Source organism: Okeania sp. SIO2F5, from assembly GCF_010692685.1.
GTDB lineage: Bacteria > Cyanobacteriota > Cyanobacteriia > Cyanobacteriales > Microcoleaceae > Okeania > Okeania hirsuta.
In genome coordinates this window covers 1-56383 of the sequence record NZ_JAAHGU010000038.1, presented here as the reverse complement: position 1 = coordinate 56383, position 56383 = coordinate 1, and the positions used below count along the sequence as shown (strand labels likewise).

At 35.8% G+C, this 56383-nt stretch carries 47 protein-coding genes and 4 pseudogenes; 36 read left to right on the top strand and 15 right to left on the bottom strand.

Annotation, left to right across the window (positions count from 1 at the left end):
* Positions 1 to 811: 811 nt before the first annotated feature.
* Positions 812 to 2824, bottom strand: coding sequence for an ABC transporter ATP-binding protein (locus F6K27_RS14850; protein ID WP_287276910.1), 2013 nt, complete (start codon positions 2822 to 2824; stop codon positions 812 to 814).
* A 597-nt stretch (positions 2825 to 3421) separates the two neighbouring features.
* Here F6K27_RS14850 and F6K27_RS14845 point away from each other — a divergent pair.
* From F6K27_RS14845 to mnmH, 11 genes and pseudogenes are all read left to right on the top strand, one after another.
* Positions 3422 to 3664: pseudogene (locus F6K27_RS14845) on the top strand (response regulator); the annotation flags it as partial.
* Positions 3665 to 3682: 18 nt separating this feature from the next.
* Entirely contained in the window at positions 3683 to 4021 is a 339-nt protein-coding gene (locus tag F6K27_RS14840) for a PAS domain-containing protein (protein ID WP_338043198.1), read from the top strand.
* 367 nt (positions 4022 to 4388) lie between these two features.
* Positions 4389 to 4943, top strand: a complete 555-nt coding sequence (locus F6K27_RS14835) for a DUF4168 domain-containing protein (protein WP_124145443.1) — start codon at positions 4389 to 4391, stop codon at positions 4941 to 4943.
* Between the two features lie 14 nt (positions 4944 to 4957).
* Positions 4958 to 5395, top strand: a complete 438-nt coding sequence (gene ureE, locus F6K27_RS14830) for an urease accessory protein UreE (protein ID WP_287276909.1) — start codon at positions 4958 to 4960, stop codon at positions 5393 to 5395.
* Positions 5396 to 5443: 48 nt separating this feature from the next.
* Positions 5444 to 6157 (top strand): urease accessory protein UreF, encoded by a 714-nt coding sequence (locus tag F6K27_RS14825; protein WP_287276907.1) that lies wholly within the window; start codon positions 5444 to 5446, stop codon positions 6155 to 6157.
* A 342-nt stretch (positions 6158 to 6499) separates the two neighbouring features.
* A complete protein-coding gene (gene ureG / locus F6K27_RS14820) occupies positions 6500 to 7102 on the top strand; it encodes an urease accessory protein UreG (RefSeq protein WP_124145440.1) in 603 nt (200 codons plus the stop codon).
* A 31-nt stretch (positions 7103 to 7133) separates the two neighbouring features.
* Complete coding sequence (locus tag F6K27_RS14815; protein ID WP_124145439.1) at positions 7134 to 7553, top strand: peptide chain release factor 1; 420 nt, start codon at positions 7134 to 7136, stop codon at positions 7551 to 7553.
* 21 nt (positions 7554 to 7574) lie between these two features.
* The gene (locus tag F6K27_RS14810; RefSeq protein WP_287276906.1) at positions 7575 to 8090 is read left to right on the top strand and encodes an isoprenylcysteine carboxylmethyltransferase family protein; all 516 of its coding nucleotides are present in this window, start codon (positions 7575 to 7577) and stop codon (positions 8088 to 8090) included.
* Positions 8091 to 8486: 396 nt separating this feature from the next.
* The gene (locus F6K27_RS14805) at positions 8487 to 8810 is read left to right on the top strand and encodes a Mo-dependent nitrogenase C-terminal domain-containing protein (RefSeq protein WP_124145437.1); all 324 of its coding nucleotides are present in this window, start codon (positions 8487 to 8489) and stop codon (positions 8808 to 8810) included.
* Positions 8811 to 9067: 257 nt separating this feature from the next.
* Positions 9068 to 9289, top strand: a complete 222-nt coding sequence (locus F6K27_RS14800; RefSeq protein ID WP_287300883.1) for a hypothetical protein — start codon at positions 9068 to 9070, stop codon at positions 9287 to 9289.
* Positions 9267 to 10283 carry a tRNA 2-selenouridine(34) synthase MnmH gene (gene mnmH, locus F6K27_RS14795; protein WP_287276905.1) on the top strand — a complete coding sequence of 339 codons (1017 nt, stop codon included), beginning with the start codon at positions 9267 to 9269 and terminating at the stop codon, positions 10281 to 10283. The genes F6K27_RS14800 and mnmH overlap by 23 nt, the downstream gene beginning before the upstream one ends.
* A 112-nt stretch (positions 10284 to 10395) precedes the next feature.
* Here the strand turns inward: mnmH and F6K27_RS14790 are convergent, their stop codons facing one another.
* The 3 genes from F6K27_RS14790 to F6K27_RS14780 all read right to left on the bottom strand — a co-directional run bounded on the left by F6K27_RS14790 (position 10396) and on the right by F6K27_RS14780 (position 12165).
* Entirely contained in the window at positions 10396 to 10848 is a 453-nt protein-coding gene (locus F6K27_RS14790) for a matrixin family metalloprotease (RefSeq protein ID WP_287284366.1), read from the bottom strand.
* Positions 10849 to 11187: 339 nt separating this feature from the next.
* Complete coding sequence (locus F6K27_RS14785) at positions 11188 to 11835, bottom strand: hypothetical protein (RefSeq protein ID WP_287276904.1); 648 nt, start codon at positions 11833 to 11835, stop codon at positions 11188 to 11190.
* Positions 11836 to 11970: 135 nt separating this feature from the next.
* On the bottom strand, positions 11971 to 12165 hold the full coding sequence (locus F6K27_RS14780; protein ID WP_287276902.1) for a hypothetical protein: 195 nt from the start codon (positions 12163 to 12165) through the stop codon (positions 11971 to 11973).
* Positions 12166 to 12745: 580 nt separating this feature from the next.
* On the opposite strand from F6K27_RS14780, the gene F6K27_RS14775 reads away from it, so the two are divergent.
* From F6K27_RS14775 to F6K27_RS14750, 6 genes are all read left to right on the top strand, one after another.
* Positions 12746 to 13204 carry a hypothetical protein gene (locus F6K27_RS14775; RefSeq protein WP_287276901.1) on the top strand — a complete coding sequence of 153 codons (459 nt, stop codon included), beginning with the start codon at positions 12746 to 12748 and terminating at the stop codon, positions 13202 to 13204.
* Positions 13205 to 13438: 234 nt separating this feature from the next.
* Positions 13439 to 14029 carry a hypothetical protein gene (locus F6K27_RS14770; RefSeq protein WP_124145433.1) on the top strand — a complete coding sequence of 197 codons (591 nt, stop codon included), beginning with the start codon at positions 13439 to 13441 and terminating at the stop codon, positions 14027 to 14029.
* 973 nt (positions 14030 to 15002) lie between these two features.
* On the top strand, positions 15003 to 15608 hold the full coding sequence (locus tag F6K27_RS14765) for an RNA polymerase sigma factor (protein ID WP_287276897.1): 606 nt from the start codon (positions 15003 to 15005) through the stop codon (positions 15606 to 15608).
* A gap of 942 nt (positions 15609 to 16550) precedes the next feature.
* Positions 16551 to 17156, top strand: coding sequence for a C39 family peptidase (locus F6K27_RS14760; protein ID WP_124145429.1), 606 nt, complete (start codon positions 16551 to 16553; stop codon positions 17154 to 17156).
* A gap of 259 nt (positions 17157 to 17415) precedes the next feature.
* Positions 17416 to 18198, top strand: a complete 783-nt coding sequence (locus F6K27_RS14755; RefSeq protein ID WP_287276896.1) for a glycoside hydrolase family 19 protein — start codon at positions 17416 to 17418, stop codon at positions 18196 to 18198.
* Between the two features lie 1037 nt (positions 18199 to 19235).
* Positions 19236 to 20222 carry a hypothetical protein gene (locus tag F6K27_RS14750; protein ID WP_287276893.1) on the top strand — a complete coding sequence of 329 codons (987 nt, stop codon included), beginning with the start codon at positions 19236 to 19238 and terminating at the stop codon, positions 20220 to 20222.
* Positions 20223 to 20591: 369 nt separating this feature from the next.
* Here F6K27_RS14750 and F6K27_RS14745 read toward each other — a convergent pair.
* The 3 genes and pseudogenes from F6K27_RS14745 to F6K27_RS14735 form a co-directional block, all read right to left on the bottom strand.
* Positions 20592 to 21161, bottom strand: a pseudogene (locus tag F6K27_RS14745) (Uma2 family endonuclease); the annotation flags it as partial.
* A gap of 138 nt (positions 21162 to 21299) precedes the next feature.
* Positions 21300 to 21593 carry a hypothetical protein gene (locus tag F6K27_RS14740; RefSeq protein ID WP_287276891.1) on the bottom strand — a complete coding sequence of 98 codons (294 nt, stop codon included), beginning with the start codon at positions 21591 to 21593 and terminating at the stop codon, positions 21300 to 21302.
* 196 nt (positions 21594 to 21789) lie between these two features.
* On the bottom strand, positions 21790 to 23124 hold the full coding sequence (locus F6K27_RS14735) for a TMEM143 family protein (protein ID WP_287276890.1): 1335 nt from the start codon (positions 23122 to 23124) through the stop codon (positions 21790 to 21792).
* Between the two features lie 176 nt (positions 23125 to 23300).
* Here F6K27_RS14735 and F6K27_RS14730 point away from each other — a divergent pair, with 176 nt between their 5' ends.
* From F6K27_RS14730 to F6K27_RS14720, 3 genes are all read left to right on the top strand, one after another.
* A complete protein-coding gene (locus F6K27_RS14730) occupies positions 23301 to 24701 on the top strand; it encodes a DICT sensory domain-containing protein (protein WP_287276888.1) in 1401 nt (466 codons plus the stop codon).
* A 258-nt stretch (positions 24702 to 24959) separates the two neighbouring features.
* Complete coding sequence (locus F6K27_RS14725; RefSeq protein ID WP_287276887.1) at positions 24960 to 25580, top strand: pentapeptide repeat-containing protein; 621 nt, start codon at positions 24960 to 24962, stop codon at positions 25578 to 25580.
* A gap of 242 nt (positions 25581 to 25822) precedes the next feature.
* Entirely contained in the window at positions 25823 to 26584 is a 762-nt protein-coding gene (locus tag F6K27_RS14720; RefSeq protein ID WP_287243106.1) for a DUF2993 domain-containing protein, read from the top strand.
* A gap of 223 nt (positions 26585 to 26807) precedes the next feature.
* Here F6K27_RS14720 and psb35 read toward each other — a convergent pair whose 3' ends face one another.
* From psb35 to thrC, 3 genes are all read right to left on the bottom strand, one after another.
* Positions 26808 to 26975, bottom strand: a complete 168-nt coding sequence (psb35, locus tag F6K27_RS14715; RefSeq protein WP_192901174.1) for a photosystem II assembly protein Psb35 — start codon at positions 26973 to 26975, stop codon at positions 26808 to 26810.
* Positions 26976 to 27287: 312 nt separating this feature from the next.
* A complete protein-coding gene (locus F6K27_RS14710) occupies positions 27288 to 27563 on the bottom strand; it encodes a MoaD/ThiS family protein (protein ID WP_124146427.1) in 276 nt (91 codons plus the stop codon).
* Between the two features lie 262 nt (positions 27564 to 27825).
* Positions 27826 to 29139: a threonine synthase gene (thrC, locus tag F6K27_RS14705; protein WP_124146426.1), complete on the bottom strand. Its 1314-nt coding sequence runs from the start codon at positions 29137 to 29139 to the stop codon at positions 27826 to 27828.
* Positions 29140 to 29198: 59 nt separating this feature from the next.
* On the opposite strand from thrC, the gene F6K27_RS14700 reads away from it, so the two are divergent.
* Positions 29199 to 29348, top strand: coding sequence for a hypothetical protein (locus F6K27_RS14700; protein WP_287276885.1), 150 nt, complete (start codon positions 29199 to 29201; stop codon positions 29346 to 29348).
* A gap of 576 nt (positions 29349 to 29924) precedes the next feature.
* Here F6K27_RS14700 and F6K27_RS14695 read toward each other — a convergent pair.
* On the bottom strand, positions 29925 to 30176 hold the full coding sequence (locus tag F6K27_RS14695; protein WP_124146425.1) for a MoaD/ThiS family protein: 252 nt from the start codon (positions 30174 to 30176) through the stop codon (positions 29925 to 29927).
* Between the two features lie 797 nt (positions 30177 to 30973).
* On the opposite strand from F6K27_RS14695, the gene F6K27_RS14690 reads away from it, so the two are divergent.
* Positions 30974 to 32305, top strand: a complete 1332-nt coding sequence (locus F6K27_RS14690; RefSeq protein ID WP_287276884.1) for a lipopolysaccharide assembly protein LapB — start codon at positions 30974 to 30976, stop codon at positions 32303 to 32305.
* A gap of 24 nt (positions 32306 to 32329) precedes the next feature.
* Complete coding sequence (locus F6K27_RS14685) at positions 32330 to 32575, top strand: hypothetical protein (RefSeq protein WP_287300882.1); 246 nt, start codon at positions 32330 to 32332, stop codon at positions 32573 to 32575.
* A gap of 529 nt (positions 32576 to 33104) precedes the next feature.
* Here F6K27_RS14685 and recR read toward each other — a convergent pair.
* Positions 33105 to 33698 carry a recombination mediator RecR gene (gene recR / locus F6K27_RS14680; protein ID WP_205127479.1) on the bottom strand — a complete coding sequence of 198 codons (594 nt, stop codon included), beginning with the start codon at positions 33696 to 33698 and terminating at the stop codon, positions 33105 to 33107.
* Positions 33699 to 33952: 254 nt separating this feature from the next.
* On the opposite strand from recR, the gene F6K27_RS14675 reads away from it, so the two are divergent.
* The 4 genes from F6K27_RS14675 (at position 33953) to F6K27_RS14660 (ending at position 39717) form a co-directional block, all read left to right on the top strand.
* On the top strand, positions 33953 to 34471 hold the full coding sequence (locus F6K27_RS14675; protein WP_240039112.1) for a hypothetical protein: 519 nt from the start codon (positions 33953 to 33955) through the stop codon (positions 34469 to 34471).
* Between the two features lie 213 nt (positions 34472 to 34684).
* Entirely contained in the window at positions 34685 to 35815 is a 1131-nt protein-coding gene (locus F6K27_RS14670) for a glutathionylspermidine synthase family protein (RefSeq protein WP_287276881.1), read from the top strand.
* An 876-nt stretch (positions 35816 to 36691) separates the two neighbouring features.
* Positions 36692 to 38380: a hypothetical protein gene (locus F6K27_RS14665; protein ID WP_287276879.1), complete on the top strand. Its 1689-nt coding sequence runs from the start codon at positions 36692 to 36694 to the stop codon at positions 38378 to 38380.
* 80 nt (positions 38381 to 38460) lie between these two features.
* Positions 38461 to 39717: a hypothetical protein gene (locus F6K27_RS14660; protein WP_287276878.1), complete on the top strand. Its 1257-nt coding sequence runs from the start codon at positions 38461 to 38463 to the stop codon at positions 39715 to 39717.
* Between the two features lie 503 nt (positions 39718 to 40220).
* Here the strand turns inward: F6K27_RS14660 and F6K27_RS14655 are convergent.
* From F6K27_RS14655 to F6K27_RS14645, 3 genes are all read right to left on the bottom strand, one after another.
* On the bottom strand, positions 40221 to 40454 hold the full coding sequence (locus tag F6K27_RS14655) for a Uma2 family endonuclease (RefSeq protein WP_124146418.1): 234 nt from the start codon (positions 40452 to 40454) through the stop codon (positions 40221 to 40223).
* Between the two features lie 346 nt (positions 40455 to 40800).
* On the bottom strand, positions 40801 to 42222 hold the full coding sequence (locus tag F6K27_RS14650) for an NAD(P)/FAD-dependent oxidoreductase (protein ID WP_287276876.1): 1422 nt from the start codon (positions 42220 to 42222) through the stop codon (positions 40801 to 40803).
* 925 nt (positions 42223 to 43147) lie between these two features.
* Positions 43148 to 43630 carry an ABA4-like family protein gene (locus F6K27_RS14645; protein WP_287276875.1) on the bottom strand — a complete coding sequence of 161 codons (483 nt, stop codon included), beginning with the start codon at positions 43628 to 43630 and terminating at the stop codon, positions 43148 to 43150.
* 32 nt (positions 43631 to 43662) lie between these two features.
* Here F6K27_RS14645 and F6K27_RS14640 point away from each other — a divergent pair, with 32 nt between their 5' ends.
* From F6K27_RS14640 to F6K27_RS14600, 9 genes and pseudogenes are all read left to right on the top strand, one after another.
* A complete protein-coding gene (locus tag F6K27_RS14640; protein WP_240039155.1) occupies positions 43663 to 44976 on the top strand; it encodes a serpin family protein in 1314 nt (437 codons plus the stop codon).
* A gap of 189 nt (positions 44977 to 45165) precedes the next feature.
* Positions 45166 to 46233: pseudogene (locus tag F6K27_RS14635) on the top strand (serpin family protein).
* A gap of 226 nt (positions 46234 to 46459) precedes the next feature.
* Positions 46460 to 47575 (top strand): annotated as a pseudogene (locus F6K27_RS14630) (serpin family protein).
* 724 nt (positions 47576 to 48299) lie between these two features.
* Entirely contained in the window at positions 48300 to 50195 is a 1896-nt protein-coding gene (locus F6K27_RS14625; RefSeq protein WP_287276872.1) for a serine/threonine-protein kinase, read from the top strand.
* 779 nt (positions 50196 to 50974) lie between these two features.
* Positions 50975 to 51244: a hypothetical protein gene (locus tag F6K27_RS14620; protein ID WP_287276870.1), complete on the top strand. Its 270-nt coding sequence runs from the start codon at positions 50975 to 50977 to the stop codon at positions 51242 to 51244.
* Between the two features lie 244 nt (positions 51245 to 51488).
* The gene (locus F6K27_RS14615; protein WP_161564687.1) at positions 51489 to 51665 is read left to right on the top strand and encodes a hypothetical protein; all 177 of its coding nucleotides are present in this window, start codon (positions 51489 to 51491) and stop codon (positions 51663 to 51665) included.
* Positions 51653 to 51835: a hypothetical protein gene (locus F6K27_RS14610; RefSeq protein ID WP_287276868.1), complete on the top strand. Its 183-nt coding sequence runs from the start codon at positions 51653 to 51655 to the stop codon at positions 51833 to 51835. The genes F6K27_RS14615 and F6K27_RS14610 overlap by 13 nt, the downstream gene beginning before the upstream one ends.
* A gap of 369 nt (positions 51836 to 52204) precedes the next feature.
* The gene (locus F6K27_RS14605) at positions 52205 to 52564 is read left to right on the top strand and encodes a hypothetical protein (RefSeq protein WP_287276867.1); all 360 of its coding nucleotides are present in this window, start codon (positions 52205 to 52207) and stop codon (positions 52562 to 52564) included.
* 546 nt (positions 52565 to 53110) lie between these two features.
* The gene (locus tag F6K27_RS14600; protein WP_287276865.1) at positions 53111 to 56047 is read left to right on the top strand and encodes an efflux RND transporter permease subunit; all 2937 of its coding nucleotides are present in this window, start codon (positions 53111 to 53113) and stop codon (positions 56045 to 56047) included.
* The last annotated feature ends 336 nt before the right edge of the window (positions 56048 to 56383 follow it).

The window sequence follows — 56383 nt, the reverse complement described above, 5'->3', positions numbered from 1 at the left end:
CAGCAGTACCCTTAGCTAATTCTCCAATAACTTCCTGAGCAATAAATTTAACCGCTTCACTACCCCCCCAAGCAATTAACCATTCAATCATAATTATTTCATCTGTTATGTGTTAGTTCTTTTTTATAATAGCGCTGTGCGCAGGCAACAGGCAACAGGCAACAGGCAACAGGCAACAGGGGGAATAAAAAACTGATAGTTTGAAGAAGGAGACAGGAGACAGGAGACAGGAGACAGGAGGAAAATTACATGGGGATTCGCTCCCCCAAGTAATGCGTGAACACCCCCGTTGACGGTGGGGTATTAAACCCACAAAGAAAATGATAAAACTTTTAGCTATTGGACAGTTCTTTTCAACAATTAATAATTAATAATTAATAATTACCTCTCCTTGAAAACAAGAGGATTGACTAATAATGAAAATTTTTCTTTATTATCCCCTTAAAAGGGGAGGCTTTAAACCACAATTTTTCGGTAATTTGTAAATATGCAAGCGCACATTGCTATACATTTTGTTGAGCAGGGGAGTAGGTAGGAACGTTGCATGCAACGTCCGTACAGGGAGAAGCAAACATAAGAATAATTAACATTAACGCAAGCTAAAATTAGCATACAAAGTGATTTTGCTTGTACTGATCGGTTGACAACTGAAGTATTGCCCAACTTCTTTCTTCCCTCCTGACTCCTGACTCCTGACTCCTGACTCCTCTAAATTAAGAACACCACTCCGCGACCAAAAAACTTTTTCCTCCTTCCTTCTTCCTTCTTTCTTACCTCCTGACTCCTGACTCCTGACTCCTGACTCCTCAAGTTACGAAACCTTAAACCTCTCTAAATTTCCAGTAGGAATAGAGGCAATAAGTTGTCGCGTATATTCTCGTTGCGGTTGATTATAAACTTGTTCGGCAAGGCCAATTTCTTCAACTTTACCTTGATTCATTACCATGATTCGATCGCTCATAAATTTAACTACACTCAAGTCATGGGAAATAAATATGTAAGTTAAACCAAACTCATCTTGCAACTCTTTAAACAAATTCAAAACTTGCGCTTGCACCGATACATCTAAAGCTGAAACAGATTCATCACAAATAATCAATTTAGGATTCAAAGCTAAAGCACGAGCAATACAAATTCGTTGACGTTGACCACCAGAAAAAGCATAGGGATAACGATTTAATGAATCAGCAGTTAATCCTACCCTTTCTAATAAATATACTGCGCGATCGCGCCTAATTTGGGAATTATTGCCTACTCGATGAATTAACATTGGTTCCATTACTGCAGCACCAACAGTTAAACGAGGGTCTAGAGAACTAAAGGGGTCTTGAAAAATAATTTGCATATCCCGTCGTAACCTCCGTATCAATTGCTTAATTCCTGACCTACCTCTATGAGAGTTTGTTATTTCTTGACCCTCAAAAAACACCTGTCCACTTGTAATCGGAATCAATTGTAGTATTGCTCTAGCTAAGGTACTTTTACCACAACCAGATTCTCCCACTAAACCCAAAGTTTCACCAGGAGCAACTGCAAAAGAAACGTCATTAACTGCCATATATAAACGTTTAGTTTGACCAAACATTCCTTTAACTGGGAATCCTACTCGCAAATTATTAACTTGTAAAATTGAATTTTCTGTTGTTTGGGGAGTTGTTTGTTTTGCCAAATCTACATTTTGTTTTTCTGCTGTTACTGTTATCTTTTTTTCCCTAATTTCAATTTCGCCATTTGAGTTTGTTACTTCTTCCATAAAATCAGAAACAGTAGGCAAGCGCAAAATTTTTCCATGGAGGGGAGGACGACAAGCTAATAAACCTTTTGTGTAGGGATGCTGTGGTTGAGTAAATATTTGTCCGATCTCGCCAGACTCAACTATTTTACCTTGATACATTACTGCTATAGTGTCCGCAACTTCAGCCATTACTCCTAAGTCGTGAGAGATAAATATAACTGACATTCCTCTGCGTTGTCCCAACTCCCGGAGTAATTCTAAAATTCTCGCCTGGACTGTAACATCTAAAGCTGTTGTAGGTTCATCTGCAATTAATAAAGTGGGGTTACAAGAAATCGCCATTGCTATCATCACTCTTTGCAACTGACCGCCAGAAAGTTCGTGAGGATAACGGTCTAGCATGGCCAGCTTTTTTTTGTTGACTTGTAGCATAATTTCGCGTTCGCTTGTACCACTACTTATTCCTTCTTCCTCCTTCCTTATTCCTTCTTCCTCCTTCCTTCTTCCTTCTTCCTTATTCCTCTCTTGGTGCGCATTCCCTTGCGACTGGCGTCGTCGCGGGGTCGCACCGCTTCTTCCTTCTTCTGCTATTTCTTCTATAGATTTTTGTCGCAACACTTCATCATTAGGCAGAAGTTTTACTTCTTGAAGTAGAGATGCTACTTGACGTCGTGCTTCTGTTGGTGAAACATTTTGATGAAATCTAATAGCTTCTGTTAACTGAAATCCAATGGTATAAACAGGGTTAAGAGAACTCATAGGTTCTTGGAAAATCATGGCTATTTCGCCACCCCTGTATTCTTGTTTTTGCTCTGCTGGTAACTGTAATAAATTTATTGGTTGAGAATTTTGTTCATTTTTAGCAGAATTATTGAACCAAATTTCACCGTTAATTTGACAAGATTTAGTTAGTAATAAACCCATAATTGCCAGAGATGTAACAGATTTTCCGGAACCTGATTCCCCTACAATTCCTAGAGTTTGCCCTCGTTTGACTGCAAAAGATATACCATCAACAGCTTTTAGTAGTTTTTCTTCTGTTGTAAATTGAACTTTAAGGTCGCGAACATCTAGTACAATATTACTCATTATTACTCATTAGAAACTAAGTATTAATAATTAGGTTAATTTATATTTATATTTAAAATTTATTTAAATTATATAACAATACTATGATTTTGTCAATTTTATTTAAGAGTTAAAATATTCTCTATAGCAATCCTAAATAGATTGCGGGTAATCAAAAAGTAAATAAAAAAACTGAAACTCTTACCTGTTCCCTGTTCCCAGTTAAGTGTTCCCTAAAAAGCAGTAAGATTTTTGACAGGAATAAAATAGGATTGCTATAGTTTTTAATTTGCCCAAATCGAGACTCAATTAATTAAGTATTGGATCTAGAAAATTATTAAGGTAAAATAGTTACTAACTATGACTTAGTAGATAATAATTACCTACTAAATAATAATAATTGTGAAAAAATTATCTTTATTTTAGATAATTTTACTGAAATATTTCAATGGATTTAGTTAGAGTAAATTACTAATTTCAGTGTATATACTTAAAATTATGGATAACAATCAATTTAAAGAATTTTTGGGTGATATCTTAGTAGTGGACGACCAACCTAATAATCTCCGAATTTTAGCTAAAATACTCTCTGAAAAAGGGTATTAAGTAAGGGAAGCCACCAATGGAGAAATGGCATTAATAACTATCCAATCACAAGTGCCAGATTTAATTTTATTAGATATTCTGATGCTACAAGTAGATGGTTATCAAGTTTGTCAACAGTTAAAAGCAAACCCTAAAACGAAAGATATTTCTATCATTTTTGTTAGCTCTATCAACGGTTCTGTAGATAAAGTAAAAGAATTTTCTGTGGGAGGAGTAGATTATATTACTAAACCACTACAAATAGAAGAATTATTGGCTCGTGTAGAAAATCAAATGATGATGACTAAACAAAAACAAAAATTGAAAGAAGAAAACACTAAACTCAAACAAGAGCTTTCAGAACATCAACAAAATGAGGAGCAATTACAATTATTACACAGAGCAATTGATGCTTGTCAAAATGGGATAATGATTACTGACTCTACTCAAACAGATAATCCTATAGTTTATGTGAATCAAGGCTTTGAAACAATAACTGGTTATTCAAAAGCAGAAGTAATGGGCAAAAACCCTAGATTTTTACACAAAAATCACCCAAATCAAACTGCTCTGACAGAAGTCTCCACAGCTGTGCAAGAACAAAGAAAATGGGCGTTGCACAATCAGGAATGATAAAATCCGAAAGTAGATATTTTTGGATAATTCTTTCCTCAATATATGTACAGTTTAAAATCTATTATCATTAATGTGCAATCCCTCTTTTTAAAGATATCTCAAATGGGTTCTATAAGTAGAATTCCCAATTGGCCTACAGCTATTACATATCCCAGAGCTTTATATTTAAAATATACCTATTGAATAAAATATCTAGTTCCTAAAAATTACAAATTCTTGGATCAAACACAGATGATGTGCTGTATTATAAATAACTTTAATTTTTCCACTTTCATTAGAAACTCTTAAGTAATTAGGAACTTTCTCGGACTAAAATAATTCGTAAGTATTTAGATAGTTTAAATTTTATTCGTTATCACAGATTATGAAGATTAAAGCTTTATTTCGTACTGTTCCACTATATCCCCATAGACTAATGTCCCAGTCTTTATCAGCAGTAACTCTATCTATATTAGGCTTAATGATGGGTGTAATACCTACTAGGTTATCTAACTCATTAATTCCTGTATTTGATAGAGCTGTCTACGCTCAGGAATCTTTTACAGATACAGAAGAAGAACAAGAAGCAAACTTTACAGATGAAGAAATAACTAAATATAGTACTACAGTTTTACAAATTGAAAACTTAAGAATAGGAGTTTATCAAGAAATTCAAAATGAATTTCAAAAACAAAGTCCAGGAGGATCTATTCCTCCAATTATTTGCAATCAGAAAAACACTGTTAACGATCTACCACGAAATATTCAAGTAATTGCCGTGAATTACTGCAATCAAGCTAAAAAAATTATTGATAGTAATGATATGACCGTTACTCTGTTTAATCAGATTACAATGGCTCAAAAGATTAATCAAACCTTACGAGAAAGAATTCAAACTGAGTTGCTCCGTCTTCAACAAGAGCGAACAAGTAGTCAATAAACCCATGACTGACAATGGTAATTTTAACCCAACGTTTAGCTGCTGACCAAAATGCAGTAGTTTGTTTGACTTTACCTCTGACTGCAGTACAACGGACCAGGAGTCGCTATCGTTTTGATACAGAGAATGGAGAAATTTTACATCTGCGTTTGTCTAGAGGAACAGTGCTGCGCGATCGCGACTTACTGGCCAATGAGACGGGTGAGTTTATAGTCAGAATAATTGCTAAACCAGAACCCATCCTGAGAATAACAGGGAAAACTTCCTTAGATTTACTCAGGGCAGCTTATCATTTAGGTAATAGACATATACCAATAGAAATTACTCCTACCAATTTAAAGTTATCTCTAGACCCAGTGTTAAAAGCTATGCTGGAACAATTAGGTATGGAAATTATAGAAGAAATCTCTCCATTTCAACCAGAAATAGGAGCTTATGGTCATGGTCATTAAGCAAGAGATAGCAAACCATATATATGTCTGTTTTATAAACCGGAAATAATGCACTATCAAAACCAGGGAGAAAACCAACTTTTATGTCTTTTACAGTTAGCAAGTCCGGCGTTACCAGTAGGAGCTTATAGTTATTCAGAAGGTATTGAAGTATTAGTAACTACAGGAAAAATTTCCGATTATGATAGTCTCAAAAATTGGTTGATAGATTGTCTCAAATTTGGAAGTATTCGATTAGAAGCAGCATTAATAGTTAGAGCTTATTTGGAAACTAATTCAGGAAATTTACAGCTTTTAAATAATTGGAATAATTGGGCAACGGCAGTTAAAGAGACAGAAGAATTGCGTCTGCAAAGTTTACAAATGGGTCGAACTTTGATTCGTTTATTTACGAATATTCAGCCAGATTTATCAACAGAATTAATGAGTTTTGTCCAAAAAAAACTCGAAACAGAAACAGATTTTTGTAACTTTGCGATCGCTTATGGTCTAATTTCTGCTAGCTGGCAAATTGAGATTGAAACTGCAATTTTAGGTTATCTACATAGTTGGGCAACTAATCTAGTTAATGCTGGTGTCAAATTAATTCCTCTAGGTCAAACAGTAGGACAAAAGTTATTATGGGAATTGCAAAATCAAATAGTTTTGAGTGCCGAAGAAATCCTCAAATTAAAAGATGATGAGTTAAATAGTTGTAGTTGGGGATTATCTCTAGCAAGTATGGTTCACGAAGTTCAATATACTAGATTATTTAGAAGTTAGGTTTGAGGTGGTAGTTCAACAATTAATAATTAATAATTAATAATTAACAATTAACAATTACATCTCCTTGAAAAGAAGAGGATTGACCCTAAAGGAAAAAATTTCTTTTTTCCCCTTGAAAGGGGAGGATTTAAAGCTGAATTATTTAATTATTAATTATTCGGTAAACTTTTACAGAACTTCCCGCTGCCCGTGAGGTACTTAATTACTACGGAATCTACTGTATTTTAATGAATAGCCTGCTAAACTATTATTTGAAATGCTTTTCCTTTTTCCTTTTTTCTTTTTTCTTTTTCCTTCTTCCTTCTTCCTTCTGCTATACCCATTAACAATTAGTAATTTATGAATGTTTTTCGGATTGGAATAGCTGGCCCGGTAGGCTCAGGTAAAACAGCTTTAGTTGATGCCTTATGTAAGTCAATGCGACAAGAATATAATATTGCAGTTGTCACCAATGATATTTATACCCAAGAAGATGCCCAATTTTTAGTGCGAAGTCAAGCATTAGATAGTTCCCGTATAATAGGAGTAGAAACAGGTGGTTGTCCTCATACAGCTATCAGGGAAGATGCTTCTATTAATCTCATTGCTATTGAGCAGTTAGAAAATAAATTTACCGATCTAGACTTAGTATTTGTCGAAAGTGGCGGTGATAACTTAGCAGCAACTTTTAGTCCCGAGCTAGTTGATTTAACAATCTATGTAATTGATGTAGCTGCCGGTGATAAAATTCCCAGAAAAGGAGGTCCAGGTATTACTAAATCCGATCTACTTGTAATTAATAAAATTGACCTTGCTCCCCATGTAGGAGCAGACCTGAATATTATGGAAAAAGATACTAAAAAGATGCGAGGCGATCGCCCTTTTGTCTTTACGAATCTCAAAACAAAAGTTGGTTTAGAAGCAGTTTTAAACTTTATCCACAGATATCTAATTGTAGATTAACTCAATTTTCCTAATTCTATCAACTTAAAACATGAATAATATTTGGCAACGTTTGAAAAGTTTACCTTGGCAAGAACTATTTTTAGTAAGTTTCATTGCTATTTTGGCAGTTGTAGCAACAGAAGTATTATTAATCTTAAGCTTCACTTATTTTGTTGTTATCCTGAAACCATTGAGTATGCTATTTTCCTCTCCAATTTTTGGGGTATTAATACCTGTAGGAGCAGCAGTAGGAATGGGAGCGTTAGCAGTTTATTTATTAGAATTCTGGCAAAAGCAGTGGTTACTGAATAATTCTAGTCTTTGGGCGCTAGTTTTATGTTTATTTATCGGATTATTATTCAAGTCTTTATTTCCTCTCCCTGCTGTATTAGTTAGTGCATCTAGAACTTCATTAATAAGTCTAGCTATAGGAGTTTTCTGGAAAGGGCGACCTTATTGGCGACGTTAAAAAAATTCTAAAAATATAATCATGAAAATACTTACAAATTGCGGTTTTACCAGAGATGGGTGGCGCAGTGGCAAACGCGGTGAATATTTGGTATTAATTCAAGGTTTATTGCTGGTAGGATTTATTTTTTTGCCTACATATCACCTACCAGGAATTAGTTTAGAATTGCCAAAATTAATATACTCTTGTTGGATCGTAGCAGCACTTTTTATGATCGCTGCATTAGTTTTGATTGCGAAAGGATTATTAGATTTAGGCAAAAATCTGACACCTTTGCCATATCCAAGAGTAGATGGTGAGCTAGTGCAAACAGGAGTTTATGGCATTGTTAGACATCCTTTGTATAGCGGTTTAATTTTCTTGACTCTCGGTTGGAGCATTTTTCAACTTAGTTTGTCTCATTTTGTAGCTGTTATTGTGATTTTTTTGTTTCTTGACTTGAAAGCAAGGCAAGAAGAAACCTGGTTAAGTGAAAAATATCCAGAATATTCAGATTATCAACAACGGGTAAAAAAATTAATTCCAAGGATTTATTAATTAGATATTAATTCACGATATTTGTCTCGAGGTCAATATATTTATTCAGAAGCAATTGAGATTATAAAAACAGTATATTAGATAACAATTTATCAATATTTATTATTTCCATAACTATTTTTTAACGTAATTCTACTGAATATTCTGCTAAAGTGCGAATAACAGTAATTTTTTTAGCTTCAATGATTTGATTTTTGGAATAACAAATTTTGGCGATAAAAGCTAGTTATTTTAAACAAATATCAACAGATTTCATCTAATCTTCACAATACTAGGATAAAAATTAAAGTAATTGTGAAAGTTTGCAAAATCAGGCCAAATTGGCTATACAAGAAAGTGAGATCAAAGTTAGACTGAAAATATATTGATAGAGTTGATATATAGGATGATCTAATTATGAGTTCTATTACAAGTATTTCACAGCAAGCTGCTCAAACAAACCATAACTACCTAGATAAACTACTGCAACCAATTCGCGAATATCTCGATCGTGTAGAAATAAATAATCAAAAAATAGCACATTTGCTGTGTCAATTGATCCCAGCTCAATGTCCTTTTGAGAGAGATGTGAAACTATTCGGACATCTACTGTTTCATATTCCTGCAATGTGTAAACTGAATCCTTTGTATGACCAATTTATCGGCTTACGATTTCGCGCTTTAACTTTTCTAGCGGATGTTTGTGGAGAGGATATTACGGGTTATATCAAATCCGTTTAATTCGGTATAAAAACATTCTTTATCTTCACCATTACCAAATCTTCATAAATTTTTTCCCTCCTGACTCCTGACTCCTGTACGTCGCCAATCCGACGGTTCCCCTACCTGACTCCTACTTCAAAAGATTTTATACCGATGCTACCGGATTTGATATTATTGCTGAAATATATTTCTTAATTTTAAATACTTGCTTCTACATTTTGTCTTAGAGTAGCTCAATGATATTTAGGTTATGCTACCAAGAGCTTAGTTTTTCTATGAAACTAGGCTCTTTATTATTGCCGAATGCGATCGCTATAACAAAAGGCAGAAGGCAAAAGGCAGAAGGCAGAAGGCAGAAGAAAAAATATCGGGATAAAAAATCTAGGACTTCAGCAAATACCCTACACATAAACATGATAAAATATAATATTCAAGACTTTCTTCCTTCCTACTTCTGTCTTCCGTCTTTAAATAATGGCAAAATCCCTAAAACCTGACGCATTTTTCCAAACACCAGGAGTCATTCTCGATGTTCGTAGTCCCGGCGAATATGCTCAAGGTCATATTCCTGGATCTGTTAATTTCCCTCTATTTAATAATGATGAACGTGCCTTGGTGGGAACTTGCTACAAACAAAAAGGTAAAGATGAAGCAGTCGAATTAGGGTTAGCGATCGTCGGTCCGAAATTAGCTAATTTTGTTGCCCGTGCGAAGGTATTAGCTCCAGACCGTCAAGTTAGAATTCACTGTTGGCGAGGTGGAATGCGTAGCGCTGCAGTTGGTTGGTTACTGGAAACCGCAGGATTTAATGTTGCTCTACTTATTGGCGGTTACAAAGGGTTTCGACGTTGGGCACTTTCTCTATTTTCGATTCCACAAAAAATGATTATTCTAGGAGGAATGACTGGCAGTGGTAAAACTGAGATATTGACTGCTCTGGAAAATATAGGAGAACAAGTGTTAGACTTAGAAGCTCTAGCTAACCATCGGGGTAGTAGTTTCGGTGCTTTGGGGCAGTTGCCTCAACCTACTAATGAGCAATTTTGGAATGCGATCGTGATGGAATGGGCAAAGTTCGACCGGAGTCAAGTTTTATGGGTTGAAGCGGAGAGTAAGCGTATTGGAATGTGTTGTATTCCCCAGGAAATTTTTGAGCAAATGGAAAGGGCGAAAGTTATCTCAATAAGTCGTAGTCGTCAGGAAAGAGTAGCATTTTTGGTCGAAATTTATGGAGAAGCAGATATTAATGATTTGATTGCTGCGACCGAACGCATTAGAAGACGACTGGGGGGTCTACGGACGCAAGAAGCGATTAATTTTCTGAGGGAGGGAAACTTGGCAGCAGCTTCAGATTTAATTCTCCACTATTATGACAAAACTTATACTTATGATTTAGAAAAAAGAAGAGTTAGTATTCAGAAAGTAGATGTTTCTGGTTTCTCGGCGGTTGATGCTGCTGTTTTAGTGCGGGAAAAAAGTCAAGAGATATAGTGGCGATCGCCGGATATTATTGTAGGGAAAAGGGAACAGCTAAGTTATTCTGTAGGGTGCGTTGCAACGCACCTATTGGTAGATTAGTTGTCTAATATCAAATCCGATACTCCTAAAATTGTGATATTAAATAATTGGTTTCTATTGCCCACAAATCAAAGGCTGTAGGGAATAAGTTTAGTGAATTTAAGTCAATGACTTCCGACACAACAGAATCTTGCCTGACAGTATGGTTTAAACCGATAGCGTGTACTACTTCGTGAGATATCACATACTGTTGTAAATATTGATTTTCAACATATAGCAATTCATCAGATAAGAAAATATCGCTGTTGATTGGACGATCTCCAGGGAAGTAAGCATAGCCAAGATAAGGAGTATTTGAATCTATACTAATTTTTATTTCTGCTGTATTGTAATCTACTTGTTGAAAGTCTAAATAGGTTCTGTTTTCTATGTAGTTGAAAGTATTGTTAAATAAGGCTTGAAGTTGTGGTGTAATACTATTGTCATAGCCATAAGTTGCATTTGGACTTAAAGCAAGTCCAGTTAGAATATCGTACATAATTACAAAAGAAGGTAAAGTGAAGAGAGGGTGGAATATATTTTTGATCGCTAATAAAGCAAACATGATATTATTGATTGAGCTGATTGCGATCGCTCAGTTATCAGATCATTAAGGTTGGGTTACTAAAGTAAGACCCAACCTATCAGCTAACAATTAAGTAAAGTGCAGTTAGTTATTACAAAAGTACTCTAACAACTTCTGAATACCGAATAGTGTAATCATAGGTTGGCAATTAAGTTACAACTGTGTTACACCTCAAATCAGAAAGGTTAGGTGTTACCAACGTCCAACTTCTCCAGCAGTCTTAGTCCCTAGATTCGGAGGCCAATTTGATTGTTACAAAGTCTGCATATAAAACCGATATTCACTACCATCATGCAACATTGCCATACTCGCTAAATTGCTATTTGACGGAGTGTTCTCTAGAGTCAATACTTGACAATTAGCAGATTTGTAACCATACTTATACTCGCTACCATTCCAAGCTCCTTGATAGAACTCGTTGTTGCTACCAAGTTTGAATGCGTAAATGCGGTAATCATTACCATCATTCAGCATCGACCACCGAGACCAGTCCGTGTCATCTGGAAATCCAGAAACTGAAAGTGTGGGAGCAGGGATATAACTTTCGGCCTCTCGATCCCATAAAAATTGATACAGTTTATTGGGATTACCAAGTTGACGCAAGTAGAGTCGGTGATATTCCTCACCATAGAGCATAGAGAAACTACTGGTATCTGCATCATCCCAGATGAACTCGTACAGCTTAGTAGGGTTGCCAAGTTGCCGGAAGTAGAGTCGGTAATGTTCCTGCCCATAGAGCATAGAGAAGCTACTGGTATCTGCATCATCAGGAATCCCAGTTATGTTTAACTTGGGATATGAATTGTTATGACCGTATCTATAAGAATTACCATCCCATATAAATTGATAGAGTGTATCATTGGTACTACCCTTGAAACCCACATTCCGCACCACAAACATACTACAAGGGTATTTTTAACGAAGAATTTGGATTACAGCCTCTATTTTTGAGAATTGATATTAATAGCCTGTATAATATGTATTTTTACCTATGATTTTCATAATTATTATCAGGCAAGGCTTTGAATGCTTAGTCTAAGATACTACATTTTGACGTGCGGAATGTGGGTTGAAACAATACATACGATAGTCAGACCCATCGTGGAGCATTGACCAACGTCGCCAGTTTGCATCAGAAGGCGCACCAACGACCGGCAGTAGAGGAATTTCTGGGTAAAACTGATACAAGTTTTTTTCCCTGGAAAAAATAGCTTGATGGACAAAATTCATTAATTTGTCTCCTTCATTTCTTGGTTTGGTACTTCTATCTAATAGACGCTTCCCAGCAGTAATTTCTGAATTTTCAATCGACTATTTTGACTAATTTTTTTTTCACCCCATCTGTCAGAGTCTTTCTCTGTCTATCTTTGAGCTTTTATGTCAGTCTATGGATTTTATTTGAAAAAATTTTTTTCTGAAAATTTCACTCAAAAAATTCAGAAATTGATAAGCATGAGCGTCTTACAGCGCTTTTCAGATTGATAAACCACATCGTCATAACCAAAACCCTGTAAGGGCGCAATTCGGAGCTTTGCGTTAGCAAATGGCATTCGCCCCTACTGTGGTCTACTGAAATGAAAACCGCTTACGCGACCAAAAAGTTTTTGTTTGTAAAATTGCTCTAGCCCCTATCTGTTATCGGGCTAAAGCCCTACTACAAGCTTTAATTATACATATTCAACCGGACATGATATTAGTCCCAACAATTAAGTTCTAAATCAAATATTAAGTTTTGTTAAATAATCATTTTTAGCAGCTAATTAGAGTTTATTATTAATATAAGTTCTATATAGCAGTCAAATAGCACCTAATGATCGATAGTAATCGAAAAACAAGGTCTGAAAAAATATCTGTCACTATGTCCGCAGGAACCTATAGACAGCTAGAGGAAAGAGCTTTACAAGAAGAGCGAACTTTAGTTAGTCTGGCCTTGTTTTACATAGAGAGCGGATTAGCTAGGAGTAGAGAATACGATGTTCTGCATGAATTAAGTTTTGACTATAAAAAGGCTTTAGCAGAACAACAAGCAAGAATAAAAACTCTTGAAGCCAAAATTGATAATTCCGATCCTCCTTTGGACAATCTTGTAAAAAAGGCGATAATCAAATCAATTTCAGGCCAAACTTTAAACAATGTAGACATCAGCCTAATATGCGAATACATTGATTACGATCAGGAATTGCTACCCGATCTAGTCTATGGAGATCAAATCCTAGAACAAAATGCAGATGAGGAAGAAGATCGAAAATCAGCCTCAATTCCTGAATAGACATCTCTGAAAATAATCAAACATCTACTATAACCATCTTTATGGCAAGAAATCGCTATCAATGGATGGATTAAAGCTGTATTTAAACAGGGTGCATGAAATTGCACATTAAAGAATGATAATAAATTTTCAACTGTACATATATTGAGGAAAGAATTATCCAAAAATATTTACTTTCAGATTTCATCATTCCTAATTGTGCAACGCCGGGTGCAGACACAATCCCAGAAAAAAATGCAGATGAGTAAAAATATCAAAGGTAATCAGCCTCAATTCCTGAATGGATGGACTGAAGCCGTCTTTAAACAGGGTATCGTCTTTATTGCCCCTTTTTATTATAGGAAAGAAGACGTAATTGCTATCTACAATCAACATGAAGATTGGTTTATTTTATTAGCTACTAAGTGGGGTGAGGTTCGCCTCATCTGGAGTGGAGCAAAACGAGGTATCAGAATTATAGGTAAAAAAATAATGATTAAAGAACTAGGTAAAAGTCTAATTGATATTTACGGCGAGGTTAACCCACAGTTTATCACTGATATGAATACTAACGAGGTGATTTGGATGAACCAAGCCGCCATTGTTGCTAATAGTAACCAACCAATGAGTAAAATTGTTGGTCAGCAAGCCAAAGATTTATGGCAACCTGGTGAATTGAATAAAATGCTTGATTTCTTAGATAATGACCTTTACCTTCCTAAATTTGAAGTTAAAGGCTATAGGTTTCTTCCCGATGGAGAAAAGGAAAAATATACTACCTTAAACGAGTACAGAATTATCAATGCTTTTGGCAGAAAGTGTCGATGGTCTAGAGTTAATGTTTAAATATTCTAGCCTTGTTGATGCTGCTTGAGTAACGGGAACCTCAAAAAGTACTCAATTACTTAGGTGAATACAATCAAAATAAGTGGGCATCGCATATCTCGTGAAAATCAAGTAGCAGATTTGATTTATTCATAGAGTGTACGGTGCTCAATTCCATGATACAGAATGGTAAGCTGGAAAGCTAGAAAGTGGAATTCTAGTTAATTCCTCCAGTAAAGAGTTTGACTCTTGCCTTGATTCAACAAAGCTTATTCAGATTACGAATATTGATCGGATTAGCGATCAAAGTAGGCGATCGTAATTTGCCCAATCAATCTGACTATAAAGATCGTTAAAAATGTTTTTTGGCATATTACTCAGGATATAGTAAAATAGAAATAAAGTTATTCAGCGATCGCGATATTTTTTCAAGGTGATTGGTAGTAACAGAACAAAAATCTAAACTAAGATTACGATTCCTACTGGGAATAAATTAAGGAAACAGGACTTACACATAAAGCAGGAAAAACTTGGATTTGAGATTATTTTCCCTATCGGTCACAATGATGGAAATACCTTGTGGTGACTAAGTTATAAGAAATTAGATTTTCCTACATAAGTACATAGGCAAAATCAATTACACATATTTTAAGGTAATAATAAATCGCTCTATTCTTTGAATATAGACTATTACAGCGTTTATTGTTTTCGGTCTTAAATTTGCATGACTACTTATCTAGGAATAAATCAGCTTTTCAGAGATGATTAGATACTCTTTATGACTTACACATGAGGTAGGAAAAACTTGGATTTCAGATTACTTATTCCGGACTGGTCTACAAACCCCATCGGTAGCTTTGGACAGAAATAGATCGTATTGTGTAAGTTTCATGGTGTTAAATTATAACATACAATTCCCAAGAATGCTACCCATTCCCTTGAAATTATAGTTCTGCTCCAACTAACTAATAGATTTCTTTAAGGGTTGACTATTATGGTATCAAATTCTCTCAAAGTAGTTTCAGCTACTACATTGGGTCTAAATTGTACTGAAAAAACAGAGCAAGAGTTTTGGCAGCAATGGCTAAAGCATGAAGATTATCTTTATTATTGCTGTGTCAAGTGGATGGGCGGAAACCGAACTAATGCTGAGGATGCCCTCAGTCGGGCAATGCTCAAAGCTTGGGAGAAGAAGCAAAAGAATGCAGCAAAAATTTATAATTCTAAGGCATGGCTGACAAAACTGACTTATAACCTCTGTGTGGATATTCATCGAGAACATATTCGGGGTGCGAATAGAGTTGAAAATATCGAAGATTACACATCTGCTGAGGAGCAAGAAGTGGTTTTAGTTGAAGAAAGGCCAAATTATTTTATAGAAGCAGAAGAGAAAAGGATTGTGATTCGTCGTGCTATTGATAATTTGCCGACGAGAATGCGTGAAACGTTTATCCTGCATTTTTATCAGCAACTGTCTCATCAAGACATTGCCCAAAAACAAAATATTTCCTACGATAATGTCTGCAAGCGAATTTCTCAGGCACGGAACATATTACGAAAGGAGTTGAGGGAATATTTTATCGGGGGGGGTGGCCAGTAAGATGAAAAAAATATTTCTACTGGCTGTAACAGGGTGGTTGATAGGGAAATGTTCTTGGTGAGACAGTGACATCAAATCCGGTAGTATCGGTATAAAAAAGCAGAGAAACCGGGTTTGTATTTAATATCAAATCCGTTTAATTGGACATAAAAAAAATCTTCAATCGTCATAACTACGCTCATCTTTGTAATTCTTTCTTCTCCTGACTCCTGACTTCCCCTCCCAGGAGGGGAGGGGCGGGGGTGGGTTGACTCCTCCTAACTTAACCATTCTATGGTTGTTTAACCGGATTTGATATAATGCCCCACTATACTAACATATACTTTCCACAAACCCGGTTTCTGATAACACTTCCATTGCAGGCAGATTTGATATGACATCAGAAGTTGCTTTTCCTAAGCAGACAACATCTATAGCAATGAGCGCTGGTATATTTACAAATTGTAGTAGGGGCAAAAGAGCTAGAAGTCTTATATTATCGGCAATTTATTCCCCCTGTTCCCTGTTCCCTGTTCCCTGTTCCCTGCGCACAGCGCTATAAGTAAAGTTTCTTTGAATTTTAAGAAAAAAATAATTCAGAAATTTGCTTCCTTAAACGTCTAATTAATGAAAGCAATTACAAGCTTTCTATTTAGTGAGGACAATATTATGCTGTAGTTGAGCTAAAACAGCCCAAAACTCAAGCATTAATCAAATCATATCAAGTCCAGATAATTACTTAGTGTAAAAGTCATTGCGACTGAAATGGAGTTCAAGGTTTGCGGAGCATTCCGGAACGGAAAGCAATCTCTCAAAGCTGGAGATTGATTTTCTATAGAATGTTCTACAAATGTCGCAATGACAACTGTTCAACCGGACTGGAACTCAAAAAGTATTCTGCCTCTCTAAACTTCTTGTTCCATCTGTTTTTTGTACTTTTTTGTATACAATACTATTTCTCAAATGACACAGACAAAAGAAAAATTCAAAAAACTCGAAGTTCCCTATTTCTCTCAGTTGGATAACGATACGGCCTATCACGGACCTGGTTACAGACAATGTAACCTAACTTCTTGTTCAATGTTTTTAGCCTTTCTCAGACCCGATCTTGTTGAAAAAGCAAAATCAGAGGGTTATAGTGAATTTGAAAGTATGTATGGGAAGATACTAGATAAATATGGCGATACTACCGATCATCAAGCAAATACTCGTGCTTTACAATATTTTGAAGTAGATACCTATTTTTCCTATACACTTTCAATTGATGAATTAATCGAGTGCTTGCAAGCAGGATATCCAGTAGTTATGGGTATGGCATATAAAGGTAGCGGACACATGGTGGTAGCTACAGGATTTGACCTAGACAAACAGAAAATTTTCATACACGATCCTTATGGTATTAGAGACGGAGCGGGCAATACTTACCAGGTAGGGGTAAAAGCAGCTTACGATCCTTACAGTTTCGATCTTTTAAGAAAAATTTGGGTCGATATGGGTGAACAAGCAGGATGGGGTAGAGTCACTGTTTCTGTTAAAGGAAAACCAACAGGACTACCTCAGAATTTGTAGATTTTGCTATGCTGTCTCTGCCGATAGCAGGGAACAGGCAATGGTGGAAAAACATTAATATTTATGCCTAATTAAATCTGACTAGATCATTGCGACCGGAGTGGAAGGAAGTAACCTCTAATGCCCTAAGATTGCTTTCTAATGGAATTGCTTTGCCAACTTTCCACTCCCTTGCTCCTTTACCTCCTGTCTCTCTTCTGTTTCTACCCTCTGTTGCTCGTTGCCTGTTGCATTCACAAAAATATCAAGACTATAAAAAATGGAAACTATCAAAGCAATTAGTCAAACTGTTCTCAAAAAAGCAGTAGCTCAAGCTTCTCAACTTCCTGAGAGTCAAAAAACATCTGTTGCTCAAGGAAAAACTTATGAAGTTCTCAATTATTCTCCAGCAGAACAGGGACATTACCAAGTTGAACTCAATCATAATGCTGGAACCTGGTATATTTTCTCCGATCATTGGGAGCTATCCTGGGAAAATCAGGCAGAAATTATAGAATCTAATAACTCAGATTTATTGACTGCTGAAAATCTGAAAGCAATTATGCCCGATGCTTCTGATGATGATATTCATAGATATATCGCTCCTCTCAATCAAGTTATAAATGATTTTGATTTAGCAACAACAGCAAGAACTTGTGCATTTATTGCTCAAATTGCCCATGAAAGCGGTTCTTTCTATTATAAAGAAGAATTAGCTAGTGGTGCAGATTATGAGGGACGAGAGGATTTAGGTAATACTCAACCAGGAGATGGCAGACGATATAAAGGAAGAGGTCTGATTCAACTTACTGGTAGAGCTAATTATCGTCAATGCGGTGAAGAATTGGGTTTGCCTTTAGAAGACAACCCGGAAATGGCTGTTCAAGACGCTTATACGAATGCGGCAGTGGCAGCTTGGTATTGGCAAAGTCGGGATATTAACGAGTATGCAGACCAAGGAGACTTTGAAAAAGTCACCCGTCTGATTAATGGTGGTCTAAATGGTTATAGCGATCGCCTGCAATTTTGGGAAAAAGCTAAAAAAGTTTTTGGTATTGATTAAGAAAGGAACAGCCCATTTTGAGTCTTTCAGGACTTACCAAATAATTAATAATTGAACAATTAAGGTTTAAAGTCTCTCCTTTTAAGGAGAAAAAAGCGGTCGATCTTCGGAGCTTTCCGTAGGATGGGATGGCAAAGCCGCTCCGCTTTTTCCTACGGAATGCTTCCCTACGGGATGCTGCGCAAACGCAAACATGTCGCGCAGCGTTAACGCGCGTTGTGCGTTAGCTAAACGCCATATCCAATCGACCAAGAGAAGAAAAATTTTTCCTTTTAGTCAATCCCCTTCTTTTTAAGAAGGGGGTAATTGTTAATTATTAATTGTCAATTGTTGAAGCATGAGGCAAGAAAAACTAGGGATTTGAGATTGCTTCTCTGTGGGTGGCAATGACGAAAATACGTTGTACTGCGTAAGTCCTATCTTTCTTATAAAAGTTAATTTAGTGGAGGTAAACCTCAAAATGTTCGCCTTTGTTAAGTGTTAGTCTTAAGGCAACTTATCCATTAGCAAAGCTTATCTGAAGGATAAACCCAACATTCATGTTTTGTTGGGTTACCTTTGCGGGAAGCAAGCTAAATTCTTCAACCCAAACTACCCCCATGGGATTAATTATTATTTCTCTATAATACCAATTTGATAAATGTTTGCTACAAATAGTTAGGCTATTTCTTAGGAGTCAACCCACCCCTCGCCCCTCCCCCTCCCAGGAGGGGAAGTCAGGAGTCAGGAGTCGTATGGGAATTGGTTCAATACCAGTTTTTAGGTCGTAAATTCTCTTTTTTGTCAAAGGGACATTTCCTAGCAAATCTTTTTATCCCACTTATTATTCGTAACATTCTTTTTTCAAATTGGTATAATAGGAGTTTTAATTAATATAGAGTACAAAGATTTTGGCTTGAAGGCAGAAGTTTTGTAGTTAACATTTCTGGAAAACTGCTACAATTTCCTAATTTAATAATTCTGAATTCTACATTCACTCACTCTACATTCATAAAAATGAAGTTTTGTAGTCTACCTTTGTGAAAATCGCTATAAATATGCAACCTAAAGATAATTTTGATAATTATGATTTAAATTCCTTGGAAAACAAGCCAGTTTTCGAGGAACAACATAATCTTCCGGTTATTGATGAAATAGATACCAAAGTTTATGATTTGTTCGCCCAAATCAATGAGGTAATTACTGACTCTAATTTTATCCAGGAATTAAGCGCAGAAAATCAAGAAGAAGTTTCCAAAGTTTTGATATTACTCTCAGACATCAAAACTCTATATCTATCTGGAAAATTAATTAAAAATATTCACCAAAAATCAGAGGTTGCTAATTTAGTATTTAATCTTAGTATTGCCATTCAATATTTTCAGCATAACCCCGAAAAACGGCTGATTGAAAAACTGCGAATTGATGGAGAATTTAGAATCAGAAGAATTAAAAACTTTTGGCTAGCTTTACCTATTAATTTTTATCGAAGAGTTACTTCTAAGATTATTCTGAAAATTTTACTAGGGTTAATTTTAGGACTTCCATTATACATAGTACTTCCACTGGGCTTATCATCAGGAAGCGACAACTTAGAAAAAGCTCTACAGTCAAAAGGAATTCTTTCATTCAATGCTGATAGTAGAAGCCATGAAACACCAGATATGTATATAAAAGATTTTCAAATGACAGTTTGGCTAGGAAATTTGTGTTTTACTGCTGGCGCTCTAGGTAGCATAGTTAGTATCTTATCCCGGCTTAGTAATTATGAACAATCTGAAGACGATCACCAATATGAAGACTCAATAATTCCTATCTTAGTTGGTTTTTATAAGCCTCTGATCGGAGGTACATTTGGCATTTTAATTTTTGCTATTTTACAGGGCGGAATTATTCCGATTTCCTTTGGTGAAATTAATAACGAAAAGAGGCAAGATCAAAGATGGATGTCTCTATTTTCTTTGTCTTTTGTGGTGGGATTTAGCGAGCGATTAGCAAAAGATATTATTAATACGACAGAAAAAAATTTTGATTCAGAGAAATAGGCAGTGATAGATAGATGGACAAAAATGTTGATTCTATTTCGTGTATAGTAATGCTATATCGGGAACAATTTGTAATATTATTTTCAGGACTTACGAATGAGGAGCGAAATCCGGTTATAAAACCTAGTTTTTCCAAATCTGTCTAATCCTTCTGCTTTCTGCCTTACCTTGAAAATAAATCTCCCTTCTAAACCGGATTTAGTATCATATAAAAACAAGGAGAAAAACTCATTATAATCACGGATAAAATATAAGAAACTCCAGTTTTTATGAAGAATCAGTAAAGATTTAAAGTGTGGGGTTGCGGATTTGAATGGCAGTGGGAGCATCTTGCTCCCATATTAGGCATTCCTTGTTCGTATTTTTGAGCTATTCAGAAAATAGTTTTCGCAACTCATCCATTGAGGAAATCTGGGGAATTTGAGAAGCGATCGCCTCCAACAATTTCAGATTCTCTATTTGGGAAATATCAGATAATATCCCCACATATTCATCACCAAACTTGAGTTTCAATCCCATTTCAATTGCCAATAATAACGCCTGTTTAATTTGAACATCTTTTTGAGATATTTCAGCATCTTTTTGGGATATCTGAGTATCCTTTTGAGATATCTCAAGATTTTTTTCTGCTGCTATTTCATCTCCTGTTTTAATCACATTCCCCAACTCATCACACCAACGCAACCAAGCACCATTCAGATTTTCAAATACACCATTCCAAAGAGTTAATCCTAAATTGACATCAGCAAACCAAGCATCATTTTTAGGAATATAAGAACTACCATGAAGTTGAAATACTTGCACAAAAGTTTTACTTAGTTTTTGCAATGGATCGTAGACAATATAATAAGAAATTCGTAATTGTGCATAGTCTGTCAATTTACGTCCTAATTCATTGCCTGGAGTGGGATAAACAATTTCAATTACTATATCCGGAGATTTGCCAAATTCCCAGAATAAATAAGAACGAACATTACCGAAAAATCAAGGTATAAAGCCTCTCCATTCATGGAGAAAAAGAAAAAAATTCCTTTTAACCCAATCCTCTTCTTTTCAAGGAGAGGTAATTCTAAATTCTTAATTCTTAATTCTAAATTCTTGAAGTTTCCACCATTGTTCGCCACCAGGAATATTCAAACTTAAAAACACATCAGGTACAATTCCTGAATCTCCGACATAAGAAAATAAACCCACATTAGCAGCAACGATAAAAGGAGCATTTATAGGTATTTCTGCACCGCTATAAAATACAGTTGTAAGTAGACGTTGTTGTTTTTCGTTAATAAAACTATCCAAAGGAGTATCATCCTCCAGAATCATATTAGTAGTGTCTGGGTATTCATGGGGCAGAAGAGTCAATTTTTCTGACATAGTTCCTCCAGATTGATTTGGTAATTATTTCATATATTAAATTTCAGTGGTATTCAGCAGTATATCAAATCAATTTGTGGGAAATGCGGGACTCTGTAGGAAATATACAACAAAGCCGCTGAGTAATGCTATCTATAATTTTTATTCACTATTTCTCTCCAATTATCAATTCCCGACTCCTCAATTTCTTGGTCTCTTAAGCATAACTAAACGCATTATCCCAAATATAATCTATTAATTGTTTAGCATCGTCTAAAGGTAATACTTGACAATAACCATTTTCATCATAGGTTAATAATGGTATATCTGAAATCTCATTCTCATCTTCACCATCCCTGACAATTTTGCCCTGAATTTTTGTGAGATTATTTAAAGGTCCATTAATATCAAAATCAATTTTTGTATCAAAATTTTCCTCCATCCAGGCTTCAATCTTGTTATCCAATTGTTCTGGAGTTAGATATGTATTGCTTGTCAATAAGTGATAGTAAACTAAAATAATTTCCTTACATTCTTCTTCCTCTGCATCATCAATTAAAGTTTGAAATACACCTCCATTATTAGCAATATTATTGAAAAATAAAGTGTCTGTTACCTGTTTTTGAAACTTAATCTGTTTAGTTTTGTATTGAGTATACTGCTTGAAACAAAATCCTCCTAAAGTTACTAATAGAGATAATGAAGCTAATAAAATTCCAGTCATATTCCTCACATCCTCCGGATTAGCTCTCAAATTCAATTTTTCTACATAAGACGGACCGAAAGCTAGAAAAACAATTACACCGATAATTAGTAAAAGTTGCGGTAAAATTTTCAGGGCAATAGGTACTGCTGCACCAATAGCAGGTACTACTAACATTAGACGGTCTTTCAAAGTCATACTAACTTTTACATTAGGAAATAGAAATTCTATATCATTTTTAGGAATATTTTTATAGAGAGAAATATATATTTTTTTAGAACTCAGATGAGATTCTTCCTGAGAATATTCTGAACCATCAGTCTCTTCTGTATTTTGGCACTTAATTAATAAAGCAACCCTTTCAAAAATATCAATTTTCTTTTCAATTTTTCGGAAAAATTTCTTAACTTTTATTGTCTTATATATATCTCCTCGACAGTAACATATCATCTCTTCAAAGTCATCAAAATTGATATCTGTTTTCAGTTCAATTAGGGAAGTTTCCTGAAAAGCACGTTCTAAACTAGCGTGAGATATAGGAAAAAAATTTCCTTGCTCTAGAATTTTCTCAAAACTCTGAACAACTTTAGTTTTCATCATTGCTAGTTCTGATTCAGAGAGATAAGCAATATATTTAGTATTAGCATCTGGATTAAATGGAGCATAATTTTCCTTTAATATCTCCAGTGTTTTATGTAATTTAAAATGATAATAAGCCAGGAGAATAGAACAAAAATCTCTAAACTTTTGTAAAGATCCTTCTGGTAATTTACCATCTTGAATACAAAGTTCTATGATATCTTTTCTAGAATAAGGAATAAATGCTTCCCTGTCTTGATAAACTGCCATGGTTATATACCTCGATTATATGAGGATATATTTTACCACTTTTTTCGCCCCATAAAGACGCGATAATACTTGACAAAATCATCATAGTATGTATAAATAAAAGAAGCTATCGCTTTAATAATAAAGGTAGCTAAAAAATAAAATACAAATATATAAAATCATCATCATTTAATAAAATGAATCCAGAAGCAACTTTAAATCAACTTAAAGAAGCTAGTCCGGAAGGAAAACTTCCCTCTAGTTATGGAGTTTATTTCAAAAATACATTGGTAGCTTTATGCCATGCTTTAGAAGACCACATATTACAAACTAGCCCTAAAAATTTTGAAGAAAAACCATTAGTTTTGGTTACATTTCAACAAGGAAAATGGTATTTACAAGAAGCAGATCGTTATCAAGAAATAGCACAATCTAGCCGTCACATTATTATTAGCGCAGTACCAGATAGTGGATTACCTAAACATCCTACAAGTCAGCTAGAAAATGTCTCTTTAGTTAATTTAGAAACGACGGATAGTTTAGTTAATGAATGGAATCTAATTATCTTAGCTCCAGGTTACAGAGCGATGGTACTTTGCCATGAACTATCAGAAGATGAATATGTACTCAATGGTAAACCCACTGTAGATGTAGAAAGAAAATTTTACGGTTTATGGAGTTTCGACCGGAGTTTAGTAGTTAAAGCCGCAGAAATTCTCATAGAAAGATGTCGCCCCTACGATCCTGCCTTAGCAGACAGCATTCAAAAACAACATCAAGAAATTCTAACTATCAAAGATGCACCACCTACAGATATGACTAATGTGGTATCTCGAATAGTTTCTTATCTGGAAACTTCCCAACAGCAGATGATTGCGATGAATCGTCAAACTAGGGAATTATGGGAATTGGAAGGTCAAGCGTTACGAGTTAGTCGCAACCTAAATGCTAATAAATTACAGGCATTTTTACGAATGGCGCAGAAAGCAGATGAACGCGATCCTAGTAACCCTATTGCTTCTTTGCAAGTTGCAGCTTTATCTGAAACTCTTGGTCAAATGTTAGATTTACCTACTTTGCAGTTGCGACGTTTGCGGTTAGCAGGATTATTGTTTCGAGTGGGGTTAGCATCAGCACCAAAGGAAGTATTTACTCAAACACCAGATGAATTAGATGATGCAACTTTAACTTTTTGGCAGGAAAGGAGCATACTTGCTGCTCAGTTATTAACAGCAATGCCAGAGTTAGCACCTGTAACTAAAATTGTGGCTCATCATTTAGAATATTGGGATGGTAGTGGTAAACCAGACGGTCTTAGAGAAGAGGAAATACCCATAGAATCTCGAATTCTGGGGTTAATTTCTTACTTCCAAGAGCTAATACAAGCACGAGGTAAAAGAATAGCTCTTAGTTTCGGAGAAGCTTTAGAAAAATGTATCAATCACAGTGGTAGATATTTTGACCCTATTCTTGTAGAATCTCTCAGCAACGTGGTTCGTTTAACAGAAATGGGTCTGATGCAATTACCTCAAAGACCAAGTCAACTTCCCAACGTTTGGTTAGAGGAAGCAGTTACATCAAAGACATCAGTCAATTAATATCTTTAAAAATACCTCGATCTTTTCTTTACTTTGGATGTAGGAGCTTTTCTATTTCTTGAGTGGGGGAGTAGGGGAGTGATGGAGTAGGGGAGTGGGGGAGAAGTAAACATCAGAATAATTAATACGCTAGTGGCGTGCTCATTATCAAAAATATCATTGCGCCTGTGTTAATTACTTAATAATTGAAGTTTCACCTCACAAAAGCATTCTTTTTTCACCCTAACACCTAAGACCTAACACCTAAGACCAATTTTTATGTATATGAATCAATCAACATCCCTAGATATTTCGGCCATTCGAGTTGGCAAAATCAAACTTTTAGCGAGTGCTAATCTCCCTGGTGCAGATTTAGCAGGAACCCAACTTTCAGAAGCAGACTTCTACCAAGCTAACTTGGTTGGAGTTAATTTTGCTGGAGCTAATCTACTGAAAGCAACTCTAAGAGCTAACCTGCGTGGAGCTGACTTCACTGGTGCTGATTTGAGAGGGGCAGACTTTCGTAATGCTGACCTACGGGGTGCTATTTTTATGGATGCCCAAGTTAGAGGAGCTAGCTTTGCAGGTGCTTTCTTAAATGGAGCTGTACTGAATAATTTGGACTTGAGTGGGGCTGATTTTCGTGGTGCTGACCTACGAGGTGTGAATTTTACTAGAACTATTTTATTTCAAGCAGAATTTAGTAGTGCTAATCTAGCTGGTGCAGATTTATCCCAAGCAGATTTAGAAGAAGCTAATTTTACTGGGGCCATACTCCGGGGCACAAATTTACAACGGGCTAATTTGCTCTGCGCTATTGTCGATCAAGCTGACTCCAATGGGGCTATATTCACCGATGCTTGTCTACAAGGTACACCCCTTGATTCAGTCTATTCCTAAAAGTTTTATTTGCCTAGTGGATTGACACATCTAAAATTTTGCAATAGTAGGGGCGGGTTCGGCGTTAAATTAATTGCTCAACATTAAATTGAGATGAACCCGACCCATCCCCCTATGTCAGTCCAGTAGGCTATGTCTTCAGTAGATGCAAAGTAATGCTTATTAAGTACATAAGTACAAGTAAACTTTACAATTCTTTATCAAACTGCTAGGATATGAATGAAGGCAAACATTGAAAAATTATGGTGACTGCGTTGTTGACCAATGTACCAATGCAAAATCAAAGTGGCGATCGCCTAGTGAGCAAGGCAGCAGGAGCGGCAATAGCAGCTCTGTTTAAAAGCTCTGATAAAGTCGAAGCCAATGTCCGTGCCGAGCCAGTGGCCAAACTTTTACAGGGTAGTCTGGATGGGTTTGATTTCATTGGCAAAGGAATGCGGATGTACAATGGCCTTCGGATTGAAGTTATGGAGCTTTACCTGCAAGCTGTATCAATAGACTTTAGTGCAATTTTTACTGGTAAAGTCAAATTAAGGCAGCCGATTCAGGCCACTCTGAGGACTGTATTAACTGAGTCTGACTTGACTACCTCTTTCAATACACCATTTGTGATAGAGAAACTGCAAAGGCTCAAATATCAGGGACAATCCCTACATTTCCAAAATACTCAAATGACCATCACTGAAGATCGAGCCCTCAGACTTAAAACTCAAATCGGGGTAGGAAATCCAAATCAACCTATAGATGTTGATTTCACTGCTAACATTGAAGTGGAAAATAGACGTAAAATCAAATTTGTTAATGTTAAATATAATGGCGATCGAGAGTCAGTAGATTTAGGTAAATCTCTCATAGACCATGTAAATAATTTACTAGATTTAGATAAATTTGCTTTAGAAAATACTCAACTAAGAGTAGACCGACTAAGGGTAGGAAGAGATGACATCACGTTCTATGGTATAGCTAAGATTGAACAGTTTCCTAGTGGGATGAAGAATAAATAGTTGTTAATCTTTAAAATCCATTTAATGCAAGATCAAAATTGATGGAGTGAGATTGATAATCAAGCAGGAATTGACTAAAAGTATACAACTTCCTTGACAATTCTGGATTATTTCTCAAACAATATCACAAATGAGATAATACTCAGGTCAGATAAAAGCTACTCTAAAACATAATCTCTACCTAGTTAGAGTAGCTTCTAATGTTCAGTAAACTGTTATGCTTTTAGCTATCTTTATCATCATTAACTTTAGGAACATAGTCTGGACGTTGTGCATCTTCCCAACCAGGTGGACGCTTAGAATTATACCAAGCAATTGAACCTATAGTAATAGCAGCAACAAAGCCTACTACAACTACTGCAATTGGAATCCATATATTACCCTGGACCATATTAAATCTCCAAATTATTTCTATAATTTAGAAATATTATCTCACGGCCTGGATTGAGTTTAAATAAAATCAATCATTATTGCTAGGCGGGGTCATTTCAGTCATAAGTTAACAGTTATCAGTACCTTTAGCTGAATCAAGAGGCTTGAAATACGGAATATTCTTTTTTTTATCCTCTTAAAAGAGGAAGATTCAGACCAAAATTTATCGGTCAAAGCAAGAAACAATCTAGAATCTGAATTTGATAGATTTTTTTGCGGTTGTAATCGCGGAGCTTAGTGTAAGCCGTATTACTAGTTTCATCACACCTATTTAACCACCAGCAACAGCAGGAACAATACTAACTTCATCTCCATCTTGTAGAGATGTTTTTGTTCCCTCTAAAAATCGGATATCTTCGCTGTTGACGTAGAAGTTTAAAAATCTTCGGGGTTCTCCTTGGTCATCACAGAGACTTTTTTTAATGCCAGGAAAGTTTGCTTCTAGAGAATCTATTAGTTCGGAAATATTGCCACCGCCACATTCAATTTTTGCTTTACTCTTGGTGAACTTTTGTAAGGGAGTAGGAATTAAAACTGTAACTGCCATAGTTGAGTAATGTTATTGATATAACTAAAACGTCTTTGCAAATTTTTATTCTAATGGTGGGCTAAGAAAAACTGTCAATTTTTAAGAAAAAAATTATTTTTCCTAACCCACTATTACTGCCTGGAAGATACACCAGATTTAACCTTGCTGAGGTATATTTATCCCGGGCAAGATGTCCGCACTGGGAACACTTAACTGCTAGTATCTTTACTTCATATACCATCGAATCTGCTGTATGTAGGAATTTTTGAGGTGAAGTGAGTTAAACCAAAACTTGCTCCCAATCAAGACGCTCTAATGTTTGAGCGCGTTCCCAAGCTCGCTCGAAACTGTCTAATTTTGCATCTATTGTTAGAGGTTCGCCGATATAACCTTGTACTGCTTCTTGTGTCTTTAAGCCGTTACCTGTAATGTAGGCAACAGTAGTTTCTTCTGGATCGATTTTGCCTGCTTCTGCTAATTTTTTCAACACTGCAATAGTTGTACCACCTGCTGTTTCAGTGAAGATGCCTTCTGTTTCTGCCAATAACTTCATACCTTCAATAACTTCAGCATCCGTGACAGATTCGATATTACCGTTTGTTTTGCGAGCTACTTCTAATGCGTAGATACCATCTGCGGGATTACCGATCGCGATTGATTTGGCAATAGTATTAGGTTTAACTGGGGTGATAAAATCACGACCTTCTTTGAATGCTTGAGCTACTGGGGAACAACCTTCAGCTTGCGCTCCACTAAAACGAACTGCTTTATCTTCTACTAAACCTACCTTAACAAACTCTTGGAATCCTTTATAAATTTTTGTGTAGAGGGAACCGGAGGCTATGGGAGCAACTATATGGTCTGGTAGTTGCCATCCTAGTTGTTCGGCAACTTCAAAGCCTAGAGTTTTTGAACCTTCGGAGTAGTAGGGACGGAGGTTAATATTTACAAATCCCCAACCGTAGGTATTGGCAACTTCGCAACAGAGGCGGTTTACTTGGTCGTAGTTACCTTTAACTGCCATAACTGTTGGGTTGTAAATTAGGGTGCCGAGAATTTTGCCTGCTTCTAGGTCGGCGGGGATAAATACACAACACTCTAATCCTGCTTTGGCTGCGATCGCTGCGGTGGAGTTTGCTAGGTTGCCTGTACTTGCGCAGGATACTGTGGAGAAACCTAATTCTCTGGCCCGACTTAAGGCCACTGATACTACCCTATCTTTGAAACTGAGGGTAGGCATATTTACAGCGTCATTTTTGATGTAGAGATTTTTTAGACCCAGGCGACGGGCTAAACGTTCTGATTTTAGTAGGGGGGTCATACCTGTTCCTACGTCTATTACATTATCTGTTTTTACTGGTAGGAATTGACGATAACGCCATATAGAGTTAGGACCTGCTTCGATTGTTGCCCGACTGACTGTTTGACTGAGCTTTTCATAGTCATACTTTACTTCTAGAGGGCCAAAGCATACGTCTTCGCATATATGTTTGGCTTCTAGTGGGTATTCTTCACCACATTCTTTGCACTTGAGTGTTTCTATTGCTGTATTTTGACTGTGGATTTGACTATCGGTATTTGTAGCCTGGGTCATGGTCTTTACTCCCTACTTCTAACTAAGAACTATTCTTCTGCACTTTTTGAAATACTAGCATGGGTAAAAATCACCGTCAACCATACCCGACAAAAATAGTCTGGATTAATTTTATCCTATTTTTTCCATTATTAATTGCAACAGATAGATTTTCTGTTTTGGTAAGTAATTTTACTAATTTAGTAGTTAATTTTAATGTAGCGATTTGAGCGGTAGTATAAATGGCTTAGTTGTTTAGAATTAAGCTTAAAGTTAGTGACTTGCTTAACGAAGTCAGAAGTCAGATAGGGGAGTCGCCCCATTGGCGACGTACAGAAGTTATTTTTTTAAGGGGGATTTGAGCAAGGATCCAAAAATATTTCACCTTAAAAGGCGGGGTTTTAGACCCGATTATTTTGATAACTATTTTGTTCAAATTGATTAATATTTTGGTTGTCAATTTTACTGATTTTCAGGATAAATTTATTTTTTTTGTGTCACATTTTTTCTATTTAACTTAGTATTAAATGTGAATCATGTTATTGGATTTATTTTAATAAATGTAGCATTTTATAGTGAAAAAGTTTCTAGAGGTAAGTGGTTTAATACCATATACCAAAGAAATTATATTTTCTAAAAAAAATATCTAAATTCTAAAATTGTAAAGAAGAAGGCTTCTATAGAAGTCGGGAATTTCAACTCAAGCTTTTAGGGTCTTGAAAGCTGAGTGCTGTTTGCAAAGCATTCCGGTATGGAAAATGCTGATAGCTGTTTGCGGAGCATTCCGGTACGGAAAATGCTGATAGCTAGTTAAGGCCACCACTAACTGGAGGAATGAGGACTACTTCATCGCCGTCTTGAAGGACGGTTTCGGGTGGAGCAAAGTTGAAGTTAATACCAAATTTGGTTACTTTTCGCCACTGCTCTAGTTCGGGGTGTTGAGTGACGATCTGTTCTAAAAGTTGGGAGGCGGTAGTTCCTGGGGAAAGGGTGAGTTGGAGTTCGGAGACTCCATAGGCTTCTTGGTAGGCTGCGAATAGTTTGAGGGTGATGGTCATTTCAGTTATCAGTTATCAGTTATCAGTTATCAGTACTTCCTGCAATAGAGAGGCTTGAAACCTAATTTTTTGGTCATATTATGGGAAGAGGCGATTAACGAAGTCAGAAGTCATAAGTCAGAAGTCAGAAGTGAAGTTATTTTTGTAACGGGGATTTGAGCAAGGCTCCAAAAATATTGCGCCTTCAAAGGCGGGGTTTTAAACCCATATTTTTTTGATAAACTTCTATTTTCATTGATTTTTTTGCGTTGAATAAAAAATCATGCGCAGGGGCGAACAGCCCCTTATACATTTTATAATCTTCAAAATATCAGAGTTTTTGTTTGAATGCAACAATTTCCCTGGCATTTTTTTCGAGAGCTTTTAAAGGGGAATCAGCTTCTTTATTTTTTGCGTTGAATAAAAAGTCATGCGCAGGGGCGAACAGACGCTTATACATTTTATAATCTTCAGAATATCAGAATTTTTGTTTGAATGCAACAATTTTCCTGGCAATTTTTTCGAGAGCTTCTGAGGATGAGAATGATTGATAATTTATTATTTTAAATAGGGGCGTTGTTGAATGTATGATTTCACAGGAGTTAGGAGTAAACACTGCGGGTGACGGTGGAGTATAAAACCCAAAAGAAAAAGATAATATTTTAATTAGACAGGACTTACGCAAAATACGAAATTACACACAATCTGTAGGGGCGGAACGGAACAGAAACAGGCAAGATGCCTATTCCACATTTAATAATTATGTTCAGCCTCACATAAGACCTAAAATTATTATCAAAGTTAACCATCTAATTAAAATGCTCAAAATTCAAAACTTAGTTCTCACTAGCAGTTGTTTTTACCTCTACTTTTCAAGCTATTGTTTAGCAAAAACTCCTGAATTTTCCGAATATACCGTCAGAAAAAATGCTGTAAATATTATCTCTCAACGTCAAACAGATGCAGAACAAGAATTAGAATCTCCCAATAAATTTTCCCCTAACCCTTTAGAAAGCACTGAACCAGACCCACTTTTGCCAGAACCCCCTACGACAGGAACTGTTACCGGGGACAAACGAGAAGAACTTTCTCAAGAACTCGACAAACTTAACGCTGAAGCAGCAGCATTATTTGCGGGGGGAGAAACAACTCAAGCTTTTGATACCTGGAATAGAGAACTTCGTTTGCGACGTTATCTTGGTCAAGCAGAAGAGTTAGCAGCTTTGGAACGGGTGGCAGAAATAGCATGGAATAATGGTCAAAAATTACAAGTGCAGTGGATAACAAAACGACTGGAAACCCTACAACCAGATATTCAAGAGCAAGAACCTGTGAATATAGAATTGTTGCAAGCATTAGGTTCTGCATTTAATACTGTAAGAGCAAAAGATCCAGCAGTTCAAGTTTATCAACAAGTTATTGCTGAAGCTAGGGAGCAAGAGGATGTTGCTACTCTGAAACTAGCTTTGACAGCTATTGGGGAAATATATTTGAATTGGCTAGATTATGATAATGCAGCGATCGCCTATGAAGAATTATTGGAGGTTCAGCAGCAGAGTAACTCAGCAACATCTACTAATGAAGAAACAACAGATCCTGCTTTAACTACTAATTTTGAAAAAGTAGATACTATCGAAAAATTAGCTTTCATTTATAATCAAGCGGGAAAACCTCTACAAGCAATTACAGCTAAAGAAAGATTGGTCAATTTTTACGAAGGTCAAGAAACTATCACAGAAATTCCGGATATAAAAATATCTATTGCTGGAGATTATGAGGAACTCGGTAAACTTAGTCTTGCCAGTCAATACTATCAGGAAGCTTATGATATTGCTCAATCAATTCAACAGTTTATAAGTGCTAGTGATGCTTTAGAAAAATTGGCAGCACTCTATCTTTCTCAGGATGAAAAAGAGGCAGCAATTGAAATATATAAAGTGCAATTATTGATGGATCAACAGTTTGTTAATGTTTATGGGATGATGGAAACTTATGACCGTATGGGTCAAGTTTATGCACAGTTAAAGGCTTTTCCTTTAGCAATTTCATCTTTTCAAAGAGGGTTAGAATTATCTAGACAATTGGGGGGATATCGAGAAAGTTATTTTCTACAAAAGCTTGATAAATTAAATAAAAATAAAAATCTGTGATTTAACTAAAAATGGAACGATACCGTGAAATTGTTGGTAAGAGTTAAGTTTATCAACCAATACAATTCTAGAAAATCATACTTTCAGCTAATAAAAATTTCGGTAGTTCTGCGTAGTAATGGTAGATATAAACAAGCAATGTTTGGCACGGGATCAAGATGCTCCCACTGCGGTCTCGTAACAACAATAATTACAATGGACGACTATTACAATGCACCACCACCAAAATTTCGGGGTTGCACATTATGGAATGATATTACCAAAAAATAGTTTAGACTTTGACTAAAAAAAACCTAATATTAATTATTATAGCAATTGATTAATCCAAAATCTTGTTCATCAAAAATCTCAAATCATATCAAATCCGGTAACATCGGTGTAATTAGATAGTTAATCTAGGAGGACCGAGTCAGGAGGACCGAGTCAGGAGGGAAGAGAATGCGCGAAACATTTGCTCTTGGATGAAGATGAAAATTTTTTTTATACCGAACCCGAGCGGATTTGATATCATTCGTCACTGTGCAATGCCAAAATTTCGGCGTTGCTTAAATGTAATGATAATTAGATATCTACTCCACCCATAGGGAGTAGACAGTAGGCAGCTTTGCTGTAGGGGTAAAGAATTGATAACTTCTTTGGGATATAGATATTGATTTTTGATTCTTGGAGATGTCTATTAGCTGAAGTTAAAATTGAAAAACTGATGTTTTGCGCCCAAAGTTAATCTCAAAATCATTACCACTCAGCAACGCCAAAATTTCTACATAATTCACTGAAACTTTTTCTATCAACTTCCCCGCTACTCTAATTCCCGACGCCCCTCCAACGCACGCGCCAAAGTTACCTGGTCAGCATATTCTAAATCTCCTCCCATAGGCAAACCAAAAGCAATGCGGGTCACTTTTGTAAAAGGTCTCAACAACTGACCGACATATAAAGTAGTAGTCTCTCCTTCCACACTCGGACTAATAGCAATAATCACTTCCTGAATATTTCCCTGACTAACTCGCCGCACCAAAGCTTGAATACTCAACTGTTCCGGACCAATACCATCCATCGGCGAAATGACCCCCCCCAGGACATGATATTCACCCTTATATTCCCGTGTTTTCTCCAAAGCAATAAGGTCGCGGGAGTCAGAGACTACACAAATAATTTCCTTGTCTCGCTGAGGGTTACGACAAATTTCACAAATAGGTTCAGCAGATAAATGGAAACATTTCTCACATAGACCTACTTTTTTCCTCGCATCAACCAATGCTTGAGCTAAAGCTTGAATTTCTGCTTCCGGGCGCTTAATAATATGTAGTGCCAGACGTTGTGCCGTTTTAGGGCCAACTCCAGGCAACATTTGTAATTGTTCAATTAATCTGGCTAAAGGTCGGGTATAAATTTTGGACTTCCTCCGATTCAGTTATCAGCTATCAGTTATCAGTTATCAGTACCAAACACTGTTTGCGCAGCATGACCTAGGAAACCATCCAACTTGATATACTGAAGTTTATTCTTTTCATTCCTTTAAAAAAATAGGCTTGAGACCTTATTTTTTAGTCACAACCTACTATTTGATTGTAGCGATAAATAGTTTTACTCTCAGAAAAAATCAATATTATAAATTCTTACTTTCTAACTTCTGGCTCCTGAATTTTGACTTCTGACTTCATTAAGGCGATCGCTCATGTAAACCAAATGTTACAAATTGAGGGCTTTTCCAGATTGAGCAGCTATCGTGGAAAAAGTAGTAATCATCTTAAGTCCATGAGTGAGACAAGAAAAATTAAGAGAACTATTATTATTTCCTTAGTACTAATCTCTTCAATTACCTTAAAAGCTTGCACATCTCGTAGAGACAACCGCGAAGTTTATAGAAATCTTGAAGACTGTCGTAGAGAATGGGGAGGAGCAGACAGATGTGAACCAGTCACAGACGGAAGTTATTCATCTGGACACTATTATGGTCCTCATTACTACAGGTCTGGTGGTAGTATCTACTATTACCAGAATAGTAATAGTCGTTATCAACCTGTTCCCAGTAATGCAGGTATTCTTAAAAGTCCTTCGGGAAGGTCTACAACTTCTGTTGGTACGGTCAATAGAGGTGGTTTTGGTAGTAGAGGTGGTAGAGGCGGTAGTAGTTTTGGCGGTAGAGGCGGTGGCAAAGGTTGATATAGCGCAAGTTTAAAGTTTAAAGTCAAAAGTTTAAAGTCAAAAGTTTAAAGTCAAAAATTTAAAGTCATCCCTGACTGAGTTTGAGTATTTATACAAAATTCAAAAGTTTAAAGTCATCCCTGACTGACTTCTGACTTAGTTAAAAATGTCTGCGCCCTATTTGTGTAGTGCTATAAAATCAAAAATTAAAATTCAAAAATAAGGCAGAAAATGAAACGGATAAATATTGAACCTCGTGCCAACTGGCAGCAGAAATGCGAAGCGGTTGGCTTTCACTTTTATAATATGTACGGAGAACCATATTGGGATGAGACTGCTTGTTATCGTTTCACCACTTCAGAAATAAATGAACTGGAAGCAGCAACTCAAACTCTACAAGAATTATATATTGAAGCGGCAGAGCGCATTATCCAAGAAAACCGTTTTTCTCAATTATCTGTTCCGGAACAGTTTGCGGAATTATGTCGCCAGTCTTGGGAACGGGATGACCCCAGTCTTTATGGTCGTTTTGACTTTGCTTATGATGGCATCAACCCACCGAAGTTATTGGAATACAATGCTGATACGCCAACTGCTCTTCTAGAAACTGCGGTAGTGCAGTGGACTTGGTTGGAGGAAATGTTTCCCGAAGCAGATCAATTTAATTCTGTGCATGAAAAGTTATTGGCAGCTTTTGTGGAAATGAATGGTTTGGCAGGGGAGACTTTATATTTTAGTTGTGAAAGAGAGACATTGGAGGATTTGGGAACTGTTGAATATTTGCGAGATTTGGCAATTCAAGCAGGATTAAATACTCAACATATATATATAGATGATATTGGTTGGAGTGAAGAATTAGAAGTTTTTTGCGACCTGGATAATCAAATTATTCGTCACTTATTCAAGTTGTATCCTTGGGAATGGATGATGCGGGAAAAGTTCGGGAAATATCTATTATTAGAACCGATGAATTTAATCGAACCTGCTTGGAAATTAATTTGGAGTAATAAAGCTATTCTGCCAATTCTTTGGGAATTTTTTCCAGACCATCCTAATTTATTGCCTGCCTATTTTGACTCTGTCAAATTATCTCATCCCTATCTAAGTAAACCAGTTTTTTCTAGAGAAGGTGGAAATATTACTGTTTATTTTGGAGATAGAGAATATCAAACAGAAGGAATATATGAAGATGAACCTTTAATTTATCAATCCTATTATCAATTGCCGAATTTTGATGGTTATTATCCTGTGATTGGTGCTTGGGTTATTGGTGGAGAAGCTGCTGGTATTTGTGTTAGGGAAGATAGGGAAATTGTGACTCAAGATTTGAGTAGATTTGTGCCTCATTATTTTAGTATCTAGGTATGAATTATAAATATTCACCCCGAATAATTAATAATTCAATAATTCAGGTTAAAAGCCTCTCCTTTCAAGGGCAAAAAAAGAATTTTTTTCCCTTTAGCGTCAATCCTATCCCTATAAAGGGATAGGTAATTATTAATTTTTATATCATGTCCGGATAATCAGTGATTAAAAAACTTTCTCCCTTCTAAGCTTTTCTTTCCTTCAGCATAAGTGCCTTCTACCCTCTGCCTTACCTCCTCCAAAGTGTAAGCATTCAACCGGACATGATATTAATTTTTAATTGCTAAAACTACGTCAATAAAAAGTATTTAGAAATATAAATTATAAGTATAGCAAGGTTTTTTATAATTGGTATAATATCATGTCCGCTGGTATAGTTTGTGTAAAAGTTAGCGTGAATATTTACAGGAAATTTAAGTTTTTTCTAGCTTTTAAACCTTTTTCCTTGCCTTGTAATATAGGTGCTACCGAACTTGATATAACTCCCTAATTTCAAAATTATACGTTAATTCAGCAACGCCCTAAAACTTGCCCAGAATCTTAAGGGAATTTTTTCTTTATCAAACCCCTAATAAAAGCTCCAGGTTAGGATTTTCTGCCCAAGCTATTATTAACTGACTGAAAAAATGGCAATCTAAAAGCGGTGTTATTAATAAAACTGCTATAATATACTAATAAATATAATTAGTCTGAAACTCTTGTCAGCTATCTATGCATTTAAATTGGTTTTTAATACAAGGCATAATCATTTTGGGGTTGTGCATCTGGCTGAAACCAATAAGATTAAACAGAGCTTGGCTTGCAAACCAATTATCGAATTACTTTGACAATGCTTTGCTTGTCGTAATATCTCTAGTACTTATATTAAGCCTGATGCCTGCATGGTCGGTATTAGCAGAGGATACTTCAAACATCCCAGAGAATGTCCCAAATATCTGGAAATGTATTGGTTGTTCTGCGGGGAAAGTTGGGACAAGGATGTCCCTGGATGAACAGGAAGCAAATCTCAATGATTTGTGGGGTAAAGAGATTCTACGTCAGGGCAAATTTCCTCAAGAAGTTAAGGATTCCCAAGAGGCAATAGCTGAGGCCGATGCTAGCCTAACACAGAAGATTTACCTAGTGGCTGAAGGGGGTCAAATTCCCCTCTCCATTGCCCCACGAAATGCCGATCGCAATCAACGATTGGCCATTACTTGGAAAGGCGATGGTATTCTGTCAACATTGCTCAGTGCAAGTCCTGGTTCAACAACGGGTTTCTTACAAGTCATTGCTTGGGACTCTAAAAAGAAAAAGTTCAACTATTATGAACTTAATAGGGATAATAACTGGAGTTGGGCAGGGGATTCGAGTCATGCTCGTCAACCACAGTTTATGGGAAAAGGGTGTTTTGACTGTCACCACAATGGTTCAGTCATTATGAAAGAACTCAAACGACCTTGGAATAACTGGACAAGTCAATTAGCAACCATTGATTTATCGGTTTTGCCAGAGATTATTGCACAAGATCCCAACTTGGCAAACTTGATTGGTGCTGAAGTCTTAGAACAAGATATTAGGGGTGGAGTCTCTCAGTATTATAATGCTTGGCTCGACAGCCATGTCAGTGAGGATATCAAAACAGTGACTGGAGTTCCCGAACTCTTACGACATCTCACGACGACTACATCAGTCAATTTTGAATCAAACTTGGCGAATATCGGAGCTTTGGGTAAAGTGGTGACACCTCCGAAAAACTTTTTTATCTATGATGATGTTCTGAGTAAAGTAGCAGGAGATGTATTCGGTGACGCTGGTTATCAATTCCCCAGTACGATTGGCTTTGACTCCAATAAATTTAAGCAAACTATTGATAGTAAAGAATTTGCCTTACGTCAGTGTCGCAGAATTCCCAACACTAATAAGTGTGAACCAGATACTGTGGAGTATGAACAAAAAGGAACAACTTTTCATCCTTTTTTCATTCCCGTACCTTCCAATGAGGACACCTTTGTCATCCAACAGTTGATGAACTTTCAGGTTATACGAGATAACCAGCGCAAGAACATAAAATTTATCACTGACAAGTTTGCTGCCGCAGTTTTGATGGTGGATTTCCAGAATCCTATATTCTCACCAGTGCGTAGTAGCTTACAAACCTATGCCAAAAAGCTAGATCAGGCAACTATTGACAATCAGGGAGCCAGTAATATTCCTGCTTTGTTTGTCGCCGAGATCGAAGCAGCAGTTAAAAATCAACCTCCTTGTTCAGTCGAGAATTTGGATAGCTGTACTGCAGAACAGCAGTTTCTGAATACTTGGAATTTACCTGATGCAACCTGGAAAGATCAGGTTAACCAACGGATTCAATCTTATCTCAATGCAGTAGCTGACCAGATCGCCAATGGCAATGGAGTTTCGGATTATGTAGACCTTAGCATCTCGCGCAGACAAGAATTTGCTTCTATAAAGCCGATTAAGAATCTTTTTGAGTTTAGTCTGTTACTTCCTCAAAGCGATCTGCCAGTAAATTCTCCCCTGTTACGGATGCAAAGCGACGGTCAAGTCGGAGTGGTCAATTAATTTATGACCAAAAGCTTATGATTTGTTTAATTAGTTCCCACCTGTTCAACCTAAACAATTAAATTAGAAGAGGTACAACTATGGCAACTCTCAAACGATTTAACACACCAGCAGGTCTTAAAGACTTAGGCGATCAACCAGATAAACAAGCTCAGTTAGATGCGCTCTGGAATCAGTCTCTCAACGAATTTACAGAACAATCAATTCAGGGAGGAGGTGCCCCTCTAGATAATGATCGGACTTTCTACTTTAATCCTTTGAGCACCAATCTTACAGGAGTCGTTACTCCACCTCCTGTAGCTTGGACAGCCTTTCCCAACCGGATTTTACTAACCTTTCCTAACGTATCCCGAGCAGAACAATTACGATATGCTGATGAAAGTCCTCCAAATGTTGGTGGTCGACCTTATGGTCCTGAAGGACCAAGAGGATGGCAAGACGAATACTGTGAGTGGAGTGTAACCCGACGCCCCAGCGACAACAAAATTACCAAAGTCACCTTCACCTGTGAGAATCGTGAATATTGGTTTGCTTTATGGATGATTGACCCCAATCGCGTCCTTGAACTTTATAGAGAGTTAGTCAGTCCCGATGTACAACTTTCCGATATCCAAGGTGATATTGATCCTAACACTAAACTTCCTAGTTATAATTACCTCAATAAGTGGAATAATAATACAACAACTGGACCTGTTCATTTGATTAGTAGACCGAATAGTTTAAGTGCTGAAATTTATCTTGCCGCCGCCGCCACAATTGTCAGAGACTGTAACGGGGAGGTGGTCACTAACCAGTCTCAATTAATCCAATGTAGTCTTTATGGTACTCCAGGGCGTAATAGTGATCCCTTCATAGGCGGTACGGTTAACAGTATTGTCCGGCCAGGTGGCGTTAAGGTAACCCTCAAAGACCCCGTTGGTTTGTATATTCAAGAACCCGCTTTCGATCAGACATGGCAATTACCTTCACAAGCTCCCATTGATGCTCACCCCTCAGATTACTGGAAAATTGTCCGAGGTTATCGTCGTACTGATCCTAATGAACCCGATTTTATTCTTCATGCAGTTTATGAAGTCCCAGAGGAACAAGGTTTCTGTGTTGGTGATATCACAATTGATGGAGTTCCAATTATATTTGGGTCTCAAATTACCCAAAAATTCCAGATTGCCTTAGCTGCGATCGGCATTCCCACAACTGAACCAAATCAAACACCTCGTCCTTGCATTGATTCAAGTGCTTGTCCTTCAGAAAGTGCTGAAGTCGTTAGTGCTGCCGTAGATCCAGCCCATCTTAGTAGTATGAAGTCCCTAATGTCATCGACTATGAAGAGACTCTAATTTGATTTATGGGGGTCGGACAAATTTTTGTTAGGCTCCCCTTGAGTTTATTGACAATGGAAAGTTGTCAGATTATAAACTTACAGCAGTTTTCAGGTCAATGAACGCTATTAAAAAAATGATAACCCGCTCTGGGACGTTGCATGGAAAGTCCCTACTTTGTGGTCTACTAATTATGAAAGGCCTTGTAATATCAAATCCGGTTAAACAGTCATAGAATGGTTAAGTTAGGAGTCCTCAGGAGTCAGGAGACAGGAGTCAGGAGGAGAAAGAATTACAAAGATGAGGGTAGTTATGACGATTGAAGATTTTTTTTATGTCCAATTAAACGGATTTGATATTATAGCAATTCCCAAGAAGCGTGAGGTACAAAATTCCTTTGCTTTAGGGAGTAGGGAGTAGGGAATAAAAAAGAAGAAAAACAACTGTACCTCAGTAACTTGAGAAATGCTATATACCTACCAATTCACTTTAATGATTTCACAAATAGTTTCCTGAAATTACTATAGAGTCAAAATTTCCAGTCTATAAAATATTAACTTTAGAATACGATAGGGTAATTTCATCCTCGTGTATTCTAGAGTTAATTCTTGAATAATAAATCCGGTAATATCTTCATGTTTGCCTGTGGGTTGCATTTCGATAATTTTACCTTCATGTAATTCATAACATCTACTTTCGGGTAGCCATTCAGTAAATTCATCAAAAGTTATTAGTTTTTGTAATAATTGAACCATAAATAATCTTGCTTTTTCTTTTTTTATAAAACCATTCCTGAAAAGTAAGTATAGCAATTCCCATATTGGTCTTGTAATGCGTAAGTCCTAATTAAGATCAAAAAATTGGTGGTGATACATTTTCATTGTTTGTGCATTGTAATTATTTTTGTTACGAGACACCGTAGTGGGAGCATCTTGCTCCCGTACCAAGAATTTTTTATTCCTATCTACAATTACGCGAGCAGGACTACCAAAAAATTATTATTTGCTCACCCTATGAATCTACTTAACTTATAAGGTGCTTTGCAACGCACCCTACAATTGCTTTTAAATTTACTTTCTTCCTTCTTCCCTCTTCCTTCCTTTAAAAAGACCTTCTCCAATTAAAGAACTTCTCTAAGAAATTCTGCTGCCATAAATTTTTGGCATATTTCTGCTTTTTCAAAAATAAACCAGCTTTACTATTTACCTCAGATAAAGTCGGATAAATATGAATCCCAGTCAAAGCAGAAACAGGCAACTTATTCGACATTGCCAAAACAATTTCATGGATTAATTCACCAGCAGAAATACCAACTAAATGCGCCCCTAAAATTTCTCCATTTCCTCTAGTAATAATCTTACCAAATCCAGTTGTAGCTGCCTCAGCTTGAGCGCGGTCTACACCAGAAAAAGGCTGCTTCAATACACAAACATCATCTCCAAAACGTTCCCTCGCTTGCTGTTCTGTTAACCCTACCCTTGCCAATTCTGGGTCAGTAAAAGTTGCCCAAGGAATAACCCGATAATTAGCCTTACTAATGGGAAAAAATAACGCATTTGTTAAAGCAACAACTGCTTCATGACCTGCTACATGAGTAAACTGATAACCACCAATTACATCACCACAAGCATAAATTTTAGAATTCGTAGTTTGCAGCTTTTCATTAACAATAATTCCCTGCTTTCCTACTTCTACACCAGCAGCATCTAAATTCAAAGATTCTACATTAGGCAACCTACCACCAGCAACCAAAATCTCATCAACTATAATATTTTTTCCACCTGCCGTAATTACTTTTTTCCCATCCACAACTTCTACTTTTTCCGCCCTAGTTTCTGACAAAATCTTAATACCTTCGGACTCAAATTGTTCCTGTACAACTAGAGCAGCTTCCGGTTCTTCCTTCGGTAAAATATGACTTCTACTAGAAATAATAGTCACATCACTACCAAGACGAGAAAAAGCTTGACCCAACTCGCAACCTATCGGTCCAGCACCAATTATTGCCAAAGAATTTGGTCTTTCTTGGAGAGAAAATACCTTTTCATTTGTCAGGAAACCAGCAGAATTTAACCCATCCACAGATGGAATTGCAGGTCGAGAACCCGTAGCAATAACAAAAGCTCTAGCAGTTAATTTTTTACCATCAACTTCAAAAGTTTTACGGTCTATAAACTTACCTTCCCCAAAAATAACTTCAACACCTAAACCTCTAAATCTTTCTGGAGAATCATGTGGTTCAATATTAGCTATTACCTGTTGAACATGACCAGTTGCTTTAGCAAATTCAATTTCTGGAGGTTGAGTATAAATGCCAAACCTAGAAGCATTTTTTACTTGATAAGCAACACGAGAAGCATGAATTAAAGACTTACTAGGAACACAACCAAACCACAAACAATCACCACCAAGACGGTCACGTTCTACTAATGCTACCTTAGCTTTAAGTTGAGCAGCAGCAGAAGCTACAACTAAACCCCCCGAACCACCGCCAATAATCACAATATCATATTCAACTGCCATAATTTTACCTCTATAAAAATGGGAAATTACAAAGAAGGAAGAAGGAAGAAGGAAGAAGGAAGAAGGGAAAATTGCTGATGGATAGTCAACGAAAGGCTACTTCGTGTTTGATCGCCCTAAACAGAAGAAGGTAGAAGGCAGAAGGAAAAATTGCTTACTACTAAAAGTAGATTAATAAATAGCTTTAATATCAAAAAAATACGATATTTAATAGTATTAATTAGTGGGGAATATCCCAGAAAAGCAACTCCGCATCTTCAAACCTTCCCCTCCCACTATTCCCAGTATTAAAGAACTCATAAATTACCGAATAATTAATAATTAAATAATTAAATAATTAAACAATTCAGCTTTATTAGCCTCCCCTTGAAAGGGGAAAAAAATAAATTTTTTCCTTATTGGTCAATCCTCTCCCTAAAAGGGAGAGGTAATTATCCATTATCCATTAATGAACTACCACTTCAAATCTCAAATCCAATAATTATTTAGTAAGCATTCCGCAGGAAATGCTTACATTATTTATTTAACTCTCAAAATATTAGTCAGGTATGAGAAACTACTGAAGATTAATTAAGAATCTATAAAATTAACAAACTATTAGACTTCTCGAGAAAAGAGAGAGTAGGGAGTAGGGAGAAATAATTGATAATTTCTGTACGACAATTTATTTGATTTTTGATTATTAGAGATGTCTATTAAATACACCCCCTGAATTTTACTGAATAATTAAGGTTTAAAGCCTCTCCTTTCAAGGAGAAACAAGCGGTCGTTAGCGCAGCTTCCCGTAGGGTGGGATGGCGATCTTCGGAGCGGGTCTGTAAGAACGGGTCTCCTCGCCATATCCAATCGACCAAGAGAGAAAAAATTTTCATTATTAGTCAATCCTATCCGTTTTCAAGGAGAGGTAATAATTAATTATTAATTATTAATTATTAATTGTTGAAACTTGTTCTACAGTGGGTGTTGTAGTTGTATCCTCTGTAAAATTACCGAAGAATTTCTGACTAATCCAATAGGTTAAAATATGAGATAATAAGCCAAAAGGTCCGGCAAATAAACAAAGAATTATTGAGTGGATAGTCCAAACACCAGTACGTTGTCCTTCCCAATAAATCCAACGACCGACAAATAAATCCATGACCAGAAAATGAATCCATCCTGTTGCTGCAGCAGATTCTTCTCCAAAGAATTTAGCAATATCTGGCAAAGTAGGGTTGGATAAAGCAGCAGCAGATTCAGGGGTAATACTACTAATAAGTAGGTAAAGATAAAGGACGGCTAATAATACAAACGGAATAAAAGATTCCATGATTTTGCGAGTAACTTTCCAGTTAGGCAAAAATATTATTAATGTCCAAAATGGTAATACAAATAAGTTAGCACCGTTGAAAATTAGATCGATTGTCATTGTTAGTTATTGACTCCAGTAGGGGTAAGAAAATGTTGAAAGAACTTTTAAATAAATGTTATGCCATTTCGGCAAAAATGTCTCTAGGGACGATGGCTATAATTATCATTATTAGTATCTATAATTTGCCTGGAGTTGCAATAAAGTTAAGGAATCGGGAATTTCATACTGATAATCAGACAAATTCCCGACAGAATATATTCGCTAAAATAGAAGATATGGACATCAGTATGAAATTAGTTTCCGCTAATAATAGATTTGCCTTTCAACTATTTTCAGAAATTCAAAAATCACAATCAAATAAAAATATTTTTATCTCTCCGAGCAGTATAGCGATCGCTCTATCAATGACCTACAACGGTGCCGAAGGAAAAACCAGAGATGCTATGACTAAAGCATTAAATTTTCAGGGAATGAGTTTAGAAGAAGTTAATCAAGCAAACAAAGAATTAGGCATTTTATTAAATAGTTTAAATCCAGACATTAAATTAGATATTGCCAACTCAATATGGACCAAAAAAGGGATGTCTTTTGAGCCAACATTTATGCAAAGAAATCAAAATTTTTATCAGAGCAAGGTAAGTCAAATAGACTTCGAGCATCCTAGAAGTCCTGAAATTATCAACAATTGGGTCAACGATATTACTAAGGGCAAAATTGATAAAATCATCGAAAAACTCGAACCTAATACAGTGATGGTTTTGTTAAATGCTATTTATTTTCAAGGCAATTGGGAGCAAGAATTTGCAGAATATTCCACAAAAGAACAACCTTTTTATCTACCGAATGGCACAAAAAAACAACATCCAATAATGTTTCAATCATCTAGATATTTATATTACGAAGATGAAGAATTTCAGGCAGTAAGTTTACCCTATGGAGAAGGAGGAGTAAGTATGTATATATTCCTTCCCAAAGAAAAAGTAGGATTAGACAGATTTTATCAAATTTTAAATGAGGAAAACTGGGAAAATTGGATGCTGCAATTTGACTATTGTAAAGTAAATCTAGGCTTGCCAAAATTTAAAACCGAATATGAAATTACCCTCAATGATGCGTTGAAATCTTTAGGAATGGAGATAGCTTTTAACAAAAATAATGCTGATTTTTCTGGGATGCGTCCTATTCCACCAGAGTTATATATAGATGAAATTAAACATAAAACATTTGTGGAAGTTAATGAAGCAGGAACAGAAGCAGGAGCAGCGACCAGTATAACTATGGGAGTAAGAAGTGCAGAGATACCTGTTGATATGTTAGTCGATCGTCCCTTCTTTTTGACAATTACAGAGAATGATTCTGGCACTATTCTATTTATGGGAGAAATTACAAATCCAGAAAATTAGGGTGCATCTCAATGAGTGAATAAAGCCAAAAATTTATCGCTTTTAGGCAACAGGCAACAGGCAACAGGCAACAGGGAATATATAGGAAAAAAGTATTTTTGCAAATGAATGCTTACAATCGGAGATATAGACATGATTGAGAAATTAGTTTCTGCCAATAACAAATTTGCCTTTCAACTATTTTCATAAATTCAGAAATCCCAGGCAAATGAAAATATTTTTATCTCACCCATTAGCATAGCGATCGCCCTATCAATGACCTACAATGGCGCTCGGGGAAAAACTCAAAAAGCTATGGCTAAAACTTTAAACTTTCAGGGAATGAGTTTAGAAGAAATAAATCAAGCAAACAAAGAATTAGGAAATTTGTTAGAGAGTTTAAATTCAGAAATTAAATTAAATATTTCTAACTCAATATAGACTAAAATCGGAATACCTTTTGAGCAAAACTTTCTACAAATAAACCAAGAAATTTATCAGAGTCAAGTAAGAGAAATTGACTTTAAAAATCCGAAAACTCCAGAAATTATCAATAAGTGGATAAAAGATAATACCAAAGGCAAAATTGATAAAATAATTGAAACACTAGATCGTGATTCAGTCATGGTATTGTTAAATGCTATTTATTTTAAAGGAAACTGGCAAAAATAATTTGATAATTTTTCTACCCAAGAGCAGCCTTTTTATCTATCTAATGGAATGGAAAAACAACATCCAACAATGTTCAAATTATCTCAATATTCATATTATGAAAATCAAACTTTTCAAGCCATTAGTTTACCTTACGGAGAAGGTCGCGTCAGTATGTATGTATTTCTCCCCAAAGAAGAAATAGGATTAGAAAAATTCCATCAAACTTTAAATGAAGAAAATTGGGAAAATTGGATGCTAAAGTTTGAATCTCAAGGAGTCACATTAACTCTACCCAAATTTAAAAATGAATATGAAGTTACCCTCAATGACATATTAAAAGCTTTGGGAATGGAAATAGCTTTTGACAGAAAGAAAGCAGATTTTTCTCGAATTCGTCCTATTCCTCCAGAGTTATATATTGATGAAATTAAACATAAAACATTTGTGGAAGTGAATGAAACAGGAACAGAAGCAGCATCAGCTACCAGTATAACTATGATAGCATTAAGTGCTATGGTAACAAGTTTAAATATGTTTGTTAATCGTCCCTTCTTTTTTGCTATTAGAGATAATAATTCTGGCACTATTTTGTTTATGGGAGAAATTACAAATCCAGAAAACTAAGATTCAGCAATTAACAATTAATAATTAATTATGGCCTTAGTGGAGCTTTGTGCTAGGAAAAGGCCGTTTTGCTCTGCAACATGAAACCCCCTACCACCAAAATATTACAACTGAAATGAGATTGCTATATTAGCTTTCATACTTTTACTAAATTCAGAGCAGCAAAATAGTAAATAATTATTTGAATTTGGTATGATTGTATTAGCAAAAATTTAGATATATAGACATGATTGAGAAATTAGTTTCTGCCAATAACAAATTTGTCTTTCAACTATTTTCAGAAATTCATAAATCACAGATAAATGAAAATATTTTTATCTCACCGAGCAGTATAGCGATCGCCCTATCAATGACCTACAATGGCGCTGCGGGAAAAACTCAAGAATTTATGGCTAAAACTTTAAATTTTGAGGGAATGAATTTAGAGGAAATAAATCAAGCAAATCAACAATTAGGAAATTTCTTAGAGAGTTTAAATTCAGAAATTAAATTAAATATTTCTAACTAAATATGGACTAAAATCGGAATACCTTTTGAGCAAAACTTTCTACAAATAAACCAAGAAATTTATCAGAGTCAAGTAAGAGAAATTGACTTTAAAAATCCGAAAACTCCAGAAATTATCAATAATTGGGTAAAAGACAAAACTGAAGGCAAAATTGAGAAAATTATTCAAAAACTCGAACCCGAGGATGTCATGGTGTTATTAAATGCTATTTATTTTCATGGCAATTGGGAAGAACAATTTTCTGAATATTCTACTAAAGATATGCCTTTTTATTTAGCCAATGGAACTCAAAAACAACATCCAATTATGTTCCAATCGTCAAGACATTTATATTACGAGAATCAATATTTTCAGGCAGTGAGTTTGCCCTATAAAAAAGGTCTGGTTAGTATGTATATATTTCTCCCCAGGGAACAAGTCAGTTTAGAGGGATTTTATCAAGTGTTGAATCAAAAAAACTGGGAAAATTGGATGAAACAGTTTGAAAGTTACGAAGTTAATTTAGGTTTGCCAACGTTTAAAAATGAATATGAAGTGACTCTCAATAATATGTTGAAATCTTTAGGAATGCAAATAGCTTTTCAAGGTGGAAGAGCAGACTTCTCTGGAATGAGTCGTGAGAAGTTATTTATCAGTGAAGTTAAGCATAAAACATTTGTTGAAGTGAATGAAACTGGAACAGAAGCAGCAGCAACTACCAGTGTAATAATAACATTGGAAAGTGAAGTAATAACTGTCGATATGTTAGTTAATCGTCCTTTCTTTTTTGCCATTAGAGATAATAATTCTGGCACTATTTTGTTTATGGGAGAAATTACAAATCCAGAAAATTAGACTTCTTGCAGAAGTCAGGGAATAGTGAATAGGGAATAGGGGATATAGAAGAAAAAAATGGGAAAAGCAGATTAATTGATTTTCACACCTCACCAGTCAGGGGAAACAAAGTAGTCATTTTGGAGCTTCATAAAATGAAATGACTATTGCGACATACGCAACATATTGAAAATATCACCACTCACATCCGAGTGCTTCACAAAATGGGAAAAGCAGATTAATTGATTTTCGCACCTCACCAGTCAGGGGAAACAAAGTAGTCATTTTGGAGCTTCATAAAATGAAATGACTATTGCGACATACGCAACATATTGAAAATATCAACACTCACATCCGAGTGCTTCACAAAATGGGAAAAGCCGATAAATTGATTTTCATACCTCACCAGTTTAGGAAACAAAGCAGTCAATCATTGAGAAATTAGTTTATGCCAATAATAAAATTACTTTTCAACTATTTTCATAAATTCATAAATCCCAATGATTAATAAATCAAAATTACGAACTTAAGGTAATTAGTTAAAACCACTATCACAGTCACATCATCAGCTACCCTGTAGAGATAATAGATTAAATTAAATATAACCTCTGATTTTTAACAGAATTAAATTATCCTTAACCTTTATACCCCTAAACCTATAATTTCGATTTTTGTAACGGAAAGTTCAACTTAAATATAATGAAATAACCCTAACTTGGACCAAAACTAACCATAATCCCTGTTTATGAATAACCCTATATATCCCGGACTAATACTCACTAACCGCTATAAAATAGTCAAACAATTGGGACATGGTGGTTTTGGACGCACCTACCTCGCAGAAGATAACCATCGTTTCCAAGAACCCTGTGTACTCAAAGAATTTGCCCCCCAAGTACACGGTAGTTATGCCTTACAAAAATCCCAAGAATTATTTGAAAGAGAAGCAGGGGTACTTTACAAATTGCGACATCCACAAATACCCGGGTTCCGAGAAATGTTTCGCTTTAAATTAGATGGAGAAGGATACCTATTTTTAGTACAAGATTATGTAGAAGGTAAAACTTATCGTGCTTTGCTAGAAAACCGCAAACGTCAAGGCACTTTTTTTAGCGAAACAGAAGTAACAAAATTTTTACTCCAAATATTACCAGTCTTAGAATATATTCATAACTTGGGAGTTATTCACCGCGACATTTCCCCAGATAATATCATTCTGCGAAGCTCCGATAAACTGCCAGTATTAATAGATTTTGGTGGAGTCAAAGAAACAGCAACAAAAGTAGTATCTGAATATGCTCATGGTATTTTGCACCAAGCAACAAGGTTGGGAAAAGTCGGATATGCACCAGACGAACAAATGCGACTAGGAATGATCAATGCTAACAGCGACCTATATGCTTTAGCAGCAACAGTCTTAGTATTACTGACAGGAAAAGAACCCTCTTTTTTAATAGATCCTTACAATTTAACCTTTAACTGGCGCAAGATAATTAGCATTAGTCCAAATTTAGGTAATGTGCTAGATAAAATGTTAGCTCCTAAACCAAGCGATCGCTATTCTACAGTTAGTCAAGTTATAGCAGACCTTGAAAATTTTGCTTCTAGCACTGACCTAGCACCTACCCAAGCAGCGCCAAATGTCATCCCCACTCAACCTATTACCGCAGATCAAATCTCCAATGTCACAACAACACCAGTTTCCCAAATTCCAGTTGCGACTAATAACACTCAAAAATTTTCAATTTGGTCAACAATTTTATTAGTATTAGTAACAATATTTAGTATGGGAGGAATAGGTTGGGTAGCTGGTAATTTTTGGTTAGAATACAACTCTAATCAAAAAGATAAAATTATCAAAGAGAAACCCCAAGAATTGAGCGATCGCCTCCAAAAATCTGGCATTGAAGAGTCTTTCTTTTTTCCTTTAGTAGATGACTTTTTCTACGCTAAATATCCTCAAAAAAAAGGGCAAACTTTGAGTGATGAAACTTCAGAAGATAAATTATGGAAGTGGCGGTGGTATGAAATAGCAAACCAGTTACTTAACAAACTAGAAACACTAAGTTTAGATGCTCGTCGTAGATTAGGAAATTATAGTAAAGATGATATTTATCGATGGAAGTCTCAACTTAGTAGATTAAACATTAGTAGTACAGCTTTTAACGATCTAACCGATGCTAGATTTTTTTATTTATTCTCAGAACAACCCCGTGGAAAAAACATAATTGGTTTACCCATGGGTCAAATTTGGCAAGCGATCGCTACCGATACAATGAAAGCTTTACAAAGTAGAAAATCTTTAGAAGAAATTCGTTTTACACCAGGTTCATTTAGAGAAGTTGTGAATGGTAATTTACAACCAGGAGAAGGTAAAATTTATTTAGCATGGATACAAGCAGACCAAATTTTACGCGTCAGGTTACGAGTTAATTCTCCAGAAGTTTTCTTATCTATTTATCCTCCTGAAAAGTATCGTGGTAGGTCTAGAGCATTAGTAGAAGATCGAAATATAAATCTATGGAGGGGTCAAACTCTAACCTCTGGTTATTATCAATTTGTAGTTGTTTCTAATTCGGAGCAACCTATAGAATATTTTTTAGGAGTAGCTGCTAGAGATAGAATTAATCGTAGGTATTAGAGGAAGAAAGGGGAGTTGGGGAATGGGGGAGTGGGGGAGTAGTAAACATAAGAATAATATACACTTACTTGCTAATAATCGCTCTTAACGTTATTGAATTATACTAACTACTTAATTATTGAAGTCTTGCATAAGTATAGTAGTTGAAGCAAAGAGCGCGAACAGATCAAAAGCTTAAAACTCAGACATTCCTTCTACCTTCTACCTTCTGCTATTTAAATCGAAAAGAAGAGGAACAGGGAACAACTTGATAATTTTGATAAAGTCGCTGAAATACTTCTTGATAGTAGGGATATTTTGCCTGAAGTTGAGCGAAAGTTGTTGAAATCATAAATCCTTGAAAAACAATACTATAGGTATCCCAAGAAAAACGGGAATCATCTATTTTGAAATTCCCATCATTTATCAACCTAAAAAATTGTGCATAGAATTAGGTATCTGGTTGCGCAGCATTCCCTCATAAAAGGCTTTTTAAAATTAACAATTAATAATTACCTTTGCTTAAAAGGGATAGGATGAGCAAAAATATTTTTTGTTCTTATTTATTCTTCAAATAATAACCTTTAAACCTTAATTATTCAGTAATATCATGTCCTGATAATTAGTGATAAAAAACTTTCTCCTGTTCTTCCTCTTTATTCTTCTCTCCTGACTCCTGACCCCTGACTCCTGACTCCTCCCAAGTTCTTGACACTCTCAGAAAAATTATGAGATAATTGGAATAAGAATCAAACTATTATCTGAAAATTAATTATTCACAAAATCAGTTTAGGAGGTCTATGTTAAAATACGCAATTGTTGCTTTGATAACCCTGGAGTTAGTCTTGCTAAGTGCATTAGTTAAAGTGCCCGCTAATGCAAATATTAGAGACCCAGAAATTTTTACTTGGGATTATGCGTCTTTAAGTAATACTCAGGTTGTTTGTAAAAAGGTAGTCTTTCATCCTACAAATCGGTGGATACCAGAATCATCAGATATCGAGCCTATAAATATTAATTCTGTAGTAGTAAATGATAGTTATTGTTCTAACTTAACTAAACCTGTTTAACATCATGTCCAGATGATTATTCTCATAAAAAACTGTAGGGGTATATTTATAGATCGAGAATGTTCTACTTAACAGAAATATTTATGCTTAAATCTACCCCTATCTCAGATATAGAAAAAAATCAGAGAACAAACTTAAAAAAATTGGAAAACCGGGTTTTTGGTGACATAAATCCGGTTTATCTATATGATGTTATAAAATTATGGTAAAGTTCTTATTGTAGATTATATGAGGTAAAAAAAATATGAAATATCGTGTCACTCTTAATCGTAGGGATATAATAGTCGAAGCAGGAAGTAAAGAAGAGGCAGCCGAACAAGCAGCAGGTAAGATTCATCAAGGGGAAAAAATTAACAGGATTAAAGAGGTAGAGTCATCGGAATCTAAGTCTGGCTCTTGGTGGGAAATTTGGTTAGATTAAGTATTGAAGAAGGAAGAAGGAAAAAGGAAGAAGCAAGAATAAAAAAGGAAAAAGTGGATAGCGACAGTGTTCGACAAGCTACTTTGTGTCTACAAACCCCAAGCAATTGTAAACACCGTTTAGATGGCCGGGTATTAAACCCAAAAGAAAAAGATAAATTGACAATATAATAGGGTTTTGCATATTGATTAAGTACATTAACTAGACTACATTTTTGCTCTATATTAAGCAAAAAAATTAAAAGCTAATATCTTACTGCTAATGACTATAATTTAGGCATGAGGTTAAGAGATTTGAGAAAAATTTTATTTTTTCTATTACCCGATCGCCTCCCCCATTTTATAATTGAAATTTACTCTAAAAAGTTGTCAGTTGATGGATAATTATACAGCAATAATCAATAATAGATTGAGGTTACTTAACATATATAAAATATCAAAAAAATGTTTCCTAATTATCAAAAAATTTACACAATTTAGCTTAAGTAATTATTATAAAATATCCTCTCTTTCCGGTCTAACAAAGGACTAATTCTTAGGATGAAAATTAGCTGCCAACAACAACCTTTAATTACTGTTTTTTTATTAACCTTGGTAAGTATAGCTTACTGTAGTTTACTGGTGAGTGAAGCAAAAAGTCAAACTCCCAAATTACTATCTCAAAACGAATATCCTCAAGATTTTACGGAGGTTTATCAAGCAAGTTGTAAAATTAATGCTGTGACAAAAGGATTATCAACAGAACAAGCTGAAACGCTATGTGATTGTACCCTGAATCAGTTTCAATCTAAATATACCTTAGAAAAATTTCAGAAATTAATGAACAAAGCAGCAAAGGAGGAAGCGCCAGAAGAATTAATAGAAGTTGGAGAGATTTGTGCTGAAGAGTTAATAAATTAGGTGATATATGTTCAACAATTAATAATTAATAATTAATAATTAATAATTACCTCTCCTTGAAAACGGATAGGATTGATTCAAAGGAAAATTTTTCTTCTCTTGGTCGATTGGATATGGCGAGGAGACCCGTTCTTGCAGACCCGCTCCGAAGATCGCCATCCCTCGACCGCTTATTATCCCCTTAAAAGGGGAAGCTTTAAACCAAAATTTTTCGGTAATTCAAAAATTAATACTTACAGCATATTTCGGGCAAATGAGGTACAGGGTAAATGATGAAAATATTGTAGTGAGGCAATCTAGCCATCTTCGGGGTGTACCTCACGGGCAACGGGAAGCGCTGTATCTCTGGTGAAAATTATCAGAAAATTATTAAGATTGGCTAATAGGATTTTTGGCGTTGCTGATTTGAGATATGATATCATGTCCGGATAAGAGGGCGAGCAAAAATTTTCTCTTTCTTTATTCCCTCCTGACTCCTGACTCCTGACTCCTGACTCCTAAGTAATTTAAGATTAATATGGTACACTAATTCAGCAACGCTCAAAAATGAAACAATCTACAGCAAAAAATCTACGACAGCGCTGGAATATTTCCAGATGGGCGATCGCTAAACCATGGTTAACTATTTGTTTTTGGTTAAGTGTAGTAATAGCAGGTTTTTTTGCCTTTAGTAGTCTCAAATATGGCTTATTTCCAGAAGTCAGTTTTCCAGTAGTGGTAGTACAAGCAACAGCAAATTTTGACAATACTATCGAAACAGAAACGCAAATTACAACTCCCATCGAAAAAGCTGTTAAAATCCTCGAAACAAAAGGGATGTATGAATTACGCTCCTCAACATATCCAGGTCAAGCAGTTATCAACATAGCTTTTACTACCCTAAACAATTTAAAATCAGCAACAGCAGATGTGGAAACTGCTCTCAAACAAGTACCTCTCCCTCCAGAAACTAATTTAGACATAATCAGTCTTGACCTCAATGAGTCAGCAGCAATTAGCTACGCCATTATTAGTGACAGTAAAACTCTCAGAGAATTAACTGCCATTGCTCAAAATCAAATTATTCCTACTATTTCAAAATTACCGGAAGTTTTAAAAGTCAACCTACTTGGTGACGCTTCCTTAAAACAAAAAGATACTGACACATTGCTCCCTAACACTTTCCCAACTTTAGTCAGTTTCAATCATAAAAATGCCATAGCTTTCCAAGTAGTAAAACGTGCTGATGCCAATACTTTAGAAGCTGTAAGTAAAGTAGAAGCAACTGTAGCAAAAATGCAGTCTGACTTGCCAGAAATAAAACTCGCCTTAGCAGAAACTCAAGCAGACTATATTCAGGAAGCAACCCAAGCTACTATTGATGCTTTATTATTAGCAATTATTCTAGCAGTAGCAGTCATTTTTCCATTTTTACGGAATTTCCCTGCCACCATAATTACAGCTTTAGCAATACCTATTTCTCTATTAGGTACTTGTATTGTCATGGCAATATTTGGATTTAACCTAGAAACTATTACCCTCCTTGCCTTAGCAATAATAATTGGAATTATTGTTGATGATGCTATTGTAGATGTGGAAAACATTGCCAGACATCTCGAAGCAGGAGAAACTCCCAAACAAGCGGCCATCAATGGTACTGATGAAATAGGTTTAACTGTTGTTGCTTCTACCTGCACTATTGCCGCAGTATTTCTCCCAGTCGCTTTTATGGGGGATACCCTTGGTCAATTTTTTCAACCCTTTGGTTTAACAGTTTCCGCCGCAGTATTAATTTCTTTATTAGTCGCCCGCACTTTATCCCCAGTATTAGCAGTGTGGTGGTTAAATGAAGTCAGAAGTCAGAAGTCAGAAGGCAGAAGGCAGAAGGCAGAAGGCAGAAGGCAGAAGGCAGAAGGAAATAATAATGAAGTTAAAAGTTATCTGACACAAGATGGTTTATTAAATCAAACACCAATTAGAAGTCAGAAGTCAGAAGGAAATTATGATGAAGTCAGAAGTCAAGAGTTAGAAGAAAATAATAATGAAGTCAAAAGTTATTTGAAACAAGATAATTTATTAAATCAAACACAAAAGTGGGAGAACACTTTATCCCATCAATACCAAAAATTACTTAACTGGTCCCTAGACCATCGAAAAGTTGTCATAGCAATAGCTTTACTCAGTTTCATCCTTGGTATGGCAATGATTCCTCTAATCCCTAAAGGTTTAGTACCCCAACTAGACCGAGGAGAATTTAATATTACCTACACTTACCCTCTACCTAATTTTGCGAAAAATACTGAAAATTTTCCTCCACCCCAAGCAAATCAAGCACCTGCCAATAACTCAATTTTTCCTGAAGGAGCATTTAATTGGATTAGCGGTCTAACTCAATCTCCCACTAGGATCTTATTAAGAAAATCTCGTAGAGTAGCGCAAAATATCGAGGAAATTGTTTTATCCTCCCCAGAAGTAGAATCAGTTTTTAGTATTGCAGGTTTCCAAGGCGAACCAAATCGTGGTAAAATATATGTAAAACTCAAAAAAGAGCGATCGCTCACTACTGCCCAAATACAAAAGCAAACTCGTAAAGCTTTATCTGAGTTAAAAAATATTAGTGTTAGTGTGGAGGATATTCCATTTGTTGAGACTGGTGCCGGAAAACCTTTTGAGGTAATGTTATTAGGAGATAATCGAGAAATTATCTACAATACAGCTCAAAAAATTCAAACTCAAATTGCCAAATTACCAGGATTTGTCGATTTAACTATTGCGCCTCAGTATAATAATTTCGATAACCCCATGGAAATAACTCATCGCAGTCAAAAGCAGGTTATCTATATTACAGCTAATCTCTCTGAGGGTTTAGGATTAGGAAATGCTATAGATTTAGCAGTAGAAATAGCTCAACCAATTTTACCTCCAGGTGTCAAATTAGACTTAGGTGGAGATTCTTTGAGAGTTGGGGAAGTCTTTGGTAGTTTTTTTGTGACTTTAGGTTTCTCTGTTGTATGTATGTTGACGGTCTTAGTGTTACTTTTTGGTAGATTTTTAGAACCCTTGGTAGTAGGTTTGTGTTTGCCTTTGTCTATTGTGGGGGCAATGTTAGGATTATTATTTACTCAGAGTGATTTTGGCGTTATTTCCCTACTCGGTCTAATTTTTCTCCTCGGTTTACTGGATAAAAATGCTTTGTTATTGATGGATTATATTAATCAACTGCGTCAGTCAGGGTTAGAGCGCAGACAAGCTATTTTGCAAACTGGGTTGGTGCGACTGCGACCCATTTTAATGACAACAAGTTCGACAGTGTTAGGAATGTTGCCGATCGCCTTGGGATTAGGAGCAGGAGCAGAATTACGACAACCCTTAGCTGTGGCAATTATTGGAGGGTTAATTACTTCTACTTTGTTGAGTTTAATTGTAGTTCCTGTGTTGTACACTTTATTAGAAGATTGGTGGAAATTGAAATTATCAGGACTTACGCAAAGACACTATATATAGTGCATAGTAATTTTGGCGATCTTCACTAATAGTTTTGTGCGATCGCTTGAGTTTTAATTAAAAAAACTTCAGCTATTCAAGTTAAACAAGTTTCATTTTAATTGAAGGATATTTCAATTCTGAGACTAGATAATCTGATAACAATTCATGCTTAACTTGATAAATATAGCAATGAGCGCTGGCATCTTTACATGTTACATAGATATTTGCAATGTAATATAAAAGTAACTGTATGAGCTGTATTTTTCATAAATTAGGCGATCGCTAAACCTTAAAGTTTTAAGGATGTCTGTAATGGTATTGATAATTTACAGTTTATAGCTTGAAATTGTTTAC

Bases quoted from the DNA above. Each gene is read 5' to 3' on its own strand.
- F6K27_RS14850 (WP_287276910.1), bottom strand. From the start codon at position 2,824: ATGAGTAATATTGTACTAGATGTTCGCGACCTTAAAGTTCAATTTACA.
- F6K27_RS14840 (WP_338043198.1), top strand. From the start codon at position 3,683: ATGATGATGACTAAACAAAAACAAAAATTGAAAGAAGAAAACACTAAA.
- F6K27_RS14835 (WP_124145443.1), top strand. From the start codon at position 4,389: ATGAAGATTAAAGCTTTATTTCGTACTGTTCCACTATATCCCCATAGA.
- ureE (WP_287276909.1), top strand. From the start codon at position 4,958: ATGGTAATTTTAACCCAACGTTTAGCTGCTGACCAAAATGCAGTAGTT.
- F6K27_RS14825 (WP_287276907.1), top strand. From the start codon at position 5,444: ATGCACTATCAAAACCAGGGAGAAAACCAACTTTTATGTCTTTTACAG.
- ureG (WP_124145440.1), top strand. From the start codon at position 6,500: ATGAATGTTTTTCGGATTGGAATAGCTGGCCCGGTAGGCTCAGGTAAA.
- F6K27_RS14815 (WP_124145439.1), top strand. From the start codon at position 7,134: ATGAATAATATTTGGCAACGTTTGAAAAGTTTACCTTGGCAAGAACTA.
- F6K27_RS14810 (WP_287276906.1), top strand. From the start codon at position 7,575: ATGAAAATACTTACAAATTGCGGTTTTACCAGAGATGGGTGGCGCAGT.
- F6K27_RS14805 (WP_124145437.1), top strand. From the start codon at position 8,487: ATGAGTTCTATTACAAGTATTTCACAGCAAGCTGCTCAAACAAACCAT.
- F6K27_RS14800 (WP_287300883.1), top strand. From the start codon at position 9,068: ATGAAACTAGGCTCTTTATTATTGCCGAATGCGATCGCTATAACAAAA.
- mnmH (WP_287276905.1), top strand. From the start codon at position 9,267: ATGGCAAAATCCCTAAAACCTGACGCATTTTTCCAAACACCAGGAGTC.
- F6K27_RS14790 (WP_287284366.1), bottom strand. From the start codon at position 10,848: ATGTACGATATTCTAACTGGACTTGCTTTAAGTCCAAATGCAACTTAT.
- F6K27_RS14785 (WP_287276904.1), bottom strand. From the start codon at position 11,835: ATGTTTGTGGTGCGGAATGTGGGTTTCAAGGGTAGTACCAATGATACA.
- F6K27_RS14780 (WP_287276902.1), bottom strand. From the start codon at position 12,165: ATGAATTTTGTCCATCAAGCTATTTTTTCCAGGGAAAAAAACTTGTAT.
- F6K27_RS14775 (WP_287276901.1), top strand. From the start codon at position 12,746: ATGATCGATAGTAATCGAAAAACAAGGTCTGAAAAAATATCTGTCACT.
- F6K27_RS14770 (WP_124145433.1), top strand. From the start codon at position 13,439: ATGCAGATGAGTAAAAATATCAAAGGTAATCAGCCTCAATTCCTGAAT.
- F6K27_RS14765 (WP_287276897.1), top strand. From the start codon at position 15,003: ATGGTATCAAATTCTCTCAAAGTAGTTTCAGCTACTACATTGGGTCTA.
- F6K27_RS14760 (WP_124145429.1), top strand. From the start codon at position 16,551: ATGACACAGACAAAAGAAAAATTCAAAAAACTCGAAGTTCCCTATTTC.
- F6K27_RS14755 (WP_287276896.1), top strand. From the start codon at position 17,416: ATGGAAACTATCAAAGCAATTAGTCAAACTGTTCTCAAAAAAGCAGTA.
- F6K27_RS14750 (WP_287276893.1), top strand. From the start codon at position 19,236: ATGCAACCTAAAGATAATTTTGATAATTATGATTTAAATTCCTTGGAA.
- F6K27_RS14740 (WP_287276891.1), bottom strand. From the start codon at position 21,593: ATGTCAGAAAAATTGACTCTTCTGCCCCATGAATACCCAGACACTACT.
- F6K27_RS14735 (WP_287276890.1), bottom strand. From the start codon at position 23,124: ATGGCAGTTTATCAAGACAGGGAAGCATTTATTCCTTATTCTAGAAAA.
- F6K27_RS14730 (WP_287276888.1), top strand. From the start codon at position 23,301: ATGAATCCAGAAGCAACTTTAAATCAACTTAAAGAAGCTAGTCCGGAA.
- F6K27_RS14725 (WP_287276887.1), top strand. From the start codon at position 24,960: ATGTATATGAATCAATCAACATCCCTAGATATTTCGGCCATTCGAGTT.
- F6K27_RS14720 (WP_287243106.1), top strand. From the start codon at position 25,823: ATGGTGACTGCGTTGTTGACCAATGTACCAATGCAAAATCAAAGTGGC.
- psb35 (WP_192901174.1), bottom strand. From the start codon at position 26,975: ATGGTCCAGGGTAATATATGGATTCCAATTGCAGTAGTTGTAGTAGGC.
- F6K27_RS14710 (WP_124146427.1), bottom strand. From the start codon at position 27,563: ATGGCAGTTACAGTTTTAATTCCTACTCCCTTACAAAAGTTCACCAAG.
- thrC (WP_124146426.1), bottom strand. From the start codon at position 29,139: ATGACCCAGGCTACAAATACCGATAGTCAAATCCACAGTCAAAATACA.
- F6K27_RS14700 (WP_287276885.1), top strand. From the start codon at position 29,199: ATGGGTAAAAATCACCGTCAACCATACCCGACAAAAATAGTCTGGATT.
- F6K27_RS14695 (WP_124146425.1), bottom strand. From the start codon at position 30,176: ATGACCATCACCCTCAAACTATTCGCAGCCTACCAAGAAGCCTATGGA.
- F6K27_RS14690 (WP_287276884.1), top strand. From the start codon at position 30,974: ATGCTCAAAATTCAAAACTTAGTTCTCACTAGCAGTTGTTTTTACCTC.
- F6K27_RS14670 (WP_287276881.1), top strand. From the start codon at position 34,685: ATGAAACGGATAAATATTGAACCTCGTGCCAACTGGCAGCAGAAATGC.
- F6K27_RS14665 (WP_287276879.1), top strand. From the start codon at position 36,692: ATGCCTGCATGGTCGGTATTAGCAGAGGATACTTCAAACATCCCAGAG.
- F6K27_RS14660 (WP_287276878.1), top strand. From the start codon at position 38,461: ATGGCAACTCTCAAACGATTTAACACACCAGCAGGTCTTAAAGACTTA.
- F6K27_RS14655 (WP_124146418.1), bottom strand. From the start codon at position 40,454: ATGGTTCAATTATTACAAAAACTAATAACTTTTGATGAATTTACTGAA.
- F6K27_RS14650 (WP_287276876.1), bottom strand. From the start codon at position 42,222: ATGGCAGTTGAATATGATATTGTGATTATTGGCGGTGGTTCGGGGGGT.
- F6K27_RS14645 (WP_287276875.1), bottom strand. From the start codon at position 43,630: ATGACAATCGATCTAATTTTCAACGGTGCTAACTTATTTGTATTACCA.
- F6K27_RS14640 (WP_240039155.1), top strand. From the start codon at position 43,663: ATGTTGAAAGAACTTTTAAATAAATGTTATGCCATTTCGGCAAAAATG.
- F6K27_RS14625 (WP_287276872.1), top strand. From the start codon at position 48,300: ATGAATAACCCTATATATCCCGGACTAATACTCACTAACCGCTATAAA.
- F6K27_RS14620 (WP_287276870.1), top strand. From the start codon at position 50,975: ATGTTAAAATACGCAATTGTTGCTTTGATAACCCTGGAGTTAGTCTTG.
- F6K27_RS14615 (WP_161564687.1), top strand. From the start codon at position 51,489: ATGAAATATCGTGTCACTCTTAATCGTAGGGATATAATAGTCGAAGCA.
- F6K27_RS14605 (WP_287276867.1), top strand. From the start codon at position 52,205: ATGAAAATTAGCTGCCAACAACAACCTTTAATTACTGTTTTTTTATTA.
- F6K27_RS14600 (WP_287276865.1), top strand. From the start codon at position 53,111: ATGAAACAATCTACAGCAAAAAATCTACGACAGCGCTGGAATATTTCC.